The sequence below is a fragment of the Brachyspira innocens ATCC 29796 genome (genome assembly GCF_000384655.1).
GTDB classification, from domain to species: domain Bacteria; phylum Spirochaetota; class Brachyspiria; order Brachyspirales; family Brachyspiraceae; genus Brachyspira; species Brachyspira innocens.
In genome coordinates, this window is the sequence record NZ_ARQI01000102.1 from 1 (window position 1) to 41,865 (window position 41,865).

At 27.1% G+C, this 41,865-nt stretch carries 39 protein-coding genes, 2 tRNA genes and 2 pseudogenes; 17 read left to right on the forward strand and 26 right to left on the reverse strand.

Annotated elements, in window-relative coordinates; translation table 11 throughout:
* Together F811_RS17170 and nagE are read right to left on the reverse strand one after the other, a co-directional pair.
* Positions 1-114, reverse strand: a 114-nt coding sequence (locus F811_RS17170; protein ID WP_169337206.1) for a PTS sugar transporter subunit IIB, incomplete at its 3' end; no start/stop codon positions are given.
* A gap of 160 nt (positions 115-274) precedes the next feature.
* Positions 275-1,735, reverse strand: a complete 1,461-nt coding sequence (gene nagE, locus F811_RS0105820) for an N-acetylglucosamine-specific PTS transporter subunit IIBC (protein WP_020004340.1) — start codon at positions 1,733-1,735, stop codon at positions 275-277.
* Between the two features lie 292 nt (positions 1,736-2,027).
* Here nagE and F811_RS0105825 point away from each other — a divergent pair, with 292 nt between their 5' ends.
* Positions 2,028-2,492: a PTS sugar transporter subunit IIA gene (locus F811_RS0105825; protein WP_020004341.1), complete on the forward strand. Its 465-nt coding sequence runs from the start codon at positions 2,028-2,030 to the stop codon at positions 2,490-2,492.
* Between the two features lie 299 nt (positions 2,493-2,791).
* Here F811_RS0105825 and F811_RS0105830 read toward each other — a convergent pair whose 3' ends face one another.
* Together F811_RS0105830 and F811_RS0105835 are read right to left on the reverse strand one after the other, a co-directional pair.
* Complete coding sequence (locus F811_RS0105830; protein ID WP_020004342.1) at positions 2,792-3,286, reverse strand: GNAT family N-acetyltransferase; 495 nt, start codon at positions 3,284-3,286, stop codon at positions 2,792-2,794.
* 11 nt (positions 3,287-3,297) lie between these two features.
* Entirely contained in the window at positions 3,298-4,422 is a 1,125-nt protein-coding gene (locus tag F811_RS0105835; RefSeq protein ID WP_020004343.1) for an aminopeptidase, read from the reverse strand.
* Between the two features lie 144 nt (positions 4,423-4,566).
* Here F811_RS0105835 and F811_RS0105840 point away from each other — a divergent pair, with 144 nt between their 5' ends.
* The 6 genes from F811_RS0105840 to F811_RS0105865 all read left to right on the forward strand — a co-directional run bounded on the left by F811_RS0105840 (position 4,567) and on the right by F811_RS0105865 (position 10,568).
* Positions 4,567-5,079, forward strand: coding sequence for a DUF2147 domain-containing protein (locus tag F811_RS0105840; protein WP_020004344.1), 513 nt, complete (start codon positions 4,567-4,569; stop codon positions 5,077-5,079).
* A gap of 224 nt (positions 5,080-5,303) precedes the next feature.
* Positions 5,304-6,110 (forward strand): substrate-binding domain-containing protein, encoded by an 807-nt coding sequence (locus F811_RS0105845; protein WP_026364362.1) that lies wholly within the window; start codon positions 5,304-5,306, stop codon positions 6,108-6,110.
* A 125-nt stretch (positions 6,111-6,235) separates the two neighbouring features.
* The gene (gene pstC, locus F811_RS0105850; RefSeq protein WP_020004346.1) at positions 6,236-8,026 is read left to right on the forward strand and encodes a phosphate ABC transporter permease subunit PstC; all 1,791 of its coding nucleotides are present in this window, start codon (positions 6,236-6,238) and stop codon (positions 8,024-8,026) included.
* A 33-nt stretch (positions 8,027-8,059) separates the two neighbouring features.
* Positions 8,060-8,857 carry a phosphate ABC transporter ATP-binding protein PstB gene (gene pstB / locus F811_RS0105855; RefSeq protein WP_051087718.1) on the forward strand — a complete coding sequence of 266 codons (798 nt, stop codon included), beginning with the start codon at positions 8,060-8,062 and terminating at the stop codon, positions 8,855-8,857.
* Positions 8,858-8,908: 51 nt separating this feature from the next.
* Positions 8,909-9,553 carry a phosphate signaling complex protein PhoU gene (phoU, locus tag F811_RS0105860; RefSeq protein WP_020004348.1) on the forward strand — a complete coding sequence of 215 codons (645 nt, stop codon included), beginning with the start codon at positions 8,909-8,911 and terminating at the stop codon, positions 9,551-9,553.
* A 124-nt stretch (positions 9,554-9,677) separates the two neighbouring features.
* Positions 9,678-10,568 carry a radical SAM mobile pair protein B gene (locus tag F811_RS0105865; protein WP_033425233.1) on the forward strand — a complete coding sequence of 297 codons (891 nt, stop codon included), beginning with the start codon at positions 9,678-9,680 and terminating at the stop codon, positions 10,566-10,568.
* 119 nt (positions 10,569-10,687) lie between these two features.
* On the opposite strand, the gene F811_RS0105870 is transcribed toward F811_RS0105865, so the two are convergent.
* On the reverse strand, positions 10,688-11,317 hold the full coding sequence (locus F811_RS0105870; protein ID WP_020004350.1) for a hypothetical protein: 630 nt from the start codon (positions 11,315-11,317) through the stop codon (positions 10,688-10,690).
* Between the two features lie 129 nt (positions 11,318-11,446).
* Here F811_RS0105870 and F811_RS0105875 point away from each other — a divergent pair, with 129 nt between their 5' ends.
* Positions 11,447-12,190 carry a hypothetical protein gene (locus tag F811_RS0105875; protein ID WP_026364364.1) on the forward strand — a complete coding sequence of 248 codons (744 nt, stop codon included), beginning with the start codon at positions 11,447-11,449 and terminating at the stop codon, positions 12,188-12,190.
* Positions 12,191-12,231: 41 nt separating this feature from the next.
* A complete protein-coding gene (gene truB / locus F811_RS0105880) occupies positions 12,232-13,107 on the forward strand; it encodes a tRNA pseudouridine(55) synthase TruB (protein WP_020004352.1) in 876 nt (291 codons plus the stop codon).
* A gap of 309 nt (positions 13,108-13,416) precedes the next feature.
* Here truB and F811_RS0105885 read toward each other — a convergent pair whose 3' ends face one another.
* From F811_RS0105885 to F811_RS16215, 5 genes are all read right to left on the reverse strand, one after another.
* Positions 13,417-13,782 (reverse strand): hypothetical protein, encoded by a 366-nt coding sequence (locus F811_RS0105885; protein ID WP_020004353.1) that lies wholly within the window; start codon positions 13,780-13,782, stop codon positions 13,417-13,419.
* Between the two features lie 62 nt (positions 13,783-13,844).
* Positions 13,845-14,225 (reverse strand): hypothetical protein, encoded by a 381-nt coding sequence (locus F811_RS15610; protein ID WP_020004354.1) that lies wholly within the window; start codon positions 14,223-14,225, stop codon positions 13,845-13,847.
* A 16-nt stretch (positions 14,226-14,241) separates the two neighbouring features.
* Positions 14,242-14,568, reverse strand: a complete 327-nt coding sequence (locus F811_RS0105895) for a hypothetical protein (RefSeq protein ID WP_020004355.1) — start codon at positions 14,566-14,568, stop codon at positions 14,242-14,244.
* Between the two features lie 12 nt (positions 14,569-14,580).
* On the reverse strand, positions 14,581-15,066 hold the full coding sequence (locus tag F811_RS0105900; protein WP_020004356.1) for a hypothetical protein: 486 nt from the start codon (positions 15,064-15,066) through the stop codon (positions 14,581-14,583).
* Between the two features lie 3 nt (positions 15,067-15,069).
* Positions 15,070-16,431, reverse strand: coding sequence for an ATP-binding protein (locus F811_RS16215; RefSeq protein ID WP_020004357.1), 1,362 nt, complete (start codon positions 16,429-16,431; stop codon positions 15,070-15,072).
* Positions 16,432-16,747: 316 nt separating this feature from the next.
* Between F811_RS16215 and F811_RS0105910 the strand changes: the two genes are divergently transcribed.
* Positions 16,748-17,014, forward strand: a complete 267-nt coding sequence (locus F811_RS0105910; protein WP_020004358.1) for a hypothetical protein — start codon at positions 16,748-16,750, stop codon at positions 17,012-17,014.
* Positions 17,015-17,062: 48 nt separating this feature from the next.
* Here F811_RS0105910 and F811_RS16500 read toward each other — a convergent pair whose 3' ends face one another.
* The 7 genes from F811_RS16500 to F811_RS0105950 all read right to left on the reverse strand — a co-directional run bounded on the left by F811_RS16500 (position 17,063) and on the right by F811_RS0105950 (position 21,680).
* Positions 17,063-17,227, reverse strand: a complete 165-nt coding sequence (locus F811_RS16500) for a hypothetical protein (RefSeq protein WP_156821990.1) — start codon at positions 17,225-17,227, stop codon at positions 17,063-17,065.
* A gap of 274 nt (positions 17,228-17,501) precedes the next feature.
* Entirely contained in the window at positions 17,502-19,133 is a 1,632-nt protein-coding gene (gene groL, locus F811_RS0105925) for a chaperonin GroEL (RefSeq protein WP_020004361.1), read from the reverse strand.
* Between the two features lie 194 nt (positions 19,134-19,327).
* Complete coding sequence (gene rpsU / locus F811_RS0105930) at positions 19,328-19,537, reverse strand: 30S ribosomal protein S21 (protein WP_008724792.1); 210 nt, start codon at positions 19,535-19,537, stop codon at positions 19,328-19,330.
* 29 nt (positions 19,538-19,566) lie between these two features.
* Positions 19,567-19,640: transfer RNA gene (locus tag F811_RS0105935), tRNA-Met, on the reverse strand.
* 29 nt (positions 19,641-19,669) lie between these two features.
* Positions 19,670-19,742, reverse strand: a tRNA-Met gene (locus tag F811_RS0105940).
* 56 nt (positions 19,743-19,798) lie between these two features.
* A complete protein-coding gene (locus F811_RS0105945; protein ID WP_026364365.1) occupies positions 19,799-20,734 on the reverse strand; it encodes a hypothetical protein in 936 nt (311 codons plus the stop codon).
* A gap of 55 nt (positions 20,735-20,789) precedes the next feature.
* Positions 20,790-21,680, reverse strand: coding sequence for a hypothetical protein (locus tag F811_RS0105950; RefSeq protein ID WP_020004363.1), 891 nt, complete (start codon positions 21,678-21,680; stop codon positions 20,790-20,792).
* Between the two features lie 146 nt (positions 21,681-21,826).
* Here F811_RS0105950 and F811_RS0105955 point away from each other — a divergent pair, with 146 nt between their 5' ends.
* The 3 genes from F811_RS0105955 (at position 21,827) to F811_RS0105965 (ending at position 24,515) form a co-directional block, all read left to right on the forward strand.
* Positions 21,827-23,062: a peptidase U32 family protein gene (locus F811_RS0105955; protein ID WP_020004364.1), complete on the forward strand. Its 1,236-nt coding sequence runs from the start codon at positions 21,827-21,829 to the stop codon at positions 23,060-23,062.
* Between the two features lie 16 nt (positions 23,063-23,078).
* Positions 23,079-23,504: a Holliday junction resolvase RuvX gene (gene ruvX / locus F811_RS0105960; RefSeq protein ID WP_020004365.1), complete on the forward strand. Its 426-nt coding sequence runs from the start codon at positions 23,079-23,081 to the stop codon at positions 23,502-23,504.
* Positions 23,505-23,585: 81 nt separating this feature from the next.
* Positions 23,586-24,515 carry a DUF4340 domain-containing protein gene (locus F811_RS0105965; RefSeq protein ID WP_020004366.1) on the forward strand — a complete coding sequence of 310 codons (930 nt, stop codon included), beginning with the start codon at positions 23,586-23,588 and terminating at the stop codon, positions 24,513-24,515.
* Positions 24,516-24,968: 453 nt separating this feature from the next.
* Here F811_RS0105965 and lptB read toward each other — a convergent pair whose 3' ends face one another.
* Both lptB and F811_RS0105975 read right to left on the reverse strand, forming a co-directional pair.
* Complete coding sequence (gene lptB, locus F811_RS0105970; RefSeq protein ID WP_020004367.1) at positions 24,969-25,802, reverse strand: LPS export ABC transporter ATP-binding protein; 834 nt, start codon at positions 25,800-25,802, stop codon at positions 24,969-24,971.
* 31 nt (positions 25,803-25,833) lie between these two features.
* Positions 25,834-26,364: a ferritin gene (locus F811_RS0105975; protein ID WP_020004368.1), complete on the reverse strand. Its 531-nt coding sequence runs from the start codon at positions 26,362-26,364 to the stop codon at positions 25,834-25,836.
* A gap of 545 nt (positions 26,365-26,909) precedes the next feature.
* Between F811_RS0105975 and speD the strand changes: the two genes are divergently transcribed.
* The 4 genes from speD to speB are packed head-to-tail and all read left to right on the forward strand — an operon-like array spanning position 26,910 to position 30,857.
* Entirely contained in the window at positions 26,910-27,722 is an 813-nt protein-coding gene (speD, locus tag F811_RS0105980) for an adenosylmethionine decarboxylase (RefSeq protein ID WP_013115199.1), read from the forward strand.
* On the forward strand, positions 27,715-29,160 hold the full coding sequence (locus F811_RS0105985) for an aminotransferase class I/II-fold pyridoxal phosphate-dependent enzyme (protein ID WP_020004369.1): 1,446 nt from the start codon (positions 27,715-27,717) through the stop codon (positions 29,158-29,160). Before speD ends, F811_RS0105985 begins: the two co-directional genes overlap by 8 nt.
* A 1-nt stretch (position 29,161) precedes the next feature.
* A complete protein-coding gene (speE, locus tag F811_RS0105990) occupies positions 29,162-30,022 on the forward strand; it encodes a polyamine aminopropyltransferase (protein WP_020004370.1) in 861 nt (286 codons plus the stop codon).
* On the forward strand, positions 30,015-30,857 hold the full coding sequence (gene speB, locus F811_RS0105995; protein ID WP_020004371.1) for an agmatinase: 843 nt from the start codon (positions 30,015-30,017) through the stop codon (positions 30,855-30,857). Before speE ends, speB begins: the two co-directional genes overlap by 8 nt.
* 51 nt (positions 30,858-30,908) lie before the next feature.
* Here the strand turns inward: speB and F811_RS0106000 are convergent, their stop codons facing one another.
* The 7 genes and pseudogenes from F811_RS0106000 to F811_RS0106030 all read right to left on the reverse strand — a co-directional run.
* Positions 30,909-31,424 carry a ferritin gene (locus F811_RS0106000; protein WP_020004372.1) on the reverse strand — a complete coding sequence of 172 codons (516 nt, stop codon included), beginning with the start codon at positions 31,422-31,424 and terminating at the stop codon, positions 30,909-30,911.
* A gap of 197 nt (positions 31,425-31,621) precedes the next feature.
* Positions 31,622-32,425: a flagellin N-terminal helical domain-containing protein gene (locus F811_RS0106005; protein ID WP_020004373.1), complete on the reverse strand. Its 804-nt coding sequence runs from the start codon at positions 32,423-32,425 to the stop codon at positions 31,622-31,624.
* Positions 32,426-32,731: 306 nt separating this feature from the next.
* Complete coding sequence (locus F811_RS0106010) at positions 32,732-35,320, reverse strand: BspA family leucine-rich repeat surface protein (protein WP_020004374.1); 2,589 nt, start codon at positions 35,318-35,320, stop codon at positions 32,732-32,734.
* A 50-nt stretch (positions 35,321-35,370) separates the two neighbouring features.
* A pseudogene (locus tag F811_RS0106015) lies at positions 35,371-36,555 on the reverse strand (BspA family leucine-rich repeat surface protein); the annotation flags it as partial.
* A gap of 43 nt (positions 36,556-36,598) precedes the next feature.
* A complete protein-coding gene (locus F811_RS0106020; RefSeq protein WP_020004376.1) occupies positions 36,599-38,992 on the reverse strand; it encodes a BspA family leucine-rich repeat surface protein in 2,394 nt (797 codons plus the stop codon).
* A gap of 84 nt (positions 38,993-39,076) precedes the next feature.
* Positions 39,077-41,484: pseudogene (locus tag F811_RS16020) on the reverse strand (BspA family leucine-rich repeat surface protein).
* A 167-nt stretch (positions 41,485-41,651) separates the two neighbouring features.
* A partial coding sequence (locus F811_RS0106030) for a DUF4145 domain-containing protein (protein ID WP_020004377.1) occupies positions 41,652-41,865 on the reverse strand: 214 nt, incomplete at its 5' end.

The window sequence follows — 41,865 nt, forward strand, 5'->3', positions numbered from 1 at the left end:
TTTTACTTCAAGTCTTAATCTAGTAGCACAATTATTTACTTTTACTATATTCTCTCTTCCACCTAATAAACTTAAAGGAAGTATAAATTTTATATTTTCTTTATTATCTTTCATTATTAAGCCCCATAATATTTATGATATATAATACTAACATAATATGTATTTTATTTCCAGTACAATATACCTGTTCCAAAAGTCATAAATTTATTTTTTATATAAAAACGGCCTGCAATAATAAATACTGCAAGCCGTTCATTTTTTAATAATTTAATAATTATTTTTTAGCTATTTTTTTGAATTCATCAGCCAAGAATTGTACTTTAGGTCCTACAATTACTTGTACAGAAGTTTTACCAGGTGTTAAAACGCCAGGGAACAATTTTTTAATTTCAGAAGCCTGTATAATACTGTTGTCTTTAACTTCTAATCTTAATCTAGTAGCACAGTTATCAACATCAACTATATTTTCAATTCCTCCAAGCAAAGGAAGAAGAAGCAATGCTTTTTCAGCATAAGAAGCATCGCCTGAAACAGTAACTTCTACTTCTGCATCATCATCATCTTCTCTTCCAGGTGTTTTAAGATCAAATTTTCTAATAGCAAAATCAAATATAACAAAATAAAGTATAAAGAATACTACACCTTGTACAATAAGCATATACCAATGAGTAGCTAGAGGGTTTTTAGTAGATAACAATAAGTCTATTAAACCAGCAGAGAATCCGAAACCAGCCATCCATTTCATGCTAGCAGAAATAATCAAAGATATACAAGTAAGCAAAGCATGTATAACATATAATACAGGAGCTACAAACATAAATGAAAACTCTATAGGTTCAGTAACACCAGTAAAGAAACTAGCAAAACCAGCAGCTAACATTATAGATTTAATTTTATTTTTATTTTCAGGTTTAGCATTTTTTACAAAAGCAACACATGCACCTAAAAGACCGAACATCATAATAGGGAAGAAACCAGCCTGATACATACCAGTAACACCTATAGTAGCAGTACCTGCATCTATAGAAGCCTGACCGCCTAAGAAATTAGGTATATCGTTAATACCAGCAACGTCAAACCAGAATACTGAGTTAAGAGCATGGTGCAAACCAACAGGAATTAAAAGTCTGTTAAAGAAGCCGTATATACCAGCACCTATAGGACCAAGACCTATTATAGCTTCACCAAAAGCTACCAAAGCACCGTAAATTGCAGGCCATATAACCATTAATATGAAAGATACTACCATCATAACTACAGAAGTGATTATAGGTACAAATCTTCTTCCGCTGAAAAATGCCAAAAATTCAGGCAATTTTACTTCAGCAAACTTATTATACAAACCACCCGCTATAACTCCGCAAAGTATTCCTATAAATTGGTTATTAATTTTAGCAAAACCAGCAGGTACTTGATCAACTGGTTTACTTTGAATCATAGCAACTGTAGCAGGTGCTAAAAGAGTTGTTACAACCAAAAAAGCAACTAATCCAGCCAAAGCAGCAGCTCCGTTTCTGTCTTTGGACATACCAAATGCTACACCAATAGCAAACAATATAGGCATATTATCAATAATAGCTCCGCCTGCCTTAATAAAAAACGCTGCAACAGGACTTCCGCCTCCCCAACCGTTTGGGTCAATCCAATAACCAATACCGAGCAAAATAGCAGCTGCAGGCAATACAGCTACTGGAACCATTAAAGATTTACCTATTCTTTGTAGATAATTAAACATATATCCTCCATAAAAATTAAAAAAATAATTATCTTTTATTACTGATAAAAAAATTATTCTCAATTATATTTTCGTCTTTAAATAGAAAATAATTTTATAAATTACGGATTACAATAATAAAAAACAATAATTTTTACATATATTACTAGTATAGTACTTATTTATGATATTATCAAGCATTTTTTGTTAGTTTTGTTAACTAACAAACAAATTAATTATATATTTTACATATAAAGTTATTTACTTTAAAAGCATTTATGATAAAATTATAAAAAATATGAGGAGGGATTATATGGGTTTATTCTCTAAAAAAATTGAAATAAAAAGTCCTATAAAAGGAAAACTTATTGATGTTACTGAAGTAAAAGACGAAGCTTTTTCAAGTAAAGCACTTGGAGACGGAATGGCTATTATTCCTTATGAAGGAAAAGTTTATTCGCCTGTTGATGGTGAAATTGTTACTATGGTAGACAGCAACCATGCTATAGGAATATCTGCTAAAGGTACAGAAATACTTATACACATTGGAATGGATACTGTTAAATTAAAAGGAAAACACTTCAAATCTCATGTGAAAGAAGGAAGTAAAGTAAAAGCTGGAACTTTATTAATAGAATTTGATAAAGAAGAAATTGAAAAAGAATATGATATTACTTCGCCTATTATAATACCAAACTTCTCAGAATTAAAATCATTAGAAAAAACTGAACATAGAGATGTTGATGTTGGTGATGTTATAATGACTATAGTTAAATAATATTTTTTATAAATAAAAAAATAATTTTAAGGAGGAGTGTTTTTAATAAACTCCTCCTATATTTATTAAAATAAATAAATATTTATATATTTTTCAGTATTTTTATCATTTGGGATTTTTACTTAAAGGCACAAAAAGTACTGTTATGCATACCCAATATTAAAATACCACATTTTAATAGTTTAAATATATAAAACACTCATTTACATTCTAAACAATATTATCTATACTGTTTAGAATAAAATAATAAACTTATAAAAATTGTATATCAATAGGTTTTGAAACATGTATAATATAAATTATCTGCATGCAAATTCTTTTAAACTTTCATGACTAAGTCTATATGAAATCCAGCCTTTCATCTCTTTTGCCTTAAGTGATAAATAAAAATCAATACTAGATTTATTCCAATCCAAGCACTGCCAATCAAGTCTTTCACATCCTCTCTCAACAGCAATTTTAGCAACCTCTTTTAAAAGCTTTTTCCCATATCCAAGCCCTCTGTAATTTGGAGTTATATATAAATCTTCCAAATATATTCCAGCTTTTCCTAAAAATGTAGAAAAATTATGAAAAAATAATGCATACCCTATTTCAATATTATTTTCTAATGCTATTAATACCTCGCATTTATTTTTTTCAAATATCCATTCTCTTAATATATCCTCAGTAGCAGTAACTTCATTTTCTAATTTTTCGTATGCAGCAAGCTCTTTTATAAACTTTAATATTGTAGGTATATCATTGAGAGATGCAAACCTTACAGAAAAATTATTATTTATTTTATCACTCATTTATTGTACCCTTACTTTAAATTATTAGGATTTAAGCATTTCAAACTATCTTCAACAAATATCCCATCTTTTCTTATTAACTTATCATCAAAATAAATCTCCCCGCCGCCGTATTTTTTAGTCTGAATACATACCAAATCCCAATGCACAGAAGAATTATTTCCATTAGGAGCTTCATCATAACAAGCACCAGGTGTAAAATGAAAACTTCCCATAATTTTTTCATCAAATAATATATCTTTCATAGGCTCTGTTATATAAGGATTAACTCCTATAGCAAACTCCCCTATATATCTTGAACCGCTGTCAGTATCTAATATCTTATTTATTCTTTTAGTATCATTACAAGAAGCATTAACTATTTTACCATTTTTAAACTCAAACCTTACATTTTCATAAGTAAAACCATCACTATATAAAGAAGGAGTATTATAAGTTAAAACACCATTAACAGAATTTTTTACAGGTGCCGTAAATACTTCACCATCTGGAATATTAAGCTCTCCTGCACATTTTATAGCGGGTATATTTTTGATAGAAAAAGTCAAATCCGTACCATTTCCTACTATCCTAACTTTATCAGTTTTATTCATAAGAGAAACCAAACTATCCATAGCTTTAGACATTTTTGAATAATCTAAATTACAAACTTTAAAATAAAAATCTTCAAACTCATCAGTACTCATAGAAGCCTGCTGCGCCATTGCTGGTGTAGGATAATTCATCACAACCCATTTTGTATTTTTTACTCTCTCTTTCATGTGAACTGGATTAAGATAAAACTTTTCATATATTTTATTATTTTCTATATCTACAGAAGAGTTTTCAGCACTATTTAATCCGCCCCATATACCTATATAAGCGTCCATTTCTTTCATAAGCATCAAATCTGATTTAGCCCAAATTTTCATCTGTTCTTCATTACAGTGTTTTAATAATTCTCTCATTATATAAGGATCATGATTCCAAACAAATGGACTAGCTCCTGCTTTATAAACTTCATTTATAATAGCTGTAACTAAATTACGCTCATCACCTACTCCGTATGATTTTATAAGAACCTTTTCACCTTTTTTTAATTTGCATGAATAATTAACTATTGTTTTTGCCAACTTCTCTATTCTTGGGTCTTTCATAAATACACAACTCCTTAAAACAATTTTATTAATCAATTTTACACAATTAATTAATAATAATCAATAAAATCAATAATATATATAGTAAAAAATTATTTAAATTGTATAATAAAATACATGAAAAAATTACTTTAGGTTATAAAAATGAAAAAAAATATATTATTAATTTTATTTACTGTTTTATTTTCATATTCAGTATATGCAGCCAATAATGCAAAAGATGTTGAAGGATTTTGGGCTATGCCCGAAAGACCAAAAGGAAGAATGAAAACTGCAAAAATAATAGTTATAGATAATAAAGTTTATGCATATGCTGTAGAACTGCAAAATAATGTAAAAAGCACATTAGATATACATAATCCCAATAAAAGCCTAAGAGATAAAGAACTTATAGGACTAATATTTATATATGATATAGTATTTGAAAACGGAGAATGGACTACTGGAAAAATATACCATACGGATCAAGGAAGTACATACTATGCTAATATAAATCTTACTGAAGATAAAAATACGTTGCTATTAAAGGCTTCTCTCGATAAATCAGGAGTTGTAGGAGCAACTGTAAAATGGAGAAGACTATCAAAAGAGGAGTCCTCAAAATATAATGATATACCTAGAAATAAACTTCGTACTGTAGAAGGCAAAGGAATATAAAAAATATATTAATGCTTTAAAAATCGATATATAAGTATACATAATATAGTTAACATATTTTATTATTATGTTAAGTTTCAGCATAGCTAGGTATAGTTTATGTAAAAAATTAAAAAATTAAAATTAAATTTCATTTTTGTTATTGACATAATCTTTTTTCTAGTATATAAGAGTTGCGTTAATTTTTAGAATTAGCAAAAACTATTTCGGAGTGAATCAATATTATGAAAAAGATTTTGATTTTCCTAATCCTTTCAAGCATGTTCATGCTTATTTCCTGCTCAGGCGGTGCTTCAAATCCAAATGACATAGTAATCACAGGTTCTTCTTCAGTTTCTCCGCTAATGTTTAAATTGGCTGCAAAGTTTGAAGAGCTTAATCCTGATTATACAGTCATAGTAGAGACTTCTGATTCTACTATAGGAATTCAGGACACTGTAAACGGAAATAACAATATAGGAATGGCTTCAAGAAATTTGAAAGAAGATGAGCTTTCTGGTCTTGATACTTATTTATTATGTCAGGACGGCATAGTAATTATAGCAAATAAAGATGCTGATATAAGTCAGATAAGCGAAGAAGAACTGTATAATCTTTATATGATGAATACTGCAGTAAACGGTATAACAAAATCAATATCAAGAGAAGATGGTTCTGGTACTAGAAGTGCTTTTACAGATTTAACTTTGATAGGCAAAGATAATCCTCTTCCTTCAACAGTAGAAATACTTGATGCTACTGGAAAGGTAAAAACTTCTATTATGAGCGATGCATCAAAAATAGGCTATATATCTCTAGGTTCTATTGATGATACAATAAAACCTCTGGCATACAAAGCAAAAGAACAAAATGAATATGTTGCTGCTTCTGTAGAGAATATACAGAATAATTCATATAAACTTTACCGTCCTTTCTACATATTCACCAAAAATGGAATTGAGCTTGATACTGGAACTAAGGCTTTCCTAGACTTCATAAACAGCGAAACAGGAAAAACGGTTATAAATGAAAACGGGTATGTAGCTAGTTAATAAAAAGCAAAGTCGGTATACAAGCAATTAATATTTGTATATCGGCTTTTTTATTACTACAAATTTTTTTTATTATTATAAAAAAATTAATATATAAAAATTAATAACAAAATGGGATATATATTTTGAACAACAATATTAATAAACATATAATTAATGAAATTGCAGATAATATTATGAGATATATATTTTTTATATGTTCTATATTTTCAGTTGTAGTTGTATTTTCAATATGTATTTTTATATTTATCTACAGCATTCCAATATTTAAAGAAGTAGGATTTTTAAATTTTGTTTTTGGTATGAATTGGTCGCCTTCATCAAAAGAGTTTGGAATATTTCCAATGATAGTAGGCTCTGTATATATAACAATTCTCTCTACAATTCTTGGAGGAGGATTCGGATTTTTTACAGCAGTTTATATATCTATGTTTGCACCATCAAAATTAAAAACAATATTATCACAGGTTATAGATTTACTTGCTGGTATACCTTCAATAGTTTACGGATTTTTTGGAATGGCGGTATTAGTGCCTTTTCTAAAAAATATCTCTCCAAACAATATTGGCGAAGGAGTTTTAGCAGGCTCTATAATACTTGCTGTTATGATACTTCCTACAATAACATCTATTACCAAATATAATTTAGAGGCAGTATACAAATATTATTATGACGGAGCTATAGCATTGGGTAACACTCATTCTCAGGCTGTTTTTGGCGTTATAGTAAAAGCTGCAAAATCGGGTATATTTTCTGCCATAGTGCTTGGTATGGGAAGAGCTATAGGAGAAACTATGGCAGTTATGATGGTTGCTGGAAATGCTCCTTTTATACCTAAAGATTTATTCTCATATTTCAGAACTATGACTATTAATATAGCTTTGGAAATGGGATATGCTACTGGTATTCATAGGTCTGCATTAATTGCAACGGCATTTGTGCTTCTCATTTTTATACTTATAATAAATATTATACTTTCTCTATTAAAAAGAAATAATTCATATTTTTCATTTTCTTTAAGCAGTTTATTTAATAAAAATAAAGAATTAAAAAATGATATAAATAATTTCTCTTTTAAAAATATAAAAATGCAAGTATCAACCGTAAAAGCGGATATACTTAAATATATTTCAATAATAGCTTCTATAATAGCAACGCTTTTTCTTGTATTTATAGTAGTGTTTATACTTGTAAGAGGATTACCTCATATTAACTTTAATCTCTTATTTGGAAAGAGCAATAATTCTCAAATGACGCTTCTTCCAGCTATAGTTTCTACCGCTATGATACTTTTTATGTCATTAATAATAGCAATACCTCTCGGAGTTTTTGCTGCTATTTATTTGACAGAATATTCAAAAGCTAAAAGCAAATTAATATCAGTTATAAGAATATTTACAGATAGTTTGTCCGGCATACCTTCAATAGTGTTCGGGCTTTTTGGTATGCTGGTATTTGCCAATCTTTTTGGTATAGGAAGAAGTATATTAGCAGGTTCTTTAACATTAGTTTTGATAATACTTCCTTCTATAATAAGGCAGACTGAAGAAACATTATTATCAATTCCTTCAAGTCTTCGTGAGGGAAGTTTGGCACTTGGAGCTTCTAAAGTGAGAACTATATTTAAGATAGTACTTCCTTGCGGTTTTTCTGGAATAATGACTTCTGTTATACTAAGCATTGGAAGAATAGTAGGAGAAAGTGCGGCATTAATATACACTGCTGGGGCGGTAAGATATATGCCTAGAGGATATTTAAGCTCTGGAAGTACATTTTCTGTTATGATGTGGATGTTTTCAAGTGAGGGGCTTTATATTAATCAAACCTTTGCCACAGCAAGTATTCTTCTTATTATGATTATATTTCTTAATGCTTTATTATTCTTTGTAAATAAAAAGCTAAAAAAAGATTATTAAGAATATTAATAAATGGAGGTTAATAGATATCATATGACTAAAGAATTAGACTCTAATATAAACTTTGATTTTAATATTGATAAACTTATAAGAACTCAGAATCTAAATCTGTATTATGAAAGTTTTCAGGCTTTAAAAAATATTAATATAGATATAAATAAAAACAGCACAACTGCATTTATAGGTCCTTCAGGCTGCGGTAAGTCTACCCTACTAAAAACTTTTAACAGAATGAATGATTTAGTTGCCAACTGCAAAATAGAAGGCGATATAGAAATAGCAGGAGTTAATATTTACAATAAAAATGTTAACGTATCATATTTGAGAAAGAATGTTGGAATGGTATTTCAAAAGTCCAATCTTTTTGCTATGAGTGTTTATGACAATATAGCTTACGGACCTAGAACATTTGGAATAAAAAAGAAATCAGAACTAGATGACATAGTAGAATACAGTTTAACAAAAGCAGCCATTTGGGACGATATAAAAGATAGACTTAATAAAAATGCTTTAGGACTTTCTGGAGGACAGCAGCAGAGATTATGCATAGCAAGAGCATTATCAGTAAATCCTAAAATACTTCTTATGGACGAGCCTACAAGTGCATTAGACCCTATAAGTACGGGTAAGATAGAAGACCTTATTAATGAACTTAAAAATGAATACACTATAGTAATAGTTACTCATAATATGCAGCAGGCTATGAGAGTATCCGATAAAACTGCATTCTTCTTATTTGGCGAAATAGTGGAATATGATGATACAGAAGAAATATTTTCTAAACCTAAAGATGAAAGAACAGAAAAATATATTACTGGCAGATTCGGATAATTTATATTTTTTATATTATTTATTTAATAAAAACAAACGGAGAAATAATAGATGAAAAAATTTGAAGAAGAACTAAATAAATTAACTGATTATGTTGCTGAAGCAGGAGACATGATACTAGAGGCTTTAAGAAACTCATCTAACGCCTTGATAAACGGAGACATTGAACTAGCTAATAATGTAATAGAAAATGACAGAAATATAAACAGAATATCATACAAAATAGAGAGTGCATCTTTAAAAATGCTTTTATTAGAGCACCCTGTAGCAACAGATTTAAGGATAGTTTCTGCAGCATTAAAAATAGCTACCGACCTAGAGAGAATAGGAGATCAGGCTAAAGACATATGCGATTTGATTAGATTTTTACTAGAAGGTAATCTATATAAAAATAATATTGATACAATAATAGAGATGTCAAAAATTATAGACTATATGGTTACAAACTGTATTAAGGCTTTTAGAGAAAAGGACTCTCAATTATCAAGAGATGTTATAGAAAGCGATGATAAAGTGGATAAACTATTTTATAAAATGCGTGATTCTATGGTTGAGCTGATAAAAAGTGGTGCTGAAAATGCTGACCAAGCTATATATTTAATGATGATAGCAAAATATTTTGAGAAAATGGGAGATCATGCTGAAAATATAGCCAAATGGGTTTATTACTATACAACAGGTGAAAGATTTAAATAATATAGTTATTTAATTAAATATATCTATTGCAATTTTATAGTTTTATACAATAATATAACAAGATTGCAGAATGTATTATGAAATAGCTATATACAGTCATAATAAAAATGGGGGTATATATACAATGGAAATAATTATCAAAGACATTAAAGTAAAAAGTATACTTACAAAGTCAAATTTACCAGTTGGAGGCTATTCAGTAAATCCTTATGTAGGATGTACTCATGCATGTAAATATTGTTATGCTTCCTTTATGAAGAGATTTACAAATCATACAGAACCTTGGGGAGAGTTTATAGATATAAAATTATGGACTGATATAAAAAATACTCAAAAATATAAGGATAAAGAATTATTTATATCTTCTGTTACAGATCCCTATCAACCTATAGAAGAAACTGCATGCCGTACACGAACTTTGCTTGAACAGCTTAAAGGAAGCGGATGCAAAATCAGTATTTCTACAAAGTCTGATCTTGTACTAAGAGATTTGGATATTATCAAAACTTTTCCTAATGCTAGAGTTTCATGGTCAATAAATACACTTGATGAAAACTTCCGTGCAGATATGGATAATGCAGTAAGTATTGAAAGAAGATTAAAAGCTATGAAAGAATTTTATGATGCTGGTATACGTACAACCTGCTTTATATCTCCAATATTTCCATATATTACTAACATTAAGGATATAATACGGCGAGTAAAAAATAAATGCAATCTAATATGGCTTGAAAATCTAAATCTACGCGGAGCTTATAAAAAAGTAATATTAGATTATATAGAAGAAAAATACCCAGAACTGAAAACTCAATATGATGATATATATTTGAAAGGTAGTAAGAGATATTGGTTTGAATTAGATGAACAGATAAGTAAGTTTTGTAAAGAGGAGGGGCTATTATATGTGAGAAATGATGATTCTATTAATCAGCCATTCAATGCTCCTCCAATTGTTGTAAACTACTTCTTTCATGAGGAAATTATACCTTCAGCAAATAAAAAAACAAAGGCATAAAGTTTAAAAATAATAAATACACTGTATTTTTAATTCTGTTTACAAATAATAAAAATATGTACCAAAAAAGAATTATATTAATAAAATAAGCAGATTATAATAATATAGTCTGCTCTAAATTAATCATTAATAGTTTCTACAACAACATTATATTCATTAGAACTGTAGCTTTCTTCTAATATATAAGCCTCATTAGTTAAACTTACTGCTTTATTAACTTCTATATTATTACTAAGCAATACTTTAAATAAAGATTCATAAGCCCTTTTTAAAGCATTTTGCATAAGCATTTGTCTGGTATATGCATTTAATTTGGCATTTTCTGATATTTCTATTGAAGCATTTGCCCTGAATATTTTATCATCTATACTGCCCTCTTTTTTTAATCTGTTTAATACCTCTATAGTTCTGTCATATATAGTGTCATCTTTTAATTTTATCTCTGTATAAAAATTATCATCTTTTTTATATTCTTTAATATTTACAATATCCTCATTAGAAAAATCTATAAGATTACTGTCTTTTAATGAAACAGCAACTATATTAAAATCATTTCTGTTGATTAAAGGAGCTGTCTGTTCAGCTATATAATAATACATAGCATCTTCTGCCTTCATTCTGCTTACTTCAAAACTTATATCTGTATATGCTTGTGAATGCAATATTCCTCTTCTGATATTATTGCCTGAACATGACATTATAATTATTAATAAAAATATAATAAAAATATATAGCTTGTTTTTTTTCATGATTTATAATAAATTATCCTTTAATGTATTAATTATTTTAACTTATCATAGTTACTATTTGTAAAATCATAATTTAAAATACTTTTAAGTTAAGAGATAAAAATTATATAAATAATTGGAGAGTTCATATTGAATATTAAAGCATTTATTTTGTTATTACTATTAATTATGTTTACATCTTGCCAAAAGAAACAGGATAATTTTTTGGAAGATATGGCTTCTTTGGATAAAGCATATATGGATACATTATTGATTATAAGAGATGTTAATAATACTGACAGAAAGGCTTCCATAGAAAAATTTATTATAGTATGGAATGATTTTAAAAAAAAATACTACAATATTAATACAGAAGACCCTCAATGGAAAACCGATTTTGACAGCTTGCAGGATATATTAATACGCTCTCACTATTATATATCAAGCAAAGAAGATGAAAGTGCTGGATATTCTATACTGCATGATATTAAATATGTATTATCCGATTTGAGAAAAAGAAATAATGTTAATTGGTTTTTTGATAATTTAAACTCTATATACAAAATAGCATACAGAATGGGAGAACTATCAAAAATATATAACATATCTAATACAGTTCTTACTCAGGAAGAGGAAGAAAAATTAATCGTAGTTTATTATCTGCTTGATGCAGCAACTAAAACCACAATATCCGAATTTGATAAAAGCAATATACATCTGCTTCATCTTTCTCAGCAGCAGCTTGGAACACTTAAACATAATATAGAAACTATAGATGATTTAGTTAAATCGATAGGAAATGATTTGTTTTCAAAAAAATATAGTAATATATCCAGTATATCTGAAAATATTTTAAATATATATTTTAACTCTCTGCAAATAATAAGAGGCTAAAATATATAATCCATAATAAATAATATAAGGAATAAATATTTATGAAAGGTTTTTGTATCTTAAATAAACCTATAGGCATAACTTCATTTGACGCTATAAAACAGGTAAAAAAAACATTAAGAGAAAAAGAAAACATTATAGAAAAAAAAATAGGTCATGCAGGCACATTAGATCCTTTTGCAAACGGAGTTTTAATACTGGCATTTGGAAGATATACTAAATTATTTTTTTTATTTGATGATATGCCCAAAGAATATACTGCATTAGGAGTATTTGGTGAAATGAGAGATACTGATGATATAGAAGGTAATATAATAAAAAAATCTGATACAAATAATAAATTAAGTTTTGAAGAATTAGAAAAAATCATAAAAGAAAATTTTAAAGGAAATATTTTGCAAAAACCTCCTATATACAGTGCTAAAAAAATTAATGGAAAAAGAGCTTATGATTTAGCAAGAGATAATAAAAGTTTTGAATTAAAAGATGCTGAAGTATGTATTAACAGCATTGAATTACTAGAATATGATTATCCATATTTTAAAATTAAAACTTCAGTAAGCAAAGGCACTTATATAAGGTCTATAATAAGAGATATAGGAAATATAACAGATAATTTAGCTTATACAAAAGAATTAACAAGAGTATCTATAGGAGATTATAATATTGATATAGCCTGCAGTATAGAAGATATAAAAAAAGATAAAATACTCTCATTCTTTGATATGTTTAATAAACTTGAGAAAAAAACTATTGAAGATGATAATACAATAAAACAAATATTATGCGGCAATACCAAAATGATAGAAAATATAGAGATAAAAAATAAATATTTGGCATTAACAGATAATAAAGAAAATCTTCTAGCCATTATAGAAAAAAAAGATAAAAACATATACTCTTTTATAGATGTTTAATTAAATTTGTTTGATGATTTTCCTAAAAATGTGTATTTATTATATAATAGACTTGATTCAAAATACAATTAATAAGTAATAGTTTTTAGTGTTTTTATTATTATGAGTTGTACATAACATACAAATTATGCACTGCTATTTATATAGATCTGTTGCTATTTTTATATATGATCTTAGAAAAAGGTAACTTATTTTTCTCATAAGCACCTACTGGTGGTTACACATACAAAATATGCCTGTGTAAGGAGAAACAGGCACCAAACTTCTGTCTCAAAGAACAGCACATTTAATTAAAATAATAAATTTACTTTATTTCAAAATTATCATCTCTTTGTTCAAAAAAGCATTTTTTAAATCTTTATCAATATCCTTAGCTTTAAATACAATTGTATACTTATTTGTATCAATTATTTCTTCTTTTGTTTTATCATATAAAGTACATATTATACGATAACAACCATTCTTATATTCTTTGATAGCAACAGCTAAAAGATTACTATCGGCTTCAAGTCTTTGTTTAATATCTTTGTTCTTAAAAAATGCTATTACATCTTCCATTTTTAATAAATTACATTTTTTAACTTGCAAAAAAATATTTTTATTTTTTAAGAAAAATATAGTACCAATTACTAATGCAGCTGCAGTTCCTATTATCGGAAATATAACTTTTTTCATAGTTTATCCTTCAATATACTATTACATTTCACTTAATATTTATATAATAGTAAATACAATTTTTACTTTAAAACAATCATATCTTTATCAGAAAAAGCATTTTTTAAATCTTCATTAATATCTTTAGCTTTAAATATTAAAGGAAATTTAAAATCTTTTAGTATTTCTTCTTCTCTTTTATCATACAAAGTACATATTATACGATAACCATTATTTTTATGTTCTTTAATAACAACGGCAAGCAAATCATCATCATTTCTAAGAATGTCAATAACTTCTTTTCTTTTAAATGATTTTAGTATTTCTTCCATTGTTAATAAATCCACTTCTATAATATCAAAAGCAATATTATCAATATTAAATCTTTTTCTATAAAGTACAATTGATACTACCACTATTATCAAAATAACTGCTGATACTATAAAAAATACATACTCATTCATAAAAAATACCTTGAAGTTATTTCAATACAATCATATCTTTATTGCCAAAACTCTGTTTAGTTTTTTCATCTAGCCCATTACTTTCAATACCAATGGCATCTTCTTCCATATCAACAATTTCTTCTTGAGCCTCATCATACAAGCAATTAACAACTCTATAATTATTATTTCCTAAGTTCTCCTTTATAGAAACAGCAATTATATCTCTATCTTCTTCTAATTTTCTTAACCTATTTCTACTTTTAAAAAAGTTTACTATATTACTTGCAAAATTAATAATCTTTACAAATATTCTCTTAATAAAATTCCATATTCTTCTTAAAAGATCAATAAAATAACTCATATACAATCTCCATTATTTTAATACTATCATATTTTTATCACCAAATTGGGATAATAAATCTCTATCTAAACTATTAGTATATATAACCCAATGTTTAGCATCTCCATTTAATAGAGGCTCATTATTTTTATCCAAAAAACATATTTGTATTTCAAATTTATATTTATTAGATTTATTTGTACTACTATTATCTAAAATACAAGCTGATGAATACAATTTTGGATTGAATTCTTTTTTCACAAGAGCTATACATTTTTCTAATGATAAAGTATCCATATGCAACTCTTCCAGCTTCCAAGCTATTTTTAAAGCTCTAAATAATTCATCTACTTGAACATTATTAATAGTATCTGATATTTCTTTTTCTATCTTTTCAACAATATTTTTTACACTTTCACCTGTATTCACTGTTACATTTTTTAGTGCTTTTTTTACACTATCTACTAATTCATCTTTTAAATTAAAATTATTAGTATTATTTTTATCATTTTGTTCCATTTTTTATTCTCCTATTTTTTTATTAATAGTTTCATCTTCTGATTTATCTAAATCATCATTATCATCTGAATCATCAGAATCTTTATTTTTCACTACATAATTTTTAGTTTCTAAATTTTCTTTTATCTGCTTTTTTAACTCAGTTTTTCTGTTTGCCTTAGCTTTAACAGCATCAAATTTTTCTTTTGATTTTTTGAATACTTCTTCAAATAATTCTCTATTAATATCAGAATTTTTTTGTATACTTGTTATAAGAACTTCTAAAATCGTATTTTTTATTTCTCTAGGAGCAAAACCTTCTATTTTTTCACTTAAAGAAAGTAAGAAATCATCATCTTTTACCTCCTCATCAATAGGAGCTTTACTTGGTATCATCTTTTTTATAATTTTTAATCTCATATTTTTATCAGGAAGTTCAAACTGTATATGTTTTAAAATTCTGCTTTCAAATGCACTATCATAATTTTCATGCAAGTTTGTAGCAAAAACAACTATACCATTAAAAGATTCAAGTAATATTAACATTTGACTTCTTAAAGAGTTAACAGCCTGATCTGAACTTGAAGAAACATTTGTTATACGCTTTCCCAAAAAAGAATCAGCCTCATCAAAAAATAAAAGACAATTTTCTTTTTTAGCTATTTCAAAAGCTTGCACTAAATTTTTAGGAGCATCGCCTACAAATTTAGACTCTATATCTGAATAGTTGAGAGAAAGTATTTTTAAATTTAATTCGCTTGCTAGTATATGTGCTGACATAGTTTTACCAGTACCTGGAGGTCCGTAAAAATTAATTATACATCTAGGTACAGGGTCTATATCTTCAAATCCCCATTCATAATATATTTTATTAATACTTTTCACCATAGTTATAACTTTTTCTAATTCTTCAAAAGTAGAATCATTTAAAACTATTTGGTTAATATTGTATTTTGGTTCTGTAGGATTTACATTTAATTTTACAGTATCTTCATCATTATTATTACTTTTATTCTTTTTATTTGATGGTATTAAAAATTTATTTTCTATCTCTTCTTTTGTATAGTTAAAAGCCACAATAATTTTTACTTTTAATTTATTTTCTAATATAAATTTATTTTCTATATGTGATAATCTGGCTTTTAATAAAGATATTTTTACATCTTGATCATCATTATATTCTATATCTTCTTTATCCACATAAGCAATATTATTTGTCATTTTTAGCTTATAATCATCATAATTATATATCAAAAAAATAATTACGCTTTTTAATCTTTTATCTTTAATTTCAAAATCTTCTAGTTTTTCAGTAATTTCATCATACAACTCAGAATCAGTATTATTATCATTAGTTAATTGATAGACTTCTTTCAACACTCCCATAACACCTCCAATAAAAAATATTATCACACTAATATATAAATTATTATAATAATATTTAAATATATTAACATATATTAAACATTATAAACTAATTACAATATTTGTCAATAGTATTTATTATATATTTTTAAATAAAAGTATATTTTATATTACTATAATATAAAATATACTTTAAAATAATAAAATTAAATTTAAAAAACATATAAAAATTTAATATAAAATAAATACTACTTTAAAAAAATTTTATAATATTATTTATTGACTTTTTTAAAATATTTAATATAATTTATCTAAATATTATATGGAGGAATATTATATGTTATGGTGGTTATTAGGTGCTGCTCTGCTTGGTGCTGCTGTTTTATTGACTTTAGATGCTTTAGCTGATATCTTAAGAAAAAAATATCCAAATGCTAATTATGCTGTTATAAAAAAAGTAAAGAGAAATTTTAATAGCGGTAATTATAATGAAATCAAAGTTGATTTATACAATGGAAATGGAAGAAAAATGCAAAGAGCATCTATTGAAGCAGAAGAAATTTCAGATGAAATCGAAGAAGGTGAAGTTTTAGAATTATATTAAATCAAGAATATTTTCTATAAATAAAAAAAGACAGAATAGTTTTATAATCTATTTTGTCTTTTTTGTTATTTTAAAATTATTAAAAATCTGTCTATTATTAAATTTTGATTCTGCTAATTTATCATAAAGCCTATTGGACATTACCTTTAAACTAGCAAATGTAAGCCCTCCTGAAGCCATACCTACTAATATTGGTATAACTTTTGCCGCCACACTTTTGCAGCTACATCTTTAGTTAATTTGATGCCTACTAATTTTAACAAAGCCTCAATAGTATTCCACCCTATAACTTTAGTTAATGCCATTTTAGGAAGCTGTTTTAAAGCAACACCTGACAAATACTGAGCTACAGTTTTTAATTAAGCCTGAGTATCTCAAAACATAACACTTAAATAAATCAAAACAATATTAGCCTCATCATTAGTTAAAATAAAAACCCCAGTACATAATACTGAGGTTTTATATATAAAAATGTATTAATTATTTATTAATACATACCGCCCATTCCGCCGCCAGGCATTGGAGGCATTGGTTTTTCAGGTTCTGGTATATCAGTAATAATAACTTCTGCTGTTAATACTTGGCTAGCAATAGAAGCAGCGTTTTGTAAAGCACTTCTTGAAACTTTAGCAGGATCAATAATACCAGCTTTCAACATATCAACCCATTCATTAGTAAGAGCATTAAAACCCATATTGCCTTTTTGTTCTTTAGCCTGAATAGCAACAACTGAACCGTCTAAACCAGCATTTGTAGCTATCATTCTTATAGGCTCTTCTATAGCTCTTTTTACTATATTAATACCAACTTGCTCATCAGCATTGTCAGCTTTTAAAGAAGCAAGTTTATGCTGAGCATGTAAATAAGTAATACCGCCGCCAGGAATAACACCTTCTTCAACAGCAGCACGAGTTGCAGATAAAGCATCTTCTACTCTAGCTTTTTTCTCTTTCATTTCCACTTCAGTAGCAGCACCTATATTTATAACAGCAACACCGCCTGAAAGTTTAGCAAGTCTTTCCTGTAATTTTTCTCTGTCATAATCGCTGTCAGTTTCTTCTATTTGTTTTTTAATTACAGTAACTCTATTTTTTACGTCTTCTTTGCTTCCAGCACCTTCAACTATAGTAGTATTTTCTTTATCTACAGTGATTTTTTTAGCTTTACCAAGCTGCTCAATAGAAGCATTTTCAAGTTTCATACCTAAATCTTCGCTTATAACTTGGCCGCCTGTTAATATAGCGATATCTTCAAGCATAGCTTTTCTTCTGTCGCCAAAACCAGGAGCTTTAACAGCACATACATTTAATACTCCTCTCATTTTGTTAAGTACTAAAGTAGCTAAAGCTTCATTTTCAATATCTTCAGCAATAATAATGAAAGGTCTTCCAGTTTGAGCAATCTTTTCAAGAATAGGAAGAAGTTCTTTCATATTAGAGATTTTTTTATCATATATAAGAAGTAAAGCATCTTCTAATTCAGCAGTCATACTGTCTCCGTTAGTTACGAAGTATGGAGAAATATAACCTCTGTCAAACTGCATACCTTCTACTAAAGAAAGGCTAGTTTCTAAAGATTTAGCTTCTTCTACAGTGATAACACCTTCTTTACCAACTTTTTCCATAGCATCGCTGATTAAACTTCCTATTTCTTTATCATTATTAGCAGAAATAGTAGCAACTTGAGCGATTTCTTCTTTACCTTTAATTTGTTTAGCTTCAGATTTGATATAACCAACTATTTCATTAACAGCTTTTTCTATACCTCTTTTAATAAGCATAGGATTAGCACCGCTAGTTACATTTTTCAAGCCTTCTTTAACCATAGCCTGAGCTAAAACAGTAGCAGTAGTAGTACCATCACCTGCAACATCATTAGTTTTGGTAGCAACTTCTTTAACAATTTGAGCACCCATATTTTCAAATGGATCTTCTAATTCTATTTCTTTAGCGATAGTTACACCATCATTTATTATAGTAGGAGGACCAAATTTTTTGTCTATTACAACGTTACGTCCGCGTGGTCCTAAAGTTACCTTTACGGCATTAGCTAAAGCATCTACCCCTCTCATAAGGGCACGTCTAGCTTCTTCATCAAATAATAGCTGTTTTGCTGCCATACATTTTCTCCTTAATTAATTATTATTAAATTAAATTATTAGCATTATTAAACTTTTAAAATTATTTAGTTTTAAAATTGTAAAAATTATACATTAAAAAATAAATATTTTCAAGTATGCAAATGTGTTAATTAGATTAAAAAAAAGCACTGATATATTTGATATCAATGCTTTAATAAAAAATAACAGATAAATTATAGCAAACCTAATCTGCGTTCTTTTTTGATTTTTCTTTTCATTCTTTTAAGAGCTTTTTCTCTCTGAAGTTTTTTCTCAAGAGAAGGTTTTTTATAGAACTGTTTTTCTTTAAGGTCTTGTAAAATACCTTCGTTCTCACAAGCTCTGCGGAATCTTTTAATAACGCTTTCTACTGGTTCGCCTTCATTAGCGAATACTCTTACCAATTAACTCACCTGCCTTTTTATAAAATTATTAGCGGCGAAGGGACTTGAACCCCTGACACTGCGGATATGAGCCGCATGCTCTAACCACCTGAGCCACGCCGCCAAAAATAATAAGCCTATATTTTCGGCTATTAGCGGGGGCAGGACTTGAACCTACGGCCTTTGGGTTATGAGCCCAACGAGCTACCAACTGCTCCACCCCGCGGTATTTAATAAATAATGAAACCAATATACACTTTTTTAAAAAAATGTCAAGTATTTTTATATAAACTTATTTAAAAACTCTTCAGGTTTTAATGCTTCTCCAGACTCAAATAAGTTTATTATATACTTATTAACAAATATTTTCTCTTTTTTTAATTTTGTCTCGATAAATAAACCTTCGCTTTTTAATCTTGATAATAGTCTTGCTGCCTTATCTCTTTTCCAATCAAACATACTCATTAAATCTATTATCCTAATATAAGGCGTGATAAATATCATATAAAACACGCTTGAATCAGCTAGTTTCTTAAAATTTTTATTTTGTAAAAGTTTATCTCTTAATACTTTTAAATTACTATGCACAAAGCTAATAGTATCAACAGCATACAAACATATACCGCGTAAAAACTGCAAATATCTTATTATAGATTCCTTATTAAAACTTTCATTCATACTCATTTCAAAAAATTGATAAGGATAAAGTATAGGCTTATCTAATAATTTTAATTTGTATGAATAAATATTAAACACAACCCTGCATATTATAAAACAGCTTTGATAATCTTTAACATATTCATAAGATATTTTTTGATAAACCAATAACTTTAATAAAGGATCTAAATCTAGATTATCTATATAAGATATTTTCTCATCGTAGCTTTTATCGATATTAATTTCTTTATCTTCAAGCCTGCTTATTATTCTTGAAAGAACTTCTGAATTATAATCACTTTGTACAAACTCTTTTAATATAGCAAACTCTTTATACTTTGAATGATATTCTTCCAATATGCTATACGATATCATAGCTATATCTTTAAACTCATAACTGCTTGAAGGATTTAATATTAATGATAATATACTTAAAAGATACTCTGAATTTTTTAAAGATATGCATGACATTCTAAAATCATAATAAGCATGCCAAGTTTTAGCCAATTCTTTAAGCACATCAACATCGTCAAACATCTCTGTATTAAATTTATTACTCATATACGTATATTAACACAATAATGCTTATATATCAATACATATTTTTTTGTAGAAGTCATATGCTGTTAAGTTTTTTTATAGCCTCTTCTATAGCTTCCATTTTAGCTTCATATTTGTTAATCTCTTCTATTCTGTTTATACCATCACATGCCTGCCATAATGAAACTAGAGCAACATAATCTTCTGCCTTATCATCAATATTATAATTATCAAAATGATATGTTATCCCTGAAAGAACACATTCAAAATCTGTAATAACAGCATCATACATCTTTTCAGCTTTCTCAAACTCCTCTATTTCTTCAAAGCATAAAGCAGTTTTTATCATGTCAGGACCAACTAAACCTCGGTAATTAGACATAACATTACATGTAATATAACTTTTATAGTACATCACTTCTGCCCTAGATCTGGCATCTCCTGCTATTTCTGAAAAATCTGAAAGAACATCTAATATAGCTCTGTATATAGACGATGTTATAACTATACTTACTCTATTAATAGCAGCAGAATTTTTAAAGCCTGATACTATATTGTGAGATATATTTGAAATAAGTTCATATATAGTTTTTACTAATATATTAAGCTCTTCTCTATATCCTCCGAAATAGAAGGCATATATAAATCTTACAAAATCACCGTATAATAATGCGTTATTTGCTGTTAAATTAAAATCTATATTATCTATGCCGCTTATATCTTTATTATCAATCAAATTTTTTATAACTTTAATAACACTCCCGTCATCTTCATAATGAAGTTTGGAATTTTCTGAAGTAAATAATTCCAGAGCATTTAATTTTCTCTTTCCGCTAAACTCTCTTATATAAGAGTTTAATGTAGATTTAGCCAAAAAAGTATTTCCTACAGACAATGGCTTTAATATATCAGAATATTCGCCGTTAAATAACTCATTAACTAAATGTTTTATCTCTTTACTGTCCATATTAAAACAACCTCATTATATTATATAGATGTATTATACAATATATTAATAAATAATAGTATAGTAAATAATCATTAAATAATATATACTTTTTATTAATTTTAATATAAAATACACAAAATAAAAACTGATAGGATATATAAATAATGGAACTTTTAGCACCAGCTGGAAATAAAGAAAAATTAGAAGTAGCATATCATTACGGAGCAGACGCTGCATATATAGGCGGAGCATTATTTAATTTAAGACATCAAAGTAAAAATACAACTATAGAAGAGCTTGCTGAATGTGCTGAGCTTGCAAAAAAATTAAATAAAAAAATGTATTTAACTTTAAACGCTTTTTTGCATGAATATGATAAAAACAATTTAAAAGAATATCTAAAAGAAATTCAAAACTTAAATATAGACGCTTTTATAGTTTCAGATTTAGGGGTATTAGGAATAGTTAAAGAAATTATACCAGAGGCTAATATTCATATAAGCACTCAGGCTTCTGTAACTAACAGCTATTCCTGCAAAATATATGAAAGTCTTGGAGCAAGCAGAATAATACTTGCAAGAGAATTATCATTAGATGAGATAAAAGAAATTAGAGATAATACTGACTTGGAATTAGAAACTTTCGTACATGGAGCAGTATGTATGTCATATTCTGGAAGATGTTTATTATCAAACTTCTTAAATAACAGAGATGCAAACGGAGGAGAATGCTCGCAGGTTTGCAGATGGAATTTCAAAACATACATAGAAGAGAAAACAAGACCTGGAGAGTTTATGGAAATAGAAGAAGGCGAAAACCATTCTACGATATTAAGCAGCAGAGATTTGCAGATGGCTGAATATTTGCATTTGCTTCAGAAAGCTGGTATTGACTCCATAAAAATAGAAGGAAGAATGAAAAGCGTATATTATGTTGCAAATACTGTGAGAGTTTATAGAGTATTATTAGACTTACTCGACAGAATAGGATACGAATCCTACCCTGAAGCAATAAAAAAAGAACCTATTGCAAGCTATTTAAAAGAACTTGATACCATAAGCAGAAGAGAAAGCGATACTGGTTTTTATTTCGGAAGAGATAATATCAAGCCTACATTAAAAGGATATTTGAAAGGAAGAAGACTTATGGGTATGATTTCTGATGACAGTGAAGAATATGCTAAAATTACAGTATACAACACCATAAAAAATGGAGACAATTTAGTGTACATAGGCAAAGATTTTATTAATCATAATGACAACAGATTCAAACTATTTATAAAAACAGATGATAATGAGTTTGTAGAAGTTGATAACATTAGAAATATAGACAATGCCTATATAAAATCAGGAGCACATAATTTTAAAAAATATGATATTATAACTATAGAAGAAGATTAAGAGAATATTAAAAAATATGGTACTTGGTGTAGATTTCGGACGCAAAAAAACTGGCACTGCTTTTATGGATATGAATATAAAAATTCCTTTTCCTTTGCTCCTTATAGAAGAGAGTAATGCCAGAAAAGTTAAGCGTGCTTTGATGGATATAATAGAAGATAAAAATATTGATACTGTTGTATTCGGGCTTCCTTTATCTGATGAAGGAAAAGAAAGCGAGTGGTGTTCTGAAATAAGACGTTTTTCCGAGTTTCTTTTAAAAAGTGTCAAAGTGAATATTATTTTTGTTGATGAATACGGCACTTCAAAAGAGGCTGATTATATATTGAGAGGCAAAAAAAAGAGTGTTAAAAAAAAAGCTAATGATTTAATAGCTGCCGTTTTAATACTAGAAAATTATTTAAACGTTTTGAATATGAACAATAAAAATGATAAACTATAATTATTTACTATTTTTATAATTAAATAGTTATAATAATAAAAAATATAAGTTTTCAAAATATAATAAAAAAGGTAATAAAATATGAATCAAAATATAACTAAAAAATATATAACACTATCATCTATAATAGCAGTATTAATAATAATATTAATAGCTGTAATTCTATTAAAAAATAAAGGTTACTCCTTACCTACCCTAAAAGCAATAAATTCAAATATATCTGAAATTATTATAAAAAGAGGAGCTAATGAAACTATATCAATAAAATATAATGATAACAAATGGACTGTTAATGATAAATATAATGCTGACAATTCATTGATAGAAGCTATGACAAATGCATTAAATATCATTCAGCCTACAGAAATAGTTTCTAGGGGTGATGATGAAGCTATGCTAAAATATAAATTATCTGATGATGAAGTATTATCAGTTGAAGCATTTGACAGTTCTTCAAAAAATGTAAGAAATATAAAGTTTGGTATGAAATCAGCATTTGGAAATAGTGTATATGCTAAAATAAATAATGATAAAAATATATACTTACTTGGAAATACATCTTCTAATCCTAAAGATATTTTTGATAAAACAGAAAATGACTTGATAAATAAAACCATATCAAAAATAAAAAACGATGACATAGAAAATATAACTATAGAATACAATAACAATGCATATACTTTAGAAAAACCTAAAGATAATACAAACAATGTATGGATTAAAACTTGGAATAATACAGAAGTAAAAGCTAATGATGTTTATACAAGCATATTTACATTAGCTAATTTAAATGCTGACGGATTAATAACTAATGAAAATATAAATAAAAATAATACATTATATAAAATCAATATAAAAACTTCTGACAACAACAATAAAACATACGAGATATTAAACAAATTAGATGACAATAATTATGAAATAGTTAATACCGATGACGATAACAGATATTATATGACAGAAAATTCATTTAATACTTTTATAGAGGCGATTAATTACATAACAAAATAATTATTAGACTTGTTTCAAAACTAAATTTGTTAATATTTATAAATTTTTAATTTAACATTTTTAAATTATAGTTTGGGCTTTGCCCTTACGAAGTACACAGCGTGACCGCTCTGCGTGCTTCGCAAAACCCCAGTTCTTTTATGACGTCTGTCCGCCTGTGGCGTGGTATAAGGCACAGCCCGCCTTCGGCGAGAACCATACTCTGTACGCCTGTGGCGAAAGAACTGCATTTTGTAGCTTAAATAATATAATTTATACAATATATAAAACATCTATTTAAATAATAATTAATATTATTAAATTTAGCATAAAATAACAAACTTACAAAATTATTTGTCAAGTACTTTTGAAACAAGTCTATTTAAAAAATTTAAGAAAATAAAAAATATTTAAAAGATATTTATAATAACGGCTTTGCAGTGCAGAGCTTTATTTTTATATAATTTATATAAATTACATAGTAAAAGATTCGCCCAAATATACTTTACGTGCTAACGGGTTATTAACTATCTCTTCAGGAGTACCTTTTACCAATATTTGACCATTACCCATAATATATGCTCTGTCTGTAATTCTCAAAGTTTCACGTACATTGTGGTCAGTAATTAATATTCCCAAACCTTTATCTTTAAGGGAAGCTATGATATTTTGTATATCTATAACAGCAATAGGGTCTACCCCTGCAAAAGGCTCATCTAATAGTATAAACTTAGGATTAACAGTGAGTGCCCTTGCTATCTCGCATCTTCTTCTCTCTCCTCCTGAAAGAGTATATCCGTTTTGTTTTCTTACATGAGTAATATTAAACTCAGCAAGAAGCATATCAGTTATATCCATTCTGTCTTTAGCTGATAATGCTTTATTATATTCTAGTATAGAAAGCAAATTATCTTCTACTGACATCTTACGGAAAATAGAAGCCTCCTGAGGAAGATATCCTATACCAAGTGTAGCTCTCTGATGCATATGAAGATTTGTAATATCCAAATCATTTAAATATACATTTCCAGCAGTAGCTTTAACAAAGCCAACCGTAATATAAAAACTAGTAGTTTTACCCGCCCCATTAGGTCCTAAAAGCCCTACAATCTCACCTTGTTTTACACTATAAGAAATATCACCTATTATTTTTCTTTTACCATAATATTTTGTAAGATTAACAGCACGAATTTCATAAGGATTTTCTTTATCATAATTAAAGAAATTTTCTGCGGTTATTGGATTATTAGAGGGTATATTACTGACATCATCTTTTTTTTTGAAAATATTTAAAAATTTACCAAGCATACACCCTCTCTATTTTATTTTTTTTATAAAATTATAAATTCACACTTGTGCCATGTTTTTGAGCATCCAAATTACCAATGGCTTTATCAAATGTATATAAATTTCTGCCTTTTAAATCGCCCAAGATTTTTATTTTATCAAGAATATCATTAAATAATTCCTGTTCTTCAAGCTGTTCTTGTATAAACCAATCTAAGAATCTTAAAGTAATATAATCTTTTTTCTCAAAAGAATAACCTACAAGCTCATTTATGCATGAAGTAATATATTCTTCATGTTTAACAACTGTTTCAAATAAATCTTCTACTGATTTAAAATCATTTTGAGGAGCATTCATTTCTCCAATAGTAGCCTGTCCTCCTACTTTGTTGATAAAATCTCTAAACTTTTCAAAATGTTCTAATTCTTCTCTGTAATGACCGTATAAGAATTTACTGCAGCCTTTAAGTCCTTGTTTATCGCACCAGCTAGCCATATTAAAATAAAGGCTTGCTGAATACAATTCTTTATTCAATTGAACATTCAATACTTTAATTGTTTCTTCATTATTGATTATAGACATAATAAAAACTCCTTTTTAAATATATATTTTATATCCTTTTTTATTTTATAATAATGTAAAAAAATTATCAATTAAAAATCTTAATTGTATATTATATATTATAAATTTAAAAAAATGAACAAATTTATAATAAAAATATATAAAAAATATAAAAAAACTATTGCACAAAAATAAAAAAAATATATAATTCCTAACCGTAATAGAAAATCGAGTGGTTTATTTGATTGCTATTGCATCCATTTTGGTAAAATTATTTTGACCTTAACCTTCACAAAAGGGGAAAAGAGGCCATACGGACAGCCGGGTCAAAAGCCGATTTGCGATTCAATCGTGTTAAATTATTTATAAGGAATAAACGTACTTGTGAATGATCAACATGAGCAGTAAAAGTATAAATTACTGTATAGGCTCAAATAAACTAAAAAATAGTTAAAGATCTAATCAAGTACAATTATTTATCTTTATGTAAGGAAACTTATGTTAGAAAAATAATTGTATTTTTTTATATAAGATTTCCTTCTGCACAAGATGTGAGGAGGATTTTTATGCCAGACAAGATTAAACTATACGGGTTTAATAATCTTACAAAAAGTTTAAGTTTCAATATCTACGATGTTTGCTATGCAAAAACAGAACCAGAGCAAAGAAAATATATAGATTATATTGATGAGCAGTATAACTCTAAAAGATTAACAGAAATACTTTGCAATGTAACTGACTTGATAGGTGCTCATATACTAAACATATCAAAGCAGGATTATGACCCTCAGGGTGCTAGCGTAACTATACTAATTTCAGAAGAACCTTTAAATGATACTGTGCTTGATGAAACATGTAATAAAGGCAATATTTCATTTGTAGAAAAAGAAACAGTATGTGCACATTTGGACAAAAGCCATATAACAGTACATACATACCCAGAGTATCACCCAAATAAAAGTATATCATCATTCAGAGTTGATATTGATGTATCTACATGCGGTAAAATATCCCCTCTTAAAACACTTAATTATTTAATACAATGCTTTGATTCTGACATAATATCCATAGACTATAGAGTTAGAGGATTTACTCGTACTATAGACGGAAAAAAATGCTTTATAGATCATAAAATAACAAGTATACAAGATTATATAAGCGAAGAAATTCAAGAAAGATACGATGCTCATGACATAAATATATATAGTGCAAATATATTTCATACTATGATGATAATTAAAGAACTTAATCTTAGTAATTATCTCTTTGGAAAAGATGTTAATGAGTTTACTCCAAAAGAAAGACTTAAAATATCTAATGATCTTCGTCAAGAAATGATAGAAATATATTCAGGAAGCAATGTATACGATAATGAATAGACAAGAGAGAACACCTATTGTTGAAGCATTAAGACAATACAGAAAAAAAAGAATAGTAAGTTTCGATGTACCAGGTCATAAGCAGGGAAAAAGCACAAAAGTTTTGATAGATGTACTTGGAGAAAAATGCGTTCAAATAGATTATAATTCATCAAAGCCTTTAGACAATGCCACTCACCCTATAGGAGTTATAAAAGAAGCTCAGGAATTAATGGCTGAAGCATTTAAGGCTAAAGAATCATTTTTTATGGTTGGAGGCACTACATCTGCTGTTCAGGCTATGATATTTACGGCCTGCAAATATGGAGAGAAAATAATACTTCCTAGAAATGTACATAAAAGTGCTATTAATGCTCTTGTTTTATGCGGTGCTGTGCCTATATATGTAAATCCGGGAGTAAATAAGGAATTGGGTATATCTTTGGGTATGTCTATAGAAAATATAAAAAAGGTAGTAGAGAAAAATCCTGATGCTAAAGCTATATTTGTTAATAATCCCACCTACTATGGAATATGCTCTGACTTAAAAAAAATAGTAGAATTAGCTCATAAAAATAATATGCTTGTTTTAGCAGATGAAGCACATGGCACACATTTTTATTTTGGTGATAATCTTCCAATAAGTGCTATGGAGGCAGGTGCTGATATGAGCTGTGTAAGTCTTCATAAAACAGGCGGATCTCTCACTCAGTCATCAGCACTTTTAATAAACAATAATGTCAATGGTAATCATGTAAGACAGATAATTAATCTTACTATGACTACAAGTCCTAGCTATATACTTATGAGCAGTCTTGATATAGCAAGAAGCGAATTAGCTATTAACGGCAAAGAAATTTTTAAAACTGTTATTAATATGGCCAACTATGCCAGAAAAGAAATTAATAAAATAGGCGATTACTATGCATTTGGTGAAGAGATAATAAACAATGATGATATATATTCTTTTGACAATACAAAACTATGCATACATACTAGAAAAATAGGTCTTGCTGGAATTGAAGTATATGATAAATTACGTGATGAATATAATATACAAATAGAGTTCGGAGATATAGGAAATATTCTAGCTATAATATCGGTAGGAGACAGAAATCTTGAACTTGAAAGACTTATAGCAGCATTGGCTGAATTAAAAAGAAAGTATAAAAAAGACTATACTCATTTATTTGATCATGAATATATTAATCCAATAGTAAAATACAGTCCTCAAAAGGCTTTTTATAGTAATAAATATTCTGTAAAATTAGATGACTCAATAGGCAAAACTTCGGCAGAATTTGTAATGGCATATCCTCCGGGTATACCTATAATAGCCCCGGGAGAAGAAATCACTCAAGAGATTATAACATATATAAAATATGCAAAAGAAAAAGGCTGTGTAATGCAAGGCACAGAAGATATAGAATTAAATAATATACAAGTAATGGAGGAATAAAATGGAACTTTGGTATACAGAAAATCATACTGAGGAATCTAAATTTTCAATAAAAGTAGAAAAACAATTATATTCAGCACAAACTAATTTTCAAAGAATAGATGTATTTGAATCAAAAGAATTCGGCAAGTTCTTTACATTAGACGGACTTATTATGGTAACAGAAAAAGACGAGTTTATTTATCATGATATGATAGTGCATATTCCAATGGCAAGCAATGGCAATATAAAAAATGTACTTGTGATAGGAGGCGGAGACGGAGGCACTGTAAGAGAATTAACACGCTACAAAACTATAGAAAAAATTGACATGGTAGAAATAGATGAACAAGTTGTAGAAGTATGCAAAAAATATTTTCCATCAACAACTTCTGGATTGAGCGATAAAAGAGTAAGTTTATATTTTCAGGACGGATTAAAGTTTGTAAGAGATGCCAAAGAAGGAGAATACGATTTAATAATAGTAGACTCCACAGATCCATTTGGACCTGGAGAAGGATTATTTACAAGAGAGTTTTACGGCAACTGTCATAAAGCATTAAGTAAAGACGGCATACTCGTAAATCAGCATGAATGTCCTTATTACAGTGATTATGCCTATAATATGCAAAGGGCTCACAGAAATATATACGAAACATTTAATATAGCTAAAGTGTATCAGGCTCATATACCAACCTACCCTAGCGGACATTGGCTTTTTGGATTTGCCTCAAAAACTATAGACCCTATAAAAGACCTCAAAGAAGAAGAGTGGCTTAAACATAATTTGGATACAAAATATTATAATCTTGATATACATAAGGGCTGTTTTGCTTTGCCTACTTATGTAAAAAAACTATTGGAGCAGTCTCATCATGAATAATAAGCCTAATATATTTATGGCATTGGATTCTAATTTTGAAGAAAGTAATATAGTGGTATTTGGTGCTCCTTATGACGGAACTGTAAGCTACAGACCAGGTACAAGATTTGCACCTAATGCTATAAGAGTGGAATCTTTTGGTATAGAAACTTATTCACCGTATCAGGAAAAAGACTTGGAAGATTTGAAAGTTTTTGATTATGGAGATTTAGAACTTCCTATGGGAAACAGAGAAAAGGCTCTTGATATCATATATCAAACTTCTAAAAAAATTGTAGAAAGCAACAAAATACCTTTTATGATTGGCGGGGAGCATTTAGTGACCTTGCCTGCATTTAAGGCCGTGTTTGAAAAATATAATGATATAGTTTTAATACAATTTGATGCCCATGCAGATTTAAGAGATAATTATTTAGGAGAAGGTTTAAGTCATGCATGTGTTATGCAAAGATGTTATCAGATTATGAAAAGTAAAGAATTATATCAATTTGGCATAAGGTCTATGACTAAAGAAGAACATGAATTTGCTAAAAAACATACTATATTAGAAAAGTTTTCAGCAAATACTGTATCAGAAGCAAAAGAAAAAATAAAAGATAAACCTGTATATATTACAATAGACCTTGATGTTTTAGACCCTTCAATATTCTCAGGTACTGGAACTCCAGAGGCAGGAGGACTTACTTATAAAGAACTTCAGAAAGCTATACTTGATATGAGGGGATTGAAGATTGTAGGTGCTGATGTTAATGAGCTTTCTCCAGATTATGACAACAGTAAAGTATCAACTATAACAGCCTGCAAAGTTATAAGAGAAATGCTTATGATAATATGATTATAATAATTGGGTATATTAATAATTTAATATACCCATTTTATCAAATATTTATGAATTATGTTCTCTAGAATCTAAATTACCTACATACTTGTCAAATGTATAAAGATTTCTTCCTTGCAAATCGCCTAAAATCTTTATTTTTTTGATAATATCATTAAATAATTCTTCCTCCTCTAATTGCTCTTCAACAAACCACTCTAAAAATTTCAATGTAACATAGTCTTTGTTGTCAATAGCTATACCAACTAATTTATTAATACATGAAGTAATATATTCTTCATGTTTAATAACTTTTTCAAAAAGCTCTCCTACATTATTAAAACTAAACTCTGGGGCTTTCATCTCTCCCATTATAGCCTGACCTCCAGCTTTATTTATAAACTCTCTGAACTTCTCTAAATGTGTATGCTCTTCAGCTGAATGATTATATAAAAAAACACTGCATCCTTTTAATCCTTCTTTCTCACACCAGCCAGCCATGTTAAAATATAAATTAGCTGAATAATGCTCCAAGTTTAAATGTTCATTTAATAATTTTACTGTTTCTTCTTTTATTATTGACATATAAAAACTCCATTTTTTAGATTTTACTAACATTATTTTATACTATTCTAACATTTTTTACAATATACTAACAATAAATAAAAGCTATATTTTTTTGGATTTTTGTAAATATTATTATAGAAATTAAAACATTTATAACAAATTTTTAATAAAAATAAGCATTAAAAACTTGTTATAAGAATTATACTTTGTAAAAACTACTGTAATAGGCTCAAAGCATTTTGAGGCATATTATTGGAATGAATAAGCATAGCCAAAGCTGATTGAGATTTTATAGAGCTTATTGTTTCATAAATAGAAGCCTCTGCTATATCCTTATCCATTTTTTTACTTCCATAAGAAACCATATTTTCATAATAAGTCATAAGTCCATGAGTGTACTCATCAAATCTATTCTGATATGCTCCCAAATCTGCTCTTTGCTTAATTACATATTTAATTGCCTCATCTATTATGCCTATACTCTTATTCGCCTTGCTCACAGAAGATATGGATATATAACTGTTAAGCTCATTTTTTAATTTTAGAGAATTTGCTGTGATTGTAGCAATATAAACTCTTTTCCTTTGATACCTTCCAGCTCCTATATGTATCCACATACTTGCTGAAGCATTGGCAAAGTTTGCAAATCTTCCTGTAAATATTTTTAAAGTATTAAACTGTGCCTGACTTGCTATTTTATCTATTTCGTCTATCAAACCTGATACCTCTGTCTGCATATATAATCTGTCAGTATTGCTGTATATACCGTTTGATGCTTTTATAGATAATTCTCTTATACGCTGAAGTATACTCATAGTTTCTTCTATGTATCCATCAGCAGTTTGAATAAATGATATTCCGTCCTGAGTGTTTTTTTCGGCACGCATTAAATATCTAGCCTGTACAAGCGGACCTTTTTCACTTGCAAATAATTTTGGAAATTTTTTTCTGCTGTCATTGGCATTAACTTTCAAAAATCTGTTCGCTCTTATAGCATTCACATTATTAGTTATTATCATAAATTACTACAATAACTATCCCCCAGTAACCCACAATATAAATTATAACTAATTAAAAATATTTTTCAAATTTTAATTCAATTATTCTATTATAAAATAGAAAAAATAATATATTTTCTATAAAATTACATAAAGTTATCATAATATAATTTTTATTTTATATTTTATAAAATCGGAATTCTTAATAATTGCTGTAATAATTATAAGTAATTATAAAGTACTAAATAAAAAAAATATACAATAATAAAACGTAATGATAAAAATATAAAACAAAACATACATAATTAACTTATATAATAATAAACACTAAAATGAATCAGTAAGCCTAAAATCTGAAATTATAAATACCAAAAAGGTATAAACAAATCTCATGCTGATTTCTTTTTTATTTTCAGCCTTTTTAAAATCGATAGTTATATCTACTGGATCATCATATTCTATATCTGCATCGACTTTTGCAGACATTGTAAAAATATCTCCGTCATTTGCAGGAAATGTATATGTTATAGTATCATTATATCCTAATACATCATTGGTATACATATCATATCTTTTAGCAAATGCCTTAAAAGCTCCGTAACTTGCTTCTATACTTTTTATCTTTTTTATTTCTTTTTTCAAATTCTTTTTATCCAATTTTATAAGTATTAATTGATTTATTGGCTGTGATAATTCATAATCCTCAAGCTGTTTTCTCCATTTATCTATAGTGTTATTATCCATTTCTACAGGAGTTGCCAAACTTATAAAATTGTCAGAATTAATTTTTACTTCTTCATCATCACAATTTGAATAACTTCCATCATTTGAATATCTAAAAGTTGTTATAATTCTTTTATCTTTATCACACAGATTCCATATCAAAGAAGATGCAAATTTATTCATTAAATAATTATCGATAAAAACTTCTTTAAACAAATCATAACTGTATATATCACCATCTATTAATGTAATACTTAAAATACTAGCAGTATGATTAATAAACTTTTGTACTTCTTTTCTTAATTCTTTTATTTCTTCTTTTAATTTTTCATCAAAGTTTTGAGGAATCTTTTTCAATTCTTTATTATTTTTTATATCGAATAAAGTTAAACTATAATCACTATTAGCAATTAATTTATAATCATCATTTAATATTTTTTCACCTTTAGAATCAAATCCGTAATTAGGCGTACATCTTAATCTAAATTCAGTATAACCTATATTCATTTTTTCAAGTAATTCATTAATCATTTTTCCAGCTTCTTTGCGAACTTCGGTTTTCTTTGTATCTGAATATATTTCATATAATAAACTTTGAGCATATCTGCTTTCTATATTGAATTTTATCATTATAAGGAAAACTTTTGAATCAATACCTAATAATATTAATTCAGATATCTCTTTTAAAGCTTCATCTCCTCCATACATAGCATAAATAAAACCTGCAATCTCTGTGTTTTGATTTTCTAAATAAATTTCTCTAATGAACTTTAAAAATGATTCAAAGTCAAGCAAATTAACTATATTATCAATTTTTTCTAATCTGTTAATCATTCTTTTTAAAGATAAATACTCTGAATATATATACTTTATCACTGTAATATTTACTTCTCTTGATTTATCTTTTACTAGAACATGGCAATCTTTTATAAATTCAAGTTTTTTATCTTCTTTTTTAGCATTATATTTTTTTTCGGCATACTTTTCTGCTTTTTCTATAGTTTTGAAATTATAATCTTTTGTAACAAATGAAAGCTCATTAGAAAAATCACTTTCAATTCTTTTTCTCAATCTTACAATTCTTTTATTTTTATCTTTTGCAATAAGATCGTATATTTCTTTAACATTAAATTTTGTTATAGTTATATAATCTTCTTTAGGATAAAATGCCTGCATATATACTTTAAGTCTTATATGTAATTTATCCTCATCATCGCAAAAAGTACCAACTTCTTCTAAATTATCTAAATTCCAATTTTCTAAAGACTCATAATGATCAAACTTATACACAAATCTAAATAGTCCCGCAGCAGTGATTAGCTTTTGTGTATTCCATTTATCAAGAGGCTGATTAAAACTTTGAGCCATATAAAACATCATATCCATATTTTCAACGTTTGACACATTCCAGCTATTTAAAGGCTGATCAAATTTCATGCATGAGAAAAATGTCTTTTCCATGTTTACAACATTAGAAGTATTCCATTTATCAAAAGGCTGATTTAATTTTTCGCATTGCCTAAACAAAGAATCCATATTTGTAACATTAGAAACGTCCCAATCATTAAGAGGCTGATTAAAAACATCACAATATGCAAACATACTTGATAAATCTTTAACTTTAGAAGTATTCCATTTATTTAAAGGCTTATTAAAAACTTTTGCACGAGTAAACATATTAGACATATCTTCAACATTAGAAGTATCCCATTTATTCAAAGGCTGATTAAAGTTTTCGCATTCTTGAAACATGCCTTTCATATTTTTAACTTTTGATACATTCCAATTATTTAAAGGCTGATTAAACTCATTCGCACCATAAAACATAAATGACATATCTTCAACATTTGAAACGTCCCATTTATCAAGAGGCTGATTAAAATTAGAACAATTAGCAAACATATTATTCATACTTTTTACTTTAGATACATTCCAATTACTTAAATCAGGATTAAAATCTATAGTTGAATATCTTACCAACGTATTATAGCCCATATATGCAAACATCATATCCATATTTGTAACATTAGAAACGTCCCAATCTTCTATGCCTTCAAAATCTTTTCTTTTACTTTCATAAAAAAGCTTGCTCATATCTGTGATAAGACTTGTATCAATATAACAAAGTTTTATACCGTCAGTAAATACTAATTTTTTGAGTTCTTCTTTTGTTTCTGGTTTGTATTTTCTCATAATTCTCTCCAAATTGATTTTAATATAGTGTTATTTTTTATATTTTTTTAATCATAATCTTTTGTAACAGATGAAAGTTCTTCTGAAAAATCACTTTCAAGTTTTTTTCTTAATTTGGATATTCTTCTATTTTTATCTTTTGAAATAAGATTATATATTTCTTTAACATTATCTTTTGTTATAGTTATATAATCTTCTTTAGGATAAAAAACTTGCATATATACTTTAAGTCTTGTATGCAATTTATTTTCATCATCACAAATTAAAGTTATATCTTTTAATTTATCTAAATTCCAATGTTCTAAAGATTCATAATGATCAAACTTATCGGCATATTTAAACAAAAATGCTATACTAATTACTTTTTTTGTATCCCACTTATCAAGCGGCTGATTAAAACTTTTTGCTAACTGAAACATGCAGGCAATATTTGTTACATTGGATACATTCCAGCTATTTAAAGGCTGATTAAATTTTTTACAATCATTAAACATTCTAAACATATTTTCAACATTAGAAGTCTCCCATTTATCTAAAGGCTGATTAAAATTAGAACAACTATCAAACAAAGATTCCATATTTTTTACATTAGATACGTCCCAATCATTAAGAGGCTGATTAAAAATAGTACAATAACTAAACATATTTGACAAATCTTCAACTTTAGATATATTCCAATTATTTAAAGGCTGATTAAAGTTTTTTGCCAGATTAAACATAAAAGACATATCAGAAACATTAGAAGTATCCCATTTATCCAAAGGCTGATTAAAACTTTCTGCTAACTTAAACATATATCTCATATCTTTTACTTTAGAAACATTCCAATCATTAAGAGACTGATTAAAAACTTTTGCCCCCAAAAACATAAATGACATGTCTTCAACATTAGAAGTATCCCACTTATCTAAAGGCTGATTAAAATTAGAACAATAAGCAAACATATTACTCATCTTTTTAACTTTAGATACATTCCAATTATTTAAATTAGGATTAAAATCTATTCTTGATAAATCTAAAATAAAATTATAGTCCATATATGCAAACATATAAGACATATCCTCAACATTAGAAACGTCCCAATCTTCTATGCCTTCAAAATCTTTTCTTTTACTTTCATGAAAAAGATAACTCATATCCGTTATAAGACTTGTATCAACACAATTAAGCTTTATACCGTCTGTAAATACTAATTTTTTGAGTTCTTCTTTTGTTGTTGGTTTGTATTTTTTCATAATCTAGTATCCTAATTATAAATTTAAAAATTATTTATTATAATCAAAATAAATCTGTAAGTCTAAAATCCCAAATCATTAATACTAATAAACTATAAACAAATCTTTTACTTATATATCTTTGATTTTCGCTCTTTTTAAAATCAATAGTAATATTTATTTGTTCATCATATTCTCCCTGAATTTTTGAAGTCATAGTCAAAATATCTCCATTATTCGATGTAAATGCATATGTTACGATACCATCATATGCAATTACATTACTAATAGGCATTTCATATTTTTTAGTAAAATATTTTAAAGCTCCATAAGCTGCATCTATATTTTTTATTTTATTTATTTCTTTTTCCAAATTATTTTTATCTAATTTTATAACTGTTAATTGCTGTAAAGGCTGTGCTATTTCATAATCTTCAAGCTGCTTTCTCCATTTATTTATAGTGTTATCGTCCATTTCTACAGGGCTTGCCAAACTTATAAAACTATTATAATCAATTTTTACTTCTTCATCTTCACAGTTTGAATAACTTCCATCACCTGAATATCTGAAAGTTGTTATAAAATTAGAATCTTTATCATATAAATTCCATATCAATGATGGAGCAAATCTATTCATCATAACATTATCAATAAAAATATCTTTGAATATATCATAACTGTATTTATTACCATTTATTAATGTAATTGCTAAAAGATTAGAATTATCTTTAATAAACTTTTTTATTTTTTTTCTTAATTCTTTTATTTCTTTTTTTAACTCTTCATCAAGATTTTGAGGAATCTTTTTTAATTCTTTGTTATTTTTTATATCAAATAAAATTAAAGAATAATTGTTATTTAAAATCAATCTATACTCATCATTTAGATTTTTCTCCCCTTTAGAATTAAAACCAAAATCAGTAGCATATCTTAATCTAAATTCAGTATAATCAATATTCATTATTTCAAGTAATTCATTAATTATTCTTTTTGCTTCTTCTCTAACTTCTGTTTTCTTTGTATTTGTATATATTTGATATAATAATTTAAGTGCATATTTACTTTTATTATTTAATTTGATTATTATAAGTGAAAGTTTTGTATCATGTGCTTTTTTATATATATTCTTTAAAGCCTCATCACCTCCATATAAACAATAAATAAAAGCAGCTGTTTCTTTATTAGTTTCATCATAAATATTTTTAATAAACTTTATAAAAGATTCTTTATCAAGTAAATTAATTATATTATCAATTTGCACTAATCTTTTAACATCTCTTTTAAGAAACAAATATTCTAAATATATATATTTTAAAACTTTAGTGTTCACCTCTCTTGATTTATCCTTTATTAAAACCTTATAATCATCATTTATAAAACTTACTTTTTTATCATCTTTTTTATTATAATTATTTTCAAGATACATTTCTGCTTCTTCTATAGTTTTGAAATTATAATCATTTGTAACAGATGAAAGTAACAAAGAGAAATCACTCTCAAGTTTTTTTCTTAATACTACAATTTTTTTATTTGTATCTTTTGAAATGAAATCGTATATTTCTTTGACATTATCTTTTGTGATAGTTAAATAATTTTGATAAGAACCATAAAATGCCTGAAGATATGCTCTGATTCTTAAAGGCAATTTTTCTTTATCATCGCATAAATCACTCATATTTAATATTTTATTTAAATCCCAATTTGCTAATGAGTTATAACAATCAAACACTTTAGAATACTTAAACATTGAGTCAATTTTTTTTAAGTTTTTTGTATCCCATTTATCAAGAGGCTGATTAAATGAAAGAGTATCACAAAACATAGCTTCCATATTTTTTACATTGTATACATTCCAGCTATTTAAAGGCTGATTAAAAGCTTTGCATTGTACAAACATCTCATGCATGTTTTCAACATTTGAAGTATTCCATTTATAAAGCGGCTGATTGAATTTATAAGCTCTTCTAAATGTACCTTCCATAGTTTTGACATTAGATACGTCCCAATTATTAAGAGGCTGGTTAAAAACTTCACACTCACAAAACATATAACTCAAATCTTCAATTTTACTAACATTCCAATTATTTATATTTTGATTAAATGATTTAGCATAATTAAACATAAAGCTCATAGTCTTAACATTTGAAGTATCCCATTTATCAAGAGGCTGATTAAATTTTATAGCTGCCTGAAACATACCGCTCATATTTTTGACATTAGATACATTCCAGTTATTTAAAGTATGATTAAAATTTATTGCCCAAAAAAACATAAATGACATATCCTCAACATTAGAAGTATCCCAATCTTCTATGCCTTCAAAATATTTTCTTTCACTTTTATGAAAAAGATAACTCATATCAGTAATAAGGCTTGTATCGATACAATCAAGTTTTATATCATCAGTAAATGCTAATTTTTTAAGTTCTTCTTTTGTTTCTGGTTTGTATTTTTTCATAATTTAATCAAAATTAATTATGTATATTTATTATTTTTTAGAGCAGGCACAAAACTATTATGCCTACTCTATATTATATAAAAATTAAAATAAATCTGTGAGCCTAAAATCCCAAATCATTAATACTAACAAAGTATAAACAAATCTTTTACTTACTTCTTCTCCATTTTCATTATCAAAATAAATATTAATTTTTACTCTGTCATGAAAATCAGTTTTAGAATTAACGTCAGCATCTATAGTAAAAGTATCTCCATTCTTTGTTTTTAATGAATAGCTTTTAACGACATCGTATCCTATATACTCAGAATACATTTCATATCTTGCACCAAAAGCCTTGAAAGTACCATAAGCTATTTCTGAATTATCTATTTTTTCTATTTCGCTTTTCAAATTATCTTTATCTAATTTTATAACAGTTAATTGCTGTAAAGGCTGTGCTATTTCATAATCTTCAAGCTGCTTTCTCCATTTATCTATAGTGTTATCGTCCATTTCTACAGGGCTTGCCAAACTTACAAAACTATTATCATCAATTTTTACTTCTTCATCTTCACAGTTTGAATAACTTCCATCACCTGAATATCTGAAAGTTGTTATGAAATTATAATCTTTATCATATAAATTCCATATCAAAGATGAGACAAATCTATTCATCATAGCATTATCAATGAAAACATCTTTGAATACATCATAATTGTACTTTTCTCCGCTTGCTAATAAAACAGCCAAAAGAGAAGAAGTATCTTTCATAAAGGAAGGAATTTTTTTTCTTAATTTTGTTATTTCATCTTTTAAATCTTCATCAAAGTTTTGAGGAATCTTTTTTAACTCTTTATTATTTTTTATATCAAACAAGCTCAAAGAATAATCACTATTCAAAATTAATTTATAATCTTCATTTAATAATCTCTCACCTTGAGAATTAAAGCTAAAATCAGGAGAAAATCTTAATTCAAACTCCTCATAGCTAATATTCATTTTTTTAATCACTTCTTCAATTAGATTATAAGCTTCATAACGAACTTCAGATTTTTTTGTACTTGAATATATTTCATATAATATTCTAAGTGCATATTTACTTTCTATATTTAATTTAATTATTAAAAGTGAAAGTTTAGTATCTTTTTCTTTTTCATATATATTTTTTATGGCCTCATCTCCTCCATATATTCCATAAATAAAAGCTGCAGTTTCTTTATTAGTTTCATCATATATATTTTTAGCAAAATTTATAAATGATTCTTTATCAAGTAAATTAACTATATTGTCAATCTGTGTTAATTTTTTAATATCTCTTTTTAGAACCAAATACTCTAAATATATATATTTTAAAACTTTATTTTCAACTTCTCTTGATTTATCCTTTATCAAAACCTTATAATCATTTATAAAACTTACTTTCTTATCATCTTTTTTATTATAATTATCTTCAACATACTTTTCTGCTTCTTCTATAGTTTTGAAATTATAATCATCAGTAACAGATGAAAGTTCTTTACTAAACTCTGTTTCTAATTTCTTTTTTAATGCCATAACTTTTTTGTTTGTGTCTTTTGATATTGCATTATATACTTCTTTTACATTATTTTTTGTAATAGTTATATAATCTCTTGATACTAAATCATATTCTTCTGATATAAAATCATCATCATCATATTCTTTATCACTATTTTCTATAGGTACATAAACTTTGTGAGAACCATAAAATGCCTGCATATATACTCTAAGTCTTAAAGGCAATTTTTCATAGAATCTTTCATAGTTAGAACAAAAATCACTAATATCTGATACTTTACTTAAATCCCAATTTGCTAATGAATCATAAGAGTCATAGCTGTCAGTATATTTAAACATTGAGTACATTTTACTTAATTTTTTGTATTCCATTTATCAAGCGGCTGATTAAAAGAATCGGCAGAATAAAACATAGATTCCATAGTTTTTACATTGGATACATTCCAGCTATTTAAAGGCTGATTAAATTGTTTACATCGGCAAAACATATCATGCATGTTTTCAACTTTTGAAGTATTCCATTTATCAAGAGGCTGATTAAAAGAAATGGCAGAATGAAACATAGCCTCCATAGTTTTTACATTGGATACGTCCCAATCATTAAGAGGCTGATTAAAAGAGCCACATGCATTAAACATATAACTCATATCTTCAACTTTACTAACATTCCAATTATTTATATTCTGATTAAAAGTTTTAGCAAGACTAAACATACCGCTCATATTTGTAACATTAGAAGTATCCCATTTATCTAAAGGCTGATTAAAACTTAAACATTCTCTAAACATCCAAGACATATTCTCAACATTAGAAGTATCCCAATCTTCTATGCCTTCAAAATCTTTTCTTTCACTTTTCTGAAAAAGTTCACTCATATCTGTAATAAGGCTTGTATCTACATCGCTAAGTTTTATACCGTCAGTAAATACTAATTTTTTAAGTTCTTCTTTTGTTGCTGGTTTATGTTTATTCATCAATTCCTCCTAATTTCAATATGGATATATAATATTATAAAAATCAATTATATTTTTATAGAAGACACAAAACTATGATGCCTACTTATTTGATAACCCCAACAAAAAACGAGTCAAAAAACAACTAATATATTCATATAATTAATTGCATAATATTAAATATGAGTTTAATTTGTGGAGTTATCATTATCTATAAATTCATAATTATTTAACAATAGATGCTCAATTAATTTAAATATATATTGAGCATCTTCTTCAGATACAGATTTAATTTCATGATTAGCTTCATTTCCTATTTCTCTAACTTTATCTATAAGCCCCTTTTGTTTTTTATGTATGATACCTTCATTGTATAAATAATCTATATAGTTTTTGAATGTA

Coding starts and splice junctions, on each gene's coding strand:
- nagE (WP_020004340.1), bottom strand. CDS start 1,735: ATGTTTAATTATCTACAAAGAATAGGTAAATCTTTAATGGTTCCAGTA.
- F811_RS0105825 (WP_020004341.1), top strand. CDS start 2,028: ATGGGTTTATTCTCTAAAAAAATTGAAATAAAAAGTCCTATAAAAGGA.
- F811_RS0105830 (WP_020004342.1), bottom strand. CDS start 3,286: ATGAGTGATAAAATAAATAATAATTTTTCTGTAAGGTTTGCATCTCTC.
- F811_RS0105835 (WP_020004343.1), bottom strand. CDS start 4,422: ATGAAAGACCCAAGAATAGAGAAGTTGGCAAAAACAATAGTTAATTAT.
- F811_RS0105840 (WP_020004344.1), top strand. CDS start 4,567: ATGAAAAAAAATATATTATTAATTTTATTTACTGTTTTATTTTCATAT.
- F811_RS0105845 (WP_026364362.1), top strand. CDS start 5,304: ATGAAAAAGATTTTGATTTTCCTAATCCTTTCAAGCATGTTCATGCTT.
- pstB (WP_051087718.1), top strand. CDS start 8,060: ATGACTAAAGAATTAGACTCTAATATAAACTTTGATTTTAATATTGAT.
- phoU (WP_020004348.1), top strand. CDS start 8,909: ATGAAAAAATTTGAAGAAGAACTAAATAAATTAACTGATTATGTTGCT.
- F811_RS0105865 (WP_033425233.1), top strand. CDS start 9,678: ATGGAAATAATTATCAAAGACATTAAAGTAAAAAGTATACTTACAAAG.
- F811_RS0105870 (WP_020004350.1), bottom strand. CDS start 11,317: ATGAAAAAAAACAAGCTATATATTTTTATTATATTTTTATTAATAATT.
- truB (WP_020004352.1), top strand. CDS start 12,232: ATGAAAGGTTTTTGTATCTTAAATAAACCTATAGGCATAACTTCATTT.
- F811_RS0105885 (WP_020004353.1), bottom strand. CDS start 13,782: ATGAAAAAAGTTATATTTCCGATAATAGGAACTGCAGCTGCATTAGTA.
- F811_RS15610 (WP_020004354.1), bottom strand. CDS start 14,225: ATGAATGAGTATGTATTTTTTATAGTATCAGCAGTTATTTTGATAATA.
- F811_RS0105895 (WP_020004355.1), bottom strand. CDS start 14,568: ATGAGTTATTTTATTGATCTTTTAAGAAGAATATGGAATTTTATTAAG.
- F811_RS0105900 (WP_020004356.1), bottom strand. CDS start 15,066: ATGGAACAAAATGATAAAAATAATACTAATAATTTTAATTTAAAAGAT.
- F811_RS16215 (WP_020004357.1), bottom strand. CDS start 16,431: ATGGGAGTGTTGAAAGAAGTCTATCAATTAACTAATGATAATAATACT.
- F811_RS0105910 (WP_020004358.1), top strand. CDS start 16,748: ATGTTATGGTGGTTATTAGGTGCTGCTCTGCTTGGTGCTGCTGTTTTA.
- groL (WP_020004361.1), bottom strand. CDS start 19,133: ATGGCAGCAAAACAGCTATTATTTGATGAAGAAGCTAGACGTGCCCTT.
- F811_RS0105945 (WP_026364365.1), bottom strand. CDS start 20,734: ATGAGTAATAAATTTAATACAGAGATGTTTGACGATGTTGATGTGCTT.
- F811_RS0105950 (WP_020004363.1), bottom strand. CDS start 21,680: ATGGACAGTAAAGAGATAAAACATTTAGTTAATGAGTTATTTAACGGC.
- F811_RS0105955 (WP_020004364.1), top strand. CDS start 21,827: ATGGAACTTTTAGCACCAGCTGGAAATAAAGAAAAATTAGAAGTAGCA.
- ruvX (WP_020004365.1), top strand. CDS start 23,079: ATGGTACTTGGTGTAGATTTCGGACGCAAAAAAACTGGCACTGCTTTT.
- F811_RS0105965 (WP_020004366.1), top strand. CDS start 23,586: ATGAATCAAAATATAACTAAAAAATATATAACACTATCATCTATAATA.
- lptB (WP_020004367.1), bottom strand. CDS start 25,802: ATGCTTGGTAAATTTTTAAATATTTTCAAAAAAAAAGATGATGTCAGT.
- F811_RS0105975 (WP_020004368.1), bottom strand. CDS start 26,364: ATGTCTATAATCAATAATGAAGAAACAATTAAAGTATTGAATGTTCAA.
- speD (WP_013115199.1), top strand. CDS start 26,910: ATGCCAGACAAGATTAAACTATACGGGTTTAATAATCTTACAAAAAGT.
- F811_RS0105985 (WP_020004369.1), top strand. CDS start 27,715: ATGAATAGACAAGAGAGAACACCTATTGTTGAAGCATTAAGACAATAC.
- speE (WP_020004370.1), top strand. CDS start 29,162: ATGGAACTTTGGTATACAGAAAATCATACTGAGGAATCTAAATTTTCA.
- speB (WP_020004371.1), top strand. CDS start 30,015: ATGAATAATAAGCCTAATATATTTATGGCATTGGATTCTAATTTTGAA.
- F811_RS0106000 (WP_020004372.1), bottom strand. CDS start 31,424: ATGTCAATAATAAAAGAAGAAACAGTAAAATTATTAAATGAACATTTA.
- F811_RS0106005 (WP_020004373.1), bottom strand. CDS start 32,425: ATGATAATAACTAATAATGTGAATGCTATAAGAGCGAACAGATTTTTG.
- F811_RS0106010 (WP_020004374.1), bottom strand. CDS start 35,320: ATGAGAAAATACAAACCAGAAACAAAAGAAGAACTCAAAAAATTAGTA.
- F811_RS0106020 (WP_020004376.1), bottom strand. CDS start 38,992: ATGAAAAAATACAAACCAGAAACAAAAGAAGAACTTAAAAAATTAGCA.